Source organism: Luteimonas sp. gir, assembly GCF_037198055.1.
GTDB lineage: Bacteria > Pseudomonadota > Gammaproteobacteria > Xanthomonadales > Xanthomonadaceae > Luteimonas > Luteimonas citri_A.
Genome location: NZ_JBBAXQ010000017.1, coordinates 1 through 56,709, shown reverse-complemented (window position 1 = coordinate 56,709; position 56,709 = coordinate 1). Strand labels below are relative to the sequence as shown.

Annotated in this window: 51 protein-coding genes, 2 tRNA genes and 1 pseudogene (1 of these 54 only partly in view); 40 read left to right on the top strand and 14 right to left on the bottom strand. The window is 69.1% G+C overall.

Translation table 11 applies throughout. The features are described from left to right. Window positions 1-572: the 3' portion of a FadR/GntR family transcriptional regulator gene (locus WAF18_RS16760; RefSeq protein ID WP_337246108.1), read on the top strand. It extends 172 nt beyond the left edge of the window; the window shows 572 of its 744 coding nt (coding positions 173-744); its start codon lies beyond the left edge, outside the window; it ends in the stop codon at window positions 570-572. A 196-nt stretch (window positions 573-768) separates the two neighbouring features. After that, window positions 769-2,400, top strand: a complete 1,632-nt coding sequence (locus tag WAF18_RS16755) for a TldD/PmbA family protein (protein ID WP_337246107.1) — start codon at window positions 769-771, stop codon at window positions 2,398-2,400. A gap of 55 nt (window positions 2,401-2,455) precedes the next feature. Here WAF18_RS16755 and WAF18_RS16750 read toward each other — a convergent pair whose 3' ends face one another. Continuing rightward, entirely contained in the window at window positions 2,456-3,013 is a 558-nt protein-coding gene (locus WAF18_RS16750; RefSeq protein ID WP_337246106.1) for a hypothetical protein, read from the bottom strand. Window positions 3,014-3,291: 278 nt separating this feature from the next. Here WAF18_RS16750 and WAF18_RS16745 point away from each other — a divergent pair, with 278 nt between their 5' ends. From WAF18_RS16745 to WAF18_RS16705, 9 genes are all read left to right on the top strand, one after another. After that, window positions 3,292-4,926, top strand: a complete 1,635-nt coding sequence (locus tag WAF18_RS16745) for a TldD/PmbA family protein (protein ID WP_337246105.1) — start codon at window positions 3,292-3,294, stop codon at window positions 4,924-4,926. Between the two features lie 12 nt (window positions 4,927-4,938). Then, entirely contained in the window at window positions 4,939-6,273 is a 1,335-nt protein-coding gene (locus WAF18_RS16740) for a TldD/PmbA family protein (protein ID WP_337246104.1), read from the top strand. A gap of 111 nt (window positions 6,274-6,384) precedes the next feature. Beyond that, on the top strand, window positions 6,385-7,083 hold the full coding sequence (locus WAF18_RS16735; RefSeq protein WP_337246103.1) for a DUF4159 domain-containing protein: 699 nt from the start codon (window positions 6,385-6,387) through the stop codon (window positions 7,081-7,083). A gap of 25 nt (window positions 7,084-7,108) precedes the next feature. Continuing rightward, complete coding sequence (locus WAF18_RS16730; protein ID WP_337246102.1) at window positions 7,109-8,110, top strand: MoxR family ATPase; 1,002 nt, start codon at window positions 7,109-7,111, stop codon at window positions 8,108-8,110. Window positions 8,111-8,144: 34 nt separating this feature from the next. Next, complete coding sequence (locus tag WAF18_RS16725; RefSeq protein WP_337246118.1) at window positions 8,145-9,047, top strand: DUF58 domain-containing protein; 903 nt, start codon at window positions 8,145-8,147, stop codon at window positions 9,045-9,047. Then, window positions 9,044-10,177, top strand: coding sequence for a BatA domain-containing protein (locus tag WAF18_RS16720; protein WP_337246101.1), 1,134 nt, complete (start codon window positions 9,044-9,046; stop codon window positions 10,175-10,177). Before WAF18_RS16725 ends, WAF18_RS16720 begins: the two co-directional genes overlap by 4 nt. After that, entirely contained in the window at window positions 10,174-12,381 is a 2,208-nt protein-coding gene (locus tag WAF18_RS16715; RefSeq protein ID WP_337246100.1) for a hypothetical protein, read from the top strand. The genes WAF18_RS16720 and WAF18_RS16715 overlap by 4 nt, the downstream gene beginning before the upstream one ends. Continuing rightward, window positions 12,378-14,186, top strand: coding sequence for a carboxypeptidase regulatory-like domain-containing protein (locus tag WAF18_RS16710; RefSeq protein WP_337246099.1), 1,809 nt, complete (start codon window positions 12,378-12,380; stop codon window positions 14,184-14,186). Before WAF18_RS16715 ends, WAF18_RS16710 begins: the two co-directional genes overlap by 4 nt. A 27-nt stretch (window positions 14,187-14,213) precedes the next feature. After that, the gene (locus WAF18_RS16705) at window positions 14,214-14,558 is read left to right on the top strand and encodes a GFA family protein (RefSeq protein ID WP_337246098.1); all 345 of its coding nucleotides are present in this window, start codon (window positions 14,214-14,216) and stop codon (window positions 14,556-14,558) included. 81 nt (window positions 14,559-14,639) lie between these two features. On the opposite strand, the gene WAF18_RS16700 is transcribed toward WAF18_RS16705, so the two are convergent. Further along, window positions 14,640-14,987, bottom strand: coding sequence for a helix-turn-helix domain-containing protein (locus WAF18_RS16700; protein ID WP_337246097.1), 348 nt, complete (start codon window positions 14,985-14,987; stop codon window positions 14,640-14,642). Between the two features lie 77 nt (window positions 14,988-15,064). Here WAF18_RS16700 and WAF18_RS16695 point away from each other — a divergent pair, with 77 nt between their 5' ends. The 3 genes and pseudogenes from WAF18_RS16695 to WAF18_RS16685 form a co-directional block, all read left to right on the top strand. Further along, window positions 15,065-15,871, top strand: a complete 807-nt coding sequence (locus WAF18_RS16695) for an SDR family NAD(P)-dependent oxidoreductase (protein WP_337246096.1) — start codon at window positions 15,065-15,067, stop codon at window positions 15,869-15,871. A gap of 43 nt (window positions 15,872-15,914) precedes the next feature. Next, window positions 15,915-16,298, top strand: a complete 384-nt coding sequence (locus tag WAF18_RS16690) for a VOC family protein (RefSeq protein ID WP_337246095.1) — start codon at window positions 15,915-15,917, stop codon at window positions 16,296-16,298. Between the two features lie 116 nt (window positions 16,299-16,414). Continuing rightward, window positions 16,415-16,685: pseudogene (locus tag WAF18_RS16685) on the top strand (alpha/beta hydrolase); the annotation flags it as partial. A gap of 58 nt (window positions 16,686-16,743) precedes the next feature. Here WAF18_RS16685 and WAF18_RS16680 read toward each other — a convergent pair. The 4 genes from WAF18_RS16680 to WAF18_RS16665 all read right to left on the bottom strand — a co-directional run bounded on the left by WAF18_RS16680 (window position 16,744) and on the right by WAF18_RS16665 (window position 20,371). After that, window positions 16,744-17,040 carry a hypothetical protein gene (locus WAF18_RS16680; RefSeq protein WP_183425859.1) on the bottom strand — a complete coding sequence of 99 codons (297 nt, stop codon included), beginning with the start codon at window positions 17,038-17,040 and terminating at the stop codon, window positions 16,744-16,746. A gap of 112 nt (window positions 17,041-17,152) precedes the next feature. Beyond that, the gene (locus tag WAF18_RS16675; RefSeq protein WP_337246094.1) at window positions 17,153-18,289 is read right to left on the bottom strand and encodes an MFS transporter; all 1,137 of its coding nucleotides are present in this window, start codon (window positions 18,287-18,289) and stop codon (window positions 17,153-17,155) included. A 45-nt stretch (window positions 18,290-18,334) separates the two neighbouring features. After that, entirely contained in the window at window positions 18,335-19,123 is a 789-nt protein-coding gene (locus tag WAF18_RS16670) for a DeoR/GlpR family DNA-binding transcription regulator (protein WP_337246093.1), read from the bottom strand. Window positions 19,124-19,396: 273 nt separating this feature from the next. Then, the gene (locus WAF18_RS16665) at window positions 19,397-20,371 is read right to left on the bottom strand and encodes a peptidylprolyl isomerase (protein ID WP_337246092.1); all 975 of its coding nucleotides are present in this window, start codon (window positions 20,369-20,371) and stop codon (window positions 19,397-19,399) included. Between the two features lie 119 nt (window positions 20,372-20,490). On the opposite strand from WAF18_RS16665, the gene WAF18_RS16660 reads away from it, so the two are divergent. The 3 genes from WAF18_RS16660 to WAF18_RS16650 all read left to right on the top strand — a co-directional run bounded on the left by WAF18_RS16660 (window position 20,491) and on the right by WAF18_RS16650 (window position 23,116). Then, window positions 20,491-20,865, top strand: a complete 375-nt coding sequence (locus tag WAF18_RS16660) for a PadR family transcriptional regulator (RefSeq protein WP_255492727.1) — start codon at window positions 20,491-20,493, stop codon at window positions 20,863-20,865. Then, a complete protein-coding gene (locus WAF18_RS16655; protein ID WP_183425855.1) occupies window positions 20,862-21,767 on the top strand; it encodes a sensor domain-containing protein in 906 nt (301 codons plus the stop codon). Before WAF18_RS16660 ends, WAF18_RS16655 begins: the two co-directional genes overlap by 4 nt. 140 nt (window positions 21,768-21,907) lie before the next feature. Beyond that, window positions 21,908-23,116: an IS4 family transposase gene (locus WAF18_RS16650; protein WP_337246091.1), complete on the top strand. Its 1,209-nt coding sequence runs from the start codon at window positions 21,908-21,910 to the stop codon at window positions 23,114-23,116. Between the two features lie 330 nt (window positions 23,117-23,446). Here WAF18_RS16650 and WAF18_RS16645 read toward each other — a convergent pair whose 3' ends face one another. Both WAF18_RS16645 and WAF18_RS16640 read right to left on the bottom strand, forming a co-directional pair. Continuing rightward, the gene (locus tag WAF18_RS16645; RefSeq protein ID WP_337246090.1) at window positions 23,447-24,103 is read right to left on the bottom strand and encodes a C40 family peptidase; all 657 of its coding nucleotides are present in this window, start codon (window positions 24,101-24,103) and stop codon (window positions 23,447-23,449) included. 108 nt (window positions 24,104-24,211) lie between these two features. Further along, window positions 24,212-24,787: a C40 family peptidase gene (locus WAF18_RS16640; RefSeq protein WP_337246089.1), complete on the bottom strand. Its 576-nt coding sequence runs from the start codon at window positions 24,785-24,787 to the stop codon at window positions 24,212-24,214. A gap of 91 nt (window positions 24,788-24,878) precedes the next feature. On the opposite strand from WAF18_RS16640, the gene WAF18_RS16635 reads away from it, so the two are divergent. From WAF18_RS16635 to gorA, 4 genes are all read left to right on the top strand, one after another. After that, on the top strand, window positions 24,879-25,358 hold the full coding sequence (locus tag WAF18_RS16635) for a peptidylprolyl isomerase (RefSeq protein ID WP_183425853.1): 480 nt from the start codon (window positions 24,879-24,881) through the stop codon (window positions 25,356-25,358). Window positions 25,359-25,428: 70 nt separating this feature from the next. After that, a complete protein-coding gene (locus WAF18_RS16630) occupies window positions 25,429-26,667 on the top strand; it encodes a DUF418 domain-containing protein (protein ID WP_337246088.1) in 1,239 nt (412 codons plus the stop codon). Further along, a complete protein-coding gene (locus tag WAF18_RS16625; RefSeq protein ID WP_337246087.1) occupies window positions 26,664-27,911 on the top strand; it encodes an FAD-dependent oxidoreductase in 1,248 nt (415 codons plus the stop codon). The genes WAF18_RS16630 and WAF18_RS16625 overlap by 4 nt, the downstream gene beginning before the upstream one ends. After that, window positions 27,908-29,287 (top strand): glutathione-disulfide reductase, encoded by a 1,380-nt coding sequence (gene gorA / locus WAF18_RS16620; protein WP_337246086.1) that lies wholly within the window; start codon window positions 27,908-27,910, stop codon window positions 29,285-29,287. The genes WAF18_RS16625 and gorA overlap by 4 nt, the downstream gene beginning before the upstream one ends. A gap of 21 nt (window positions 29,288-29,308) precedes the next feature. Here gorA and WAF18_RS16615 read toward each other — a convergent pair whose 3' ends face one another. The 5 genes from WAF18_RS16615 to WAF18_RS16595 form a co-directional block, all read right to left on the bottom strand. Next, window positions 29,309-29,797: a TA system VapC family ribonuclease toxin gene (locus tag WAF18_RS16615; protein WP_337246085.1), complete on the bottom strand. Its 489-nt coding sequence runs from the start codon at window positions 29,795-29,797 to the stop codon at window positions 29,309-29,311. After that, window positions 29,794-30,024 carry a CopG family transcriptional regulator gene (locus tag WAF18_RS16610; protein WP_183425849.1) on the bottom strand — a complete coding sequence of 77 codons (231 nt, stop codon included), beginning with the start codon at window positions 30,022-30,024 and terminating at the stop codon, window positions 29,794-29,796. The genes WAF18_RS16615 and WAF18_RS16610 overlap by 4 nt, the downstream gene beginning before the upstream one ends. A 118-nt stretch (window positions 30,025-30,142) precedes the next feature. After that, window positions 30,143-30,841 (bottom strand): basic secretory protein-like protein, encoded by a 699-nt coding sequence (locus WAF18_RS16605; RefSeq protein WP_337246084.1) that lies wholly within the window; start codon window positions 30,839-30,841, stop codon window positions 30,143-30,145. Further along, window positions 30,838-34,200: a GH92 family glycosyl hydrolase gene (locus WAF18_RS16600; RefSeq protein ID WP_337246083.1), complete on the bottom strand. Its 3,363-nt coding sequence runs from the start codon at window positions 34,198-34,200 to the stop codon at window positions 30,838-30,840. Before WAF18_RS16600 ends, WAF18_RS16605 begins: the two co-directional genes overlap by 4 nt. After that, a complete protein-coding gene (locus WAF18_RS16595; protein WP_337246082.1) occupies window positions 34,197-35,291 on the bottom strand; it encodes a LacI family DNA-binding transcriptional regulator in 1,095 nt (364 codons plus the stop codon). The genes WAF18_RS16600 and WAF18_RS16595 overlap by 4 nt, the downstream gene beginning before the upstream one ends. A 358-nt stretch (window positions 35,292-35,649) precedes the next feature. Between WAF18_RS16595 and WAF18_RS16590 the strand changes: the two genes are divergently transcribed. Genes WAF18_RS16590 through mdtD form a run of 3 tightly spaced genes read left to right on the top strand, consistent with a single transcriptional unit; the run spans window position 35,650 to window position 40,713 of the window. Beyond that, complete coding sequence (locus WAF18_RS16590) at window positions 35,650-38,418, top strand: TonB-dependent receptor (protein ID WP_337246081.1); 2,769 nt, start codon at window positions 35,650-35,652, stop codon at window positions 38,416-38,418. A 38-nt stretch (window positions 38,419-38,456) separates the two neighbouring features. After that, window positions 38,457-39,260, top strand: a complete 804-nt coding sequence (hutG, locus tag WAF18_RS16585; protein ID WP_337246080.1) for an N-formylglutamate deformylase — start codon at window positions 38,457-38,459, stop codon at window positions 39,258-39,260. Between the two features lie 43 nt (window positions 39,261-39,303). After that, window positions 39,304-40,713: a multidrug transporter subunit MdtD gene (mdtD, locus tag WAF18_RS16580; RefSeq protein WP_337246079.1), complete on the top strand. Its 1,410-nt coding sequence runs from the start codon at window positions 39,304-39,306 to the stop codon at window positions 40,711-40,713. A 209-nt stretch (window positions 40,714-40,922) separates the two neighbouring features. Here mdtD and parE read toward each other — a convergent pair whose 3' ends face one another. Continuing rightward, a complete protein-coding gene (gene parE, locus WAF18_RS16575; protein WP_337246078.1) occupies window positions 40,923-42,812 on the bottom strand; it encodes a DNA topoisomerase IV subunit B in 1,890 nt (629 codons plus the stop codon). A 280-nt stretch (window positions 42,813-43,092) separates the two neighbouring features. On the opposite strand from parE, the gene WAF18_RS16570 reads away from it, so the two are divergent. The 16 genes from WAF18_RS16570 (at window position 43,093) to WAF18_RS16495 (ending at window position 56,664) form a co-directional block, all read left to right on the top strand. Further along, entirely contained in the window at window positions 43,093-43,398 is a 306-nt protein-coding gene (locus WAF18_RS16570; RefSeq protein ID WP_183425840.1) for a hypothetical protein, read from the top strand. A 148-nt stretch (window positions 43,399-43,546) separates the two neighbouring features. Next, on the top strand, window positions 43,547-45,211 hold the full coding sequence (locus WAF18_RS16565; RefSeq protein WP_337246117.1) for a CTP synthase: 1,665 nt from the start codon (window positions 43,547-43,549) through the stop codon (window positions 45,209-45,211). Window positions 45,212-45,222: 11 nt separating this feature from the next. Beyond that, window positions 45,223-45,645, top strand: a complete 423-nt coding sequence (locus WAF18_RS16560; protein WP_337246076.1) for a hypothetical protein — start codon at window positions 45,223-45,225, stop codon at window positions 45,643-45,645. After that, window positions 45,645-46,478 (top strand): 3-deoxy-8-phosphooctulonate synthase, encoded by an 834-nt coding sequence (gene kdsA / locus WAF18_RS16555; RefSeq protein WP_241943826.1) that lies wholly within the window; start codon window positions 45,645-45,647, stop codon window positions 46,476-46,478. Before WAF18_RS16560 ends, kdsA begins: the two co-directional genes overlap by 1 nt. Window positions 46,479-46,608: 130 nt before the next feature. Further along, window positions 46,609-47,895: a phosphopyruvate hydratase gene (eno, locus tag WAF18_RS16550; protein ID WP_337246075.1), complete on the top strand. Its 1,287-nt coding sequence runs from the start codon at window positions 46,609-46,611 to the stop codon at window positions 47,893-47,895. Between the two features lie 15 nt (window positions 47,896-47,910). Next, entirely contained in the window at window positions 47,911-48,258 is a 348-nt protein-coding gene (gene ftsB / locus WAF18_RS16545) for a cell division protein FtsB (protein WP_183425836.1), read from the top strand. Next, window positions 48,258-48,971, top strand: coding sequence for a 2-C-methyl-D-erythritol 4-phosphate cytidylyltransferase (ispD, locus tag WAF18_RS16540; protein ID WP_337246116.1), 714 nt, complete (start codon window positions 48,258-48,260; stop codon window positions 48,969-48,971). Before ftsB ends, ispD begins: the two co-directional genes overlap by 1 nt. A 91-nt stretch (window positions 48,972-49,062) precedes the next feature. Continuing rightward, window positions 49,063-49,554 (top strand): 2-C-methyl-D-erythritol 2,4-cyclodiphosphate synthase, encoded by a 492-nt coding sequence (gene ispF / locus WAF18_RS16535; RefSeq protein WP_183425835.1) that lies wholly within the window; start codon window positions 49,063-49,065, stop codon window positions 49,552-49,554. After that, window positions 49,551-50,639: a tRNA pseudouridine(13) synthase TruD gene (gene truD / locus WAF18_RS16530; RefSeq protein WP_337246074.1), complete on the top strand. Its 1,089-nt coding sequence runs from the start codon at window positions 49,551-49,553 to the stop codon at window positions 50,637-50,639. The genes ispF and truD overlap by 4 nt, the downstream gene beginning before the upstream one ends. A gap of 51 nt (window positions 50,640-50,690) precedes the next feature. Continuing rightward, window positions 50,691-51,338, top strand: a complete 648-nt coding sequence (gene lexA, locus WAF18_RS16525) for a transcriptional repressor LexA (RefSeq protein WP_183425833.1) — start codon at window positions 50,691-50,693, stop codon at window positions 51,336-51,338. Window positions 51,339-51,533: 195 nt separating this feature from the next. Continuing rightward, complete coding sequence (gene recA / locus WAF18_RS16520; RefSeq protein WP_183425990.1) at window positions 51,534-52,568, top strand: recombinase RecA; 1,035 nt, start codon at window positions 51,534-51,536, stop codon at window positions 52,566-52,568. 142 nt (window positions 52,569-52,710) lie between these two features. Next, entirely contained in the window at window positions 52,711-53,166 is a 456-nt protein-coding gene (locus WAF18_RS16515) for a regulatory protein RecX (RefSeq protein WP_337246115.1), read from the top strand. A gap of 157 nt (window positions 53,167-53,323) precedes the next feature. Then, window positions 53,324-55,966, top strand: a complete 2,643-nt coding sequence (gene alaS / locus WAF18_RS16510; protein WP_183425832.1) for an alanine--tRNA ligase — start codon at window positions 53,324-53,326, stop codon at window positions 55,964-55,966. Window positions 55,967-56,123: 157 nt separating this feature from the next. After that, window positions 56,124-56,339, top strand: a complete 216-nt coding sequence (csrA, locus tag WAF18_RS16505) for a carbon storage regulator CsrA (RefSeq protein WP_183425831.1) — start codon at window positions 56,124-56,126, stop codon at window positions 56,337-56,339. A 52-nt stretch (window positions 56,340-56,391) separates the two neighbouring features. Continuing rightward, window positions 56,392-56,484, top strand: a tRNA-Ser gene (locus WAF18_RS16500). Window positions 56,485-56,587: 103 nt separating this feature from the next. After that, window positions 56,588-56,664, top strand: a tRNA-Arg gene (locus WAF18_RS16495). Window positions 56,665-56,709 lie beyond the last annotated feature (45 nt).

The following is a 56,709-nucleotide window of genomic DNA, read 5'->3' as shown; positions in this document are numbered from 1 at the left end:
TGATCACTATCAAGACAGGCTCGGGCGTGTATGTGAAAGCGCGATCGACGTCGGCGGCTGGCGCGTTGCCGGACGTCTCGGCATTCGACCTGACCGCCGCGCGCGCGGTCATCGAGTCCGAGGCGGCGGCGATGGCCGCCAGTCGCATCACAAGCGAAGAAATAGCCACCCTGGAGGGCCTGATCGCGGCAATGGTCGATCCGACGGCCAGCGATGACGCCACCGGCGAGGCCGATCGCCAGTTCCACCTGGCGATCGCGCGGATCGCGGGCAATCCGGTGGTGGAGCACTGCATAAAGTTGATCTGGCGCATGCGCAATGAACTGCCCCGGGTGAAGCGCGTCTACGCCAACGTGTGCCATGACGACAATGACGTCCGCAACGACGAACACACCGCGATCCTGGACGCGCTGCGGCAACGCGACCCCGCGGCCGCGCGCACGGCCATGCGCAATCACTTCCAGCGGCTGTTCGAATCGATGCTCGAGGCGACAGAGAGCGAAGCACTGGCTGAAATCCGTCGACGCACCCAGCAGGATCGCGAACGTTTCAAGGCCGCCACCGGACTCTGACCGGGTCGCAGCACGCAGCTGATGCGCCCTTGAATTGTGTTCTGGTCGGGTACGCCGGCGGCCGGCGGGGGATTGATCGCGCGCTGCCTTGGCCTGGTCGATGCCTCTAACCGGCGCGGCGCTTGCGATTTGACGTGCATGTGGAACGCACCGAAGAATCGGAGGCTGTGCGGCCACAGCCGCGGGGGAGAGTGCAATGCGGCGTCGCGACTTCATGGCCCTGGGTGGGATCGGGCTGGGCAGCCTGCTCTTGCCGGGTGGGATCGGCCGGGCGATCGCGGCCGAGGAACTGACGCACGCGCTCGACCCGGGCTTCAAGAAGCGGCTCGCCGATGTCGCCTTGCAGGCCGCGCGCGATGGCGGCGCCGGTTACTGTGATGTGCGCATCGGCCGGTATCTGCGCCAGTACGTGATGACCCGCGAGACGCAGGTGGAGAACGTCGTCAACGAGGAATCCACCGGCGTGGGCATCCGTGTGCTCGCCGACGGCGCCTGGGGCTTCGCGGCGACCAATGCGCTCGATCCCGACAGCGTCGCCGCGGCCGCGCGCCAGGCGGTGGGAATCGCGAAGGCCAATGCACGCATCCAGGCGATGCCGGTGCAGCTGGCGCCGGTCGCGGGCGTGGGTGAAGTTGCCTGGCGTACACCGATCGCCCGCAACGGCATGGTGGTGCCGGTCGAGGACAAGGTCGCATTGCTGCTCGACGTCAATGCCGCCGCGATTGCCGCCGGTGCCGATTTCGTCGGCTCGCGGCTGTTCCTGGTCAACGAACAGAAGTACTTCGCCAGCACCGACGGCTCCTACATCGACCAGGACGTGCACCGGATCTGGGCGCCGTTCACGGTCACCGCGATCGACAAGGCCAGTGGCAAGTTCCGCACCCGCGATGGTCTGTCGGCGCCGATGGGGCTGGGCTACGAGTACCTCACGCCGGACCCCGCGCAGCGTTTCGATCTGCCCGGTGGCGTGGTCGCCTATGGCCGCGCCTACGACATGCGCGAGGACGCGGTGGCCGCCGCCCGGCAGGCCCGCGAGAAGTTGCGCGCGCCCTCGGTCCAACCCGGCCGCTACGACCTCGTGCTCGATCCGTCGAATCTGTTTCTGACCATCCACGAGAATGTCGGTCACCCGCTCGAGCTCGACCGTGTGCTCGGCTACGAGGCCAACTACGCTGGCACCAGCTTCGCCACCCTCGACAAGCGTGATGCCGGCTACCGCTGGGGCAGCGAGATCGTGAACTTCGTCGCCGACAAGACCCAGCCCGGCAGCCTGGGCGCGGTCGGGTATGACGACGAAGGCGTGCGGTGCAAGCAATGGGACCTGGTCAAGGACGGCATCCTGGTCGACTACCAGGCCACGCGCGATCAGGCGCATCTGCTGGGCAAGACCGAGTCCGATGGCTGCAGCTATGCTGACGCCTGGTCCAGCGTGCAGTTCCAGCGCATGCCCAACGTCTCGCTGTCGCCGGGCCGGTCGCCGCTGACAGTGCGCGAGATGATCGCCGGCGTCGAGCGTGGCCTCTACATCCACGGCCGTGGCTCTTACTCGATCGACCAGCAGCGCTACAACGCCCAGTTCGGCGGCCAGCTGTACTACGAGATCCGCGATGGCGAGATCGCCGGCATGGTCGAGGACGCCGCCTACCAGATCCGCACGCCGGAGTTCTGGAACGCCTGCAGCGCGATCTGCGATGAACGCGACTATCGCCTGGGCGGGTCGTTCTTCGACGGCAAGGGCCAGCCCGGCCAGGTCTCGGCGGTGTCGCACGGCGCGGCGACCACGCGCTTCGACGGCATCAACGTGATCAACACCGCACGCTCGCTGTAGCGGCGAGCGGGGGCGTCGGGGCGAAGCGGGGTCTGCATCGCCCGACGCCGGGCCGCTACAGCGACTGGCAGATCGCGAGCGCGACCTCGCCGAACGACGGCGGCGGCTGCCCGGCCATCGCGTGCGCAAGCGTCTCGACATGACGGACGCGGTCGGCACCGGCGGGGTGGTCGCCGCTGGCGTGTTCGTCGAAGATCCCGTTCTGTTGCCAGGCCCGCACGCTGGCCACGACCTCGGGCCAGCCGTGCCCGACCCGCGTCAGCAGGTAGGCGGACGCGAGATCGGCGATGACTTCGGTGGCCGGTCCGCTGACCCCGTGCAGGCCGATGTCGGCGAGGATCCGTTCGCTCATGCCGTGTCCGGCTTCGTGGGCGAGCGCGAACTTGATCGCGACGTCGTCGTCCAGGCCGAGCAGGCCCTGGCTGACCTCGATGCCGTAGCCGCCGGGTGCCGGCGCCAGGTTGCCATTGGGCTGGGCGCCCGGCACTTCGATCACGATCGGCACCATCGCCTCGCCGAACACGGTCGGTCGGTGGCCGCCGTAGAACAGCTCGGCGCTTGCGTCGAGCAGGGCGGCGACGGCCGCGCTCGCTTGGGTCGGGGTCAGTGGCATTGCGGTCTCTCCTGGCGGGTCAGGCAACGGGTTGCGCGGGGCTGACGGCATGGTCACCGCGCCGTCGGGCCAGCGGCATCGGTCGTGTGCCGAGTTCGGCGGGCGCTTGGGCCGAGTCGACGGCGCGTTGGATCGGACGTCGTCGCAGGTCTGTGCCATTCGTCACTGGACGGGGCGGGGCGCGGCATGTCATCAATCCAGACGGCGCGTAGGGGACGCGTCGCATTCATCGCCACGTCCGCGCGCGCCGCGGACCCTCGCTTTTCGGGAGAGCTGCTGTGCATAGACGCGATTTCCTCGCCCTCGCTGGTGTCGGCGCGGGCGGCCTGTTGCTGCCCGCCGTCTTCGGCAAGGTGATTGCCGCCGAGCAACTGCTGTCCACACTCGATGTGGGCTTCAAGAAACGACTGGCCGATGCCGGCCTGAATGCGGCGACCGCCGCGGGCGCGAGCTACTGCGACGTGCGTGTGGGCCGGTATCTGCGGCAGTTCGTGATGACCCGCGAGGACAAGGTCCAGAACGTGGTCAGCACCGAGTCGACCGGCGTGGGCGTGCGCGTCGTCGCTGGTGGGGCCTGGGGCTTTGCGGCGACCAACACGTTGACCGAGCAGGGCGTGGCCGAGGCCGCGCGCCAGGCGGTCGCGATCGCGCAGGCCAACGCCAAGGTGCAGACCGCGCCTGTGCAACTGGCGCCGGTCAAGGGCGTGGGCGAGGTCGCCTGGCGCACGCCGATCGCGCGCAACGGCATGGAGGTGCCGGTCAAGGACAAGGTGGACTTGTTGCTGGGCGTCAACGCCGCGGCGCTGTCGGCCGGGGCCAGCTTCGTGAATTCCACGCTGTTCCTGGTCAACGAGCAGAAGTACTTCGCCAGCACCGACGGCTCCTATATCGACCAGGACGTGCATCGGATCTGGGCGCCCATGACGGTGACCGCGATCGACAAGGCCAGCGGCAAGTTCCGCACACGCGAGGGCCTGTCGGCGCCGATGGGCATGGGCTTTGAGTACCTAGACGGGGCCGCCGCGGGCAAGGTCGTCTCGCCCAACGGCGTGGTCAACTACAGCACCTCCTACGACATGCGCGAGGATGCGATCGCCGCGGCGCGCCAGGCACAGGAGAAGCTGCGCGCGCCGTCGGTCAAGCCCGGTCGCTACGACCTCGTGCTCGACCCCTCGCACACCTGGCTGACCATCCACGAATCGATCGGCCATCCGCTCGAGCTCGACCGCGTGCTCGGCTACGAGGCCAACTACGCCGGTACCAGCTTCGCCACGCTCGACAAGCGCGAGCAGCGCTTCCAGTACGGCAGCGACCAAGTGACCGTGTTCGCCGACAAGACCCAGCCCGGGAGCCTGGGCGCGGTGGCCTACGACGACGAAGGCGTGGCGACCAAGCGCTGGAACCTGATCGATGCCGGCAAGCTGGTCGATTACCAGGCCACGCGCGACCAGGCGCACATCCTGGGCAAGACCGAGTCCGACGGCTGCAGCTACGCCGACGCCTGGTCGAGCGTGCAGTTCCAGCGTATGCCCAACGTCTCGCTGGCCGCCGGCCGCACGCCGCTGAGCGTGGAGCAGATGATCGGCGATGTGGAGAACGGCATCTATATCGTCGGCGACGGCTCGTTCTCGATCGATCAGCAGCGCTACAACGCCCAGTTCGGTGGCCAACTGTTCTACGAGATCCGCAACGGCAAGATCGCCGGCATGATCGAGGACGTCGCCTATCAGATCCGCACGCCGGAGTTCTGGAACGCCTGCGTGGCGGTCTGCGACGAGCGTGATTACCGCCTCGGCGGCTCGTTCTTCGACGGCAAGGGCCAGCCTAGCCAGGTCTCGGCGGTCTCGCACGGCTCGGCGACCGCACGCTTCAACGGCATCAACGTCATCAACACCGCGCGTTCGCTCGGCTAAGGAGTTCCGACCATGACCATCTTCACCGAAGCCCAGGCCCGCGAACTGCTCGAGAAGACCGTCGCGCTGTCGACCGCCGACGAGTGCACCGCCACGCTGTCGGGCTCGATCGACGGCAACATCCGCTTCGCGCTCAACAACGTGTCCACCAGCGGCATCGTCAGCAATGCCGAACTCAGCGTGCAGGTCGCCTTCGGCAAACGCGTGGGCACGGCCAGCATCAACGCCTTCGACGACGCCTCGCTGCGCAACGTGGTCAAGCGCGCCGAAGACCTCGCCCGGCTGGCGCCCGAGAACCCCGAGTTCCTGCCGGCGATCGGCAAGCAGGACTACCGCGCCAGTCCGACATTCAGCGAATCGACCGCGGCGATCACGCCCGAGTTCCGCGCGCAGGTCGCGGCCGATTCGATCGCGCCTTGCCGGGCCGAGCAACTGGTCGCCGCCGGCTTCCTCGACGATGGCCGCAGCTTCGTCGCGTTCGCCAACAGCAACGGCAACTTCGGCTACCAGCAGGCGACCAACTTCAACTACACCTGCACCGTGCGCACCGAGGACGGCCGCGGGTCGGGCTGGGTGGGGCGCAACCTCAAGGACGCCAGCGCGTTCGACGCCGGCCGCGACGTGCGCGTGGCGATGCGCAAGGCCAGCGATTCGGCCCAGGCCCAGGCGCTGGAGCCGGGCAAGTACACGGTGATCCTGGAGCCGGCCGCGGCGGCCGGGCTGATCTCGTTCATGATGCGCTACTTCGATGCGCGCACCGCCGACGAGGGCCGCAGCTTCCTGTCCAAGCGTGGCGGCGGCAACAAGCTCGGCGAACAGGTCTACGACCCCCGCGTGAGCATCGTCGCCGACCCCTGGCATCCGGAGGCGCCGGTGCTGCCGTGGGATGGTGACGGTCTGCCGCGTGAGAAGATGGCAATCATCGAGAACGGCAAGGTCGCCAACCTCGACTACTCGCGCTTCTGGGCACAGCAGCAGGGCAAGCGCGCGGTCGGCCGGCCGGGCAACCTGCTGATGGCGGGTGGCGACAAGTCGACCGCCGACCTGATCGCCGGCACCGATCGCGGCATCCTGGTCACCCGTACCTGGTACATCCGCATGGTCGACCCCCAGACCGTGCTGCTGACCGGGCTGACCCGCGACGGCACGTTCTATATCGAGAACGGCGAGATCAAGTACCCGCTGAAGAACTTCCGCTTCAACGAATCGCCGGTGATCATGCTCAACAACATCGACGAACTCGGCCGGCCGGTGCGCGTGGGCGGCGACGAGTCGTCGATGGTGATGATGCTGCCACCGATGCGCTTGCGCGATTTCACCTTCACCTCGCTGTCGGATGCGGTCTGAGGCGTCCGCATCGCGGGTGACGCCGATGTCCGGGCGGCGGCCGCTGCCCGGGCGGGGCGGCTCGCAGGCCCGGCCCTGCGCCGCCGAGACCGTGGCGCGAGAGCCGGTGCGATGAATCGGCGCCACGCGCTGCAGTGGCTGCTGGGTGCTGCGGCCGGCCTTGCCTTGCCGTCAGTGCTGGCGCAATCGGCGCGCTACGATTTCTGGTTCACCCGGCTGCGCTACGAGTCGGGCGACTGGGACGTCGATGCGCGGATGCCATCCAATGTGATCACCTCGCTGATCGACTACACCGACCTGCGCGTCGATCCGACCGAGCATGTGGTCGCGTTGTCGGATCCGAAGATGCTCGCCGCGCCGTTCTGCTATCTCGCCGGACATCGCCTGGTCGAGTTCAGTCCGGCCGAGCGGCGCAACTTCGAGCGCTATGTGCGCAGCGGCGGTTTCGTGTTCGTCGACGACTGCAACCACGACATCGACGGCCTGTTCGCCAAGTCGTTCGAGGCGCAGATGGCCGCGATCTTCGGCGGATCGGCGATGCGCAAACTGCCGAACTCGCATGCGCTCTATCACAGCTTCTTCCGCTTCCCCGATGGCCCGCCGGCGACTGGCTTCGAGCTCAACGGCTGGGGCGACGATCTGGTGCACGATTACCTCAAGGGCATCGAGATCGATGGCCGGCTGGCGGTGCTCTACAGCAACAAGGACTACGGCTGCGAATGGGACTACGACTGGCGCAACAAGCGCTTCCTGGCGCAGGACAACACCAAGTTCGCGGTCAACATCGTGATGTACGCACTGACCGCATGACCCCCGCTTTTGCAGGATCCGTCCCATGACCGCCATCGCTCCCACCGAGTCCGATCTGCAGGCGCGTCTGGCGCAGCTCGATGCACTGCGCGCTGCAATCGCGCGCGCCGTCGTCGGCCAGGCCGAGGTCGTCGAGCAGTTGCTGGTCGCGCTGCTCGCCGGCGGGCACGTGCTGCTCGAAGGCGTGCCGGGACTGGGCAAGACGCTGCTGGTGCGCACGCTTGGCCAGGCGCTCGACCTCGACTTCCGGCGCGTGCAGTTCACGCCCGACCTGATGCCCAGCGACCTGCTGGGCACCGAATTGCTCGAGGAGGACCATGGCACCGGGCGGCGGCATTTCCGTTTCCAGGAAGGCCCGGTGTTCACCCAGTTGCTGCTGGCCGATGAGCTCAACCGCACGCCGCCCAAGACCCAGGCCGCGCTGCTCGAAGCGATGGCCGAGCGTACCGTCAGCCATGCCGGCGTGACCCGCGCGCTGCCGCAGCCGTTCTTCGTGCTGGCCACACAGAATCCGATCGAGCAGGCCGGCACCTATCCGCTGCCCGAGGCGCAACTCGACCGCTTCCTGCTGCATGTCGCGCTCGGCTATCCCGATGCCGACGAGGAGCAGGCGATCCTCGCGCGCACGACCGGGGCGGCCGAGAACGAGGTGCCGCGGGTCATGGACGCCGCTGCGGTGCTGACGCTGCAGGCATTGGTGCGCCAGGTGCACCTGGGCGAGGACCTGCTGGCCTGGATTGCGGCGTTGGTGCGCGCGACCCGACCGGGCGACGGGGCGCCGCAGATCGTGCGCGACTACGTGCGCTGGGGCGCCGGACCTCGCGCCGGGCAGTCACTGGTGCTGGCCGCCAAAGCACGTGCGCTGCTGCATGGCCGGCTCGCGGCGACGCGCGAGGATGTTGCGGCGTTGATTGCGCCGGTGCTGCGTCACCGGCTGGTGCTGTCGTTCGCGGCGGAGGCCGGACAGATCGACGTCGATGCGGTGGTCGCCGGCCTGCTGCGCGCGCTGCCGGCACCGGATCGCTGAGCGCCGCGTGGTGGCCGCGAGCCCGGCAACGCCGATGTCGCCGGACGGCCCGCCGACAGGCGACGGGCTGACGCCCGCGCTGCGGGCCTGTCTGGCGACATTGCGGCTGCGCCCGCGCCAGGCTCGGGGGCGCGACGGCCTGGGCCAGCACGCCAGCCGCAATCGCGGCGCCGGCCTGGAGTTCGCGCAGTACCGCGCCTACGAGCCCGGTGACGAACCACGGCAGATCGACTGGAAGCTCTACGCTCGCAGCGATCGCTTCTTCGTGCGCGAGGCCGAGCGCGAGAGCCCGGTCCGGGCCTGGGTGCTGCTCGACACCACCGCATCGATGGCCCAGGCCGACGAGGCTGCGCCGCAGCGCACGCGTCTGGAGATCGCGCGCTTGCTGGCGACCTGCGTGGTGGAGATCGCACAGCGCCAGGGCGATGCCTGCGGGTTGGCGACCTGTGGCGGTGCCGGCATCGCGCTGGTCGCCCCCGGCATCGGGCCGCGGCAACGCGACCGCTTGCGCCACGCGCTGGTGCACGTCACGCCGGCCGGCGGCTGGCCCGATGCCGCGACGCTCGCGCCAGTCTGGGGCCGCATCGCGCGGGGCGATCTGGTTGTCGCGATCGGAGACTGGTTCGATGCAAGCGCGGTCGACGCGCTGCTGCAGTTGGCGCGGGCTGGGCGCGAGGTCATTGCGCTGCAGGTGCTGACCACCGACGAACGCGATTTCCCGTTCCGCGATGGGCGCCGTTTCGTCGATCCCGAGACTGGCGAGGCGCTGCTCGGAGACGGGCCGGCACTGCGCGCCGACTACCTTGCGCGCTTCGGCGCGGCGCAACGCGCGTTGGCGGCGCGGCTGGCCGCGGGCGGCATCGCGTTCGCGAGTCACGTCGTCGACACGCCGCCCGAAGGCGTGCTGCGCGCGTTGTTTGGCGAGCGCACACGATGAGCTTCGGCCTGCTCGCACCGGCTGCGCTCGCGGCGCTGGCCGCACTGTTGCTGCCGCTGCTGTTGCACCTGGCGCGCCGCGATGCCACGCGGCCCACGCCGTTCGCGGCATTGCGCTGGTTGCGCGAGCGCCCGAAGCCACACCGACGGCTGCGCTTCGATGACTGGCCACTGCTGCTGGCCCGCCTGCTGCTGCTCGCATTGCTCGCACTGTGGCTGGCGTGGCCGGTGTTGCATGGCGGCGCGGCCCCGGCGCGCTGGACGGTTGTCGTGCCGGGCGTGGCGGCCGACGCGATGCCGCCGGCCGATCCCGAGGCGCCGGTCCGCTGGCTGGCGCCCGGCTTTCCGCAGGCGCGCGACACCGTCGCGCCGACCGGCCCAGTGCCGGTCGCCAGCCTGCTGCGCGAACTGGACGCGATGCTGCCGAGCGGCACTGCACTGACGGTGGTCGTGCCCGAGACCGTCGATGGGGTCGATGGCGGGCGCGTGGTCTTGTCGCGCGCCATGGACTGGCGGGTCGTGCCGGCGTCGTCCGCGCCGGGTGCGACACCCCGCGCGCCATGGCCGCAGATCGATGTATTCGGCATCGCCGACGGCGATCCCGCACTACGCGTGCTGGCGGCGATCGCCCACGCCTGGCGTCCCGACGATGGCGTCGCGCTGCGACGCGTAACGTCCGGCGAGACGCCGCGCGCGGAGGCCACGCTCGCATGGTGGAGCGCCAGCGCACCGCCACCCGCATTGCTCGAGGCTGCGGCGGGCCGCGCGCTGTTGCTGGGCCCGGCGGCGTTGCTGCCCGAGGGCACGGACTGGCACGCCAGTGTCGATGACGCGGGTTTCGAGCGTGCGGCCTGCGGTGCGGCGACCTGTGTGCGCTGGCGCGGCACGTTCGACCCGGCGCACGACTCGGAACTGCTCGATCCCGGCTTCCCCGCACGACTGCGCGATCGTCTGCAGCCGGGGCCGGCGCCGGCGCGCATCGCCGCGGCAGACCTGGCACCCGCCAGCGGGCTGACGGCGTATCCGCCAGTGCCGCGCGACTTGCGGCCGTGGTGGGCGCTGCTGGTCGCGCTGGCATTCGCCCTCGAACGCTGGCTGGCCACCGCCGCGCGTCGGACGACGACCGCATGAGCGTCGTGTCCGCACTGCTGCGCGTGCGCGCCGCGGCGCGTCGGCGTGCGGTCATCGGTGTGGTGCTGGTGGCCGCGCCCTTGGTGGTTGGTCTGGCCGCGCTCGCCTGGCGGATGGCCTACGGGCCGGCGGCGGCCTGGGCCGTGTTGCTGGTCGCCGCGCTCGCCGCGGTCATCGGCACACGCCGGGTCCGCCGTATCGACCGCAGTTGGCTCGTGCGCCGGCTCGATGCCGACCGCCGCGACATGGAGGACAGCGCCGCACTGCTGTTCGCCGCCCCCGCCGCGCTTGCGCCGTTGGCGCAACTGCAACGTGCGCGGCTGGAGGCCCGACTCGCCGCGCAGCCTTGGCACCCGCAGTCGGCGCCCTGGCCGTGGCGCGCGCTGTGCTTGGCGTGGTCGGTGGGTGCACTGCTGACTGTCGCCGTGCTGGCATGGCCGACGGGCGCGGCTCCCGGGACGATCGACAGCGTGCCCGCGCGGGCCGGAGCACCGGACACGCCGGCGCTTCTGTCGCAGGCGCTGCGCATCGACGCGCCGGCCTACACGGGCCTGACACCACGGACGCAGGCCGAACTCGACGCGCAGGCCACGACCGGCGCGACCTTGCGTTGGACGCTGCGCTTTGCGCCGCAGCCGCAGCGCGTGGCCCTGCAGTTCCACGACGGCCGCGAACTGGCGTTCGTACGCCAAGACGAGGACTGGACGGCGACGCTGCGGCTCGATCGCTCGTCGCTGTACCGCATCGCGGTCGATGGCGACACCGACGGCATTCTCGCGCGTGCGCAACCCTGGCGGCTCGAGGCCGTGCCCGACCGCCCGCCCGAGGTACGCGTGCGCGCGCCCGAGTCGACGCTGTCCACGTACACCCGCGGACAACGCGCCTGGGCGCTGGCGTTCGAGGCAGCCGATGACTTCGGCGTCGCGGCGGACGCGCGCCTGCGCATCACCGTGACCCGCGGCAGCGGCGAGGCGGTGACGTTCGAGGACCGCACCCGCACCCTGCGGGGTACCGGCGACGCGCGGGCGCGCAGATTCGCGGCGACGCTCGACCCGATCGCGCTGGGCCTGGAGGAGGGCGGCGATCTGGTCGCCCAGCTCGAGATCCGCGACAACCGCGTGCCCGCGCCGCAACAGGCCCGCAGTGCCAGTCTGATCCTGCGCTGGCCGCCGCCGACGCCACCCGATGCCGATGGGCTTGAAGGCCTGGCGCGCGATGTGCTGCCGGCGTACTTCCGCAGCCAGCGCCAGATCATTCTCGATGCCGAAGCGCTGATCGCCGAGCAGCCACGGCTGACGCGCGAGACGTTCGAGACGCGCTCCGACACCCTCGGTGTCGATCAGCGCTTGCTGCGGCTGCGCTATGGGCAGTTCCTGGGCGAGGAATCGGAAGGCCATGCGCGGCCACCACCGACCGCCGATGCCGACGACACGCCGCCCGCGCCGCCGCGCAAGCCATTGCCGATCGACGATTTCGGTCAGGACGATCCGGCGACGGACGACGCACCGGCGCAGGCGCACGACGACACGCACGACGACCATGACCACGATCACGATCACACGCCTGCTGAGGTCACGACGTTCGGCCGTGCCGACGACGTGCTCGCCACCTTCGGCCACACCCACGACCTGCCGGAGGCGGCGACGCTGCTCGACCCGAAGACGCGCGAATTGCTGCGCAGTGCGCTGCGCGAGATGTGGCAGTCCGAGCTGCACCTGCGCCAGGCCGCGCCACGCGAGGCGCTGGCGCCGGCGAACCGCGCACTGGTGTTGATCAAGGAGGTCCAGCAGGCGAATCGCATCTATCTGGCGCGTGTGGGCACGGCGCTGCCACCGGTCGATTTCGCCCGGCGCCTCGGCGGCGACCGCGACGGCATCGCGCCGCGTGCGGTGCCCGGCCCGGCGGCAGCCGAGCTCGATGCCCCGATGGTGGCCTGGCAGGCCCTGGCCTGGGACGAGGCCTTCGACCCGGCCGCGCTCGTCGCCTGGGCGCAGACGCAGCCGCGCGCGCTCGACGATCCGCTTGCGTTGCTGGCCGCGATCGACGCGCTGCAGCGCGATCCAGCCTGCACCGCATGTCGGCAGGCCCTGCGCGGGCAGTTGTGGCACGTGCTGCGACGTCCGCTGCCGACGCCGCCGCGTCGCGCCGCGATCGACGCGATGGGCGTGCGCTATCTCGACGCGCTGCAGGAGGAGGCGCGATGACCCCCGAGCGCTGGCTGCTCCCACTGTTGTGTGCCGCTGCCGCACTGTCGATCCTGCGGCTGGCGATCGCGCACCTGCGCGCGCCACCCGAGGCCCGGCCCGCGGCATGGCGGACGTGCGCGCTCGCGGTGTTGACCGTGGTCTCCGCAGGTCTGCTGGCGCGCACCTTGCAGCCGCCGCCGGTGCCGGTCGCAGGCGACACGCTGGTCGTGCTGACCGCCGGATGGCAGGGCCTGCCGATGCCGGCGTCTCAGCGCGTGGTCGCATTGCCCGAGGCCGGCGACGGACCACCCGGGGCGCTGCGGACGCCCGATCTGGCAACCGCACTGCGGCGCCACGATGCGCAGGCGCTGACGATCGTCGGCGCCGGTCTGACGGCGCGCGACCGCGATGCGATCGGCGATCGCGCTTTGGCGTTCGTGCCGGCGGCGCTGCCGGACGGCATCGTCGCGCTCGAGGCGCCACGCGACGTCGCGCCGGGCGCGCGCTTCGAAGTGCGTGGCGGTGTCGCCGGTCTCGAAGGGGCGCAGGTCGTGTTGGTCGATCCGGCGGGCCGCATCGTCGATACGGCAACGCTGGACGAGGCGGGCGGTTTCCGCCTGGCCGGCACTGCACGCGGCACCGGCCAGGCGCAGTTCGGCGTGGGCGTGCGCGATGCCGAGGGCGCCGAGCTGTCCCGGGTCGAGGTGCCGGTGGTCGTTGAAGCGGCGGCACCGGTGCGTGTGCTGTTGCTCGCCGGTGCGCCGAACCCGGACCTGCGCGCACTGCGACGCTGGGCCGAGGACACCGGCATGCGCCTGCACTGGCGAACTACCCTGGGCGGCGGCACCAGCGTCGGCGACGCGCCGGCACTCGATGCGGCTGGCGTGGCCGAGCAGGATCTGGTGCTGCTCGAGACGCGCGCATTCGACGGCTTGAGCGCAGGCACGCGGGCCGCGCTGCGCAGCGCGGTGGCGAATGGGCTCGGCGTGCTGGTGCATGCACCGCAGCCACCGTCGAGGGCGTTGCGCGACTGGCTGCGCGGCACCGGTCTGGCGATCGAAGCGGGGCCGGTGCGCACGTGGCGCCCCGACCCGGGCCCGAGCGAGGCGGCGCGACTGCGCGCGTGGGCCGGGCCCGGCAGCGCCGATGCGCCGTTCGATCCGCTGCTGGCGGGCGAGGCGCCGCCGACGCTGACCTATCGCCCGCTGTCCGGAGGACTGCCGGGAAGCGAGGACAGCGCACAGGACATGATGCGCTGGCAGGCCTGGGGCCGCGGCCGTATCGGCTTGGTCACGCTGGCCGACAGTTGGCGCCTGCCGCTGGCCGGCCGCGCCGACCTGCACGCGGCGCTGTGGAGCAGTTGGGCGGGCACGCTGGCCCGTGCCGGCGACCGGGACACGGCGACGGTCGAGAGGTCGGCCTGGGGCGGCGAGCGCGTCGCGCTGTGCGGGCTCGGGCCCGACGCGCAGGCGATCGCCCCGGACGGGCGTGCGACTCCGTTATTGCGCGATCCGGCGACGCGCGATTGCGCCGGCCTGTGGCCACGCGTCGCCGGCTGGTACCGGATCGTCGATGCCGATCGGCACTGGCCTGTGCAGGTGCGCGCCATCGAAGACGCGCCGGGTCTGGCGGCGGCGCAGCAACGCGCCAGGACACAGGCGTTGGTCCGTGAGATGTCTGGCGGCCGCGCATCGCAGGCCACTGCCCCCGGTTCGAGTTGGCCCTGGGCGCTGGCCTGGCTGCTGGCAACGACCGCGCTGTGGGCGCTGGGCCGTGCGCGCCTGGGGCGTGCCCAAGTGCCAGCGTCATCCCAACCTCGCTAATCTGCTGCTTCCCACGGAGAGACGACGATGACCCATCGCGGACGTTGCCATTGCGGCAGCCTGGCCTTCGAACTGGACGGCGAGATTGCCGAGGTCTACGACTGCAATTGCTCGATGTGCCGCCGGCGCGGTGGCCTGCTGGCGTTCGCGCCGGCCGAGGCGTTGCGCGAGACCGGCACCGGCACTGCGGGCACCTATCGCTTCAACACCCACCGGATCGACCATCATTTCTGCACGGTCTGCGGCATCGCGCCCTACAGCCGCGGCATCGCCCCCGACGGGGCGCCGATGGCCTGCGTCAACGTGCGCTGCATCGACGGATTGGACCTGGCAGCACTGAAGATCGTGCAGATCGACGGCGCTCAATTCTGATTGCGTGCCGCGTCGCCGTATGGCCATCGCTGCTCACGTTACGTAGCGCCCCGATCCGAGCCCGAGCGAGCCGCCACATAATCAGGCGGCTTGATCGTGATCCTCCGAGAACTGGCGTGTAGCGAGTAACACCGGCATGAGTGCTTCGCCCCGGTCGGTCAGGCGGTACTCCACCCGTGGGGGCTTCTCATTGAAATCCGTCCGCCGGATCAGCCTGTCGGCCTCGAGTTCTCGAAGGTGCTGCGTCAGCATCTTCTGCGAGACGCCGGGGATGTCGCGCAAGAGCAAGGAGCTACGCTGCATCCCATCGGCATAAAGTCGGAACAGGATAGGCAGTTTCCATCGCCCGCTGATCATCTTTAAGCACCGGGTAACCTGAGCTACCGCGCCATCCGGTCCGAGGCAGGCGCTCCGGTCGAGCTCTGCCATAGGCACCTTTTCGTACGTTCTTGCCGGTTCCATTATGTCGCTCCTACATTACGGCTCCACGATAAAGGAGCCCGACGGTGAATCTACATCTCGACGGCAAGATTGCCCTGGTGACTGGAAGCAGCAAGGGCATCGGTGCTGGTATCGCACGCGGGCTGGCACGTGAAGGCGCTGTGGTGGTGGTTCACGGGCGCGACCGGGAACAGGCCGCCGCCGTGGCGCGGAAAATCGGGCAGGAAGGCGGAACGGCGCATGTCGTGACCGGGGATCTTACGGACGTGGCGGCGGTCGATTCGCTTCTGACTGAGGTGCGTGCCGTCGGAAACATCGACATTCTTGTCAACAACGCGGGCGGCTCGGGCGGCAATTCGGACTGGAGCACGACGGAGGCTAATGTATGGGCGTCGACCTATGATGCCAACGTGTTGGCGGCCATGCGCATGGCAAAGGCGGTGCTGCCGCAAATGCGCCATGCCGGATGGGGAAGGATAATCAACATTTCCAGTCTCGCCGCACTGATGCCCCCCGCAGGCAACCCCGACTATTCGGCAGCCAAGGCCGCGATGTTAGCGATGACTTCGTCCATGGCCAAAGCCGTTGCAGCCGAGGGGGTGACGGTGAACACAGTTTCGCCCGGCACAATCCGGAGCGAGACGTTCGAACGCAAATTCCGCGAGGTCGCCCAGCAAAGAGGTATTGCGCCCGAAGCGCCGTGGGAAGAGGTGGAGGCAGAGGTCCTTCCACTCTTCGCGAGCGTCCCCGTCGGGCGGGCTGGCACGCTGGAGGAGATTGCAGATGCCGTGGCCTTTCTCGCCAGTCCGCGGGCCTCTTACATCACCGGCTCGAACCTGCGCCTGGACGGTGGAATGCTTCCGACATTCTGATGCACGTCCAAGCAGCCAAGACATCAATTGGAAGAACACACCAATGAGCATTTTCGATCATGTCAGCCTCAAGACGACCCGTCTCGAAGAAACACAGCGGTTCTACGAGGCTGCCCTTGCCCCATTGGGAATATTCAAGAGGTTGTCTATCGAGCGCGCCGAAGGTGGTGTAGCAGGCTTTGGGCGTGAGCGCGTCGAGTTCTTCATGGTTGGGGTTCAGGGATCAGACCCAAGTCCGATCCACCTTGCCTTTCGTGCCAGGGACTGCAAAGAGGTGGAGGGCTTTTACGCCGCGGCCCTGGCCGCTGGCGGAACGGACAATGGCGCACCGAGCATACGCCCGAAGTATCATGAAGCCTACTATGCCGCCTTCGTGGTCGACCCTGCCGGAAACAACGTTGAGGCAGTTTTCCAGGGGCCCGCATGAGCTTGAGTGTGCTCGGCGGCCGGAAGCAGCACCTGGAGAATGGCAGGTAGCTTCACCCCGGAGCAGACTCTGGCGGCCTCGCGCTGTGCTCCGCGCATCTGCCCGAGACCGTCACCTTCGAGCGTCTGCTCGCCGGTGCGGCGCTGGCCTCGGACGGGATGCAGGCGGCCGTGTCCAGCATGACCATGGATGCAGCGGGCGGCCTTGGTCGCCTGCACAAGCCATGGCTGTTGCTCTACGGCGCGTGCGATGCGCTGGTCCGGCCCGATCCTTCTATCGCGCGGGCGCGAACGCTCAAGCCCGATGCGCAGACCATGATCTATGCGGACATCGGCCACGCACCGTTCGCCGACGCGTTTCAACCAGGACCTGGTGCGGTTCGTCGAGGCGACGGCGCCGTTAACGCCGCCGCCCGGTCGGCCGGCCGATGACCGGCCTGCGGCGCTCAGCCTTCCTCTTCTTCCTCGAATTCCACCAGCGCGTCGAGGTCGAAGGCCAGCGCCTCGACCGCCTCGCGGACCTTGCGTGCCGTCGCGGCGTTGCCGGCCTCGACCTCGATTTCGTGCATCTGCGGGCCGCTGACATCGCTCAGCCCGGCGGAGCTGGAGTCGGCGTCGTCCATGTGCGGCATCAGGTCGTCGATTTCCTCGACATGTTCGATGCCATCGATGCTCTGCAGGAGATTGATCACCGTACGGGCGGTGTCGTCGCTGCCGGTCAGGCGGATGCGGAGCATGGGCATGGCGGTTCCTCTTCGTCTTCGATTGAGCGGGGAAGCGTGAGGCTGAGAGAAGCGAGGGCAAGCCTGTGTGACGAGCACGCCATGATCGCGTTGCGCGAACGGGCAGCGCAGTTCACACGCGCAGCCAGCGCATCGACAGCGCGACCCCTGCCATTGCTGCGGCGACGCCGAGGAACGCGACCACCAGTCCGGTCGCCTGCGCAGCGAAGCCGATCAATGCGGGACCTGCGAGCACCCCGGCATAGCCGATTGTGCTGATCGCCGGGATCGCCTGTGCCTCTGGCATCGTCGTCTGGCGGCCGGCCATCGAGAACATCACCGGCACCACATTGGCGCAGCCCACACCCACCAGCGCGTAGCCGGCCAGCGCGATCGCGCCACTGGGCGCCAGCGTGGCGATGCCCAGGCCCGCGCACGCGCACAGTGCGCCGAGCACGACCGCGCGGCGATCGCCCAGGCGACGGACGAGACCATCGCCGCACAGCCGCGCGACCGTCATTGCCAGCGAGAACACGACAAAGCCCATTCCGGCGCGGGCAGCGTCCACGCCGCGGACCTCGTGCAGGAACACCGCACTCCAGTCGAGCATCGAGCCTTCGACCAGGAACGCGACGAAGCACAGCACACCGATGCACGCGACCACGCCGCGCGGCCACGCGAACGCGGCGGTGTCGCGCGCCACGCGTTCGCTGCGCCAATGGCGTGCCGACGGCGCATACAGCGCCAGCACGACCAAGGCGACCAGGCCCGTCGCCAGCCACGGTGCCAGGCCCGCGCTGAGCAAGGCGGTCGTCCCTGCGGCGCCGACAAAACCGCCGATGCTGTAGAACGCGTGGAAGCCCGACATCATCGGCCGTGCGCTGTCGCGCTCGACCGCGACGGCCTGCAGATTCATCGCGCAGTCCATCGCGCCGATACCGGCACCGAATGCTGCCAGCGCAGCCGCCAGCATCCAGGGCGTTGCGGCCATCGCGAGCATCGGCAATGTGATGCAGATCAACAGCAACGCGGCCACCATGACGCGCTTGCAGCCCTGCCGCGCGGCGAGCGCACCGGCGGCCGGCATCGCCAGCAGCGAGCCAGTGCCCAGGCACAGCAGCACTAACCCGAGCGAGGCCTCATCAAGGCCGGTTCGGGCCTTGGCGAAGGGCACGATCGGCGCCCAGGCGGCGATCGCGAAACCGGGAATGAAGAACGCGGCGCGCGTCGCATGCTGCTGCGCGCGGGGGGAAGAGATCGGGACGGACATGGCGGACGACGTGGGGGACGAGGGGAGGGGAGAGGCAGGGGGCGCTCAGGGGGGCGCGGCGACATGCACCGCGATGCCGCGCGCGCCAAAGCGTGCCTGTTGCGCGGGCGCTGCATCGTGTTCGACGACCAGCGTGGCGATCGCTTCGAGCGCCGCGACCCGGTGCGCGGCCTGCGTGCCGAGCTTGGCGTTGGTCGCCACCACGATGGCCTCGCCGCTGGCCTCGATCATCAGGCGCTTGAAGCGGGCCTGCTCGCCGTCGACGCTCCAGATGCCGTGGTCGGCATCGATCGCGCAGGCACCGGGGAAGCACAGGTCGGCGCGCAGATCGCGCAGTTGCGCCATCGCCTGCGCGCCGAGCGCCGCGCCGCTGCTGGGGTCGATCCGACCGCCGATCAGCAGGACCTCGAAGCCGTCGCGGGCCATCAGTGTCTGGGCGATGTCGGGGGCATTGGTCGCGACCGTCAGCGCCTGCCGCTCGGGCAATGCGGCGGCGATCGCGCTGTTCGTGGAGCCGGCGTCGAGCAGCAGCATCTGGCCCGGGCGGATCCGCGCCGCCGCCACGGCGGCGATCGCGAGCGCGCGCTTGCCCGCCGCGTGCTCGTGATGGCGTCGGGCCAATGGCGGAAAGTCGGGCGTTGGTGGCAGTGCGCCCCCGTAGACGCGTCGGCACAGGCCGCGCGCAGCTAGCTCGCGCAGGTCGCGGCGGATCGAATCTTCCGACACGCTGAACTCGGCCGCCAGTTCGGTCGCCACGACCCGGCCCTCGATCGCGAGCCGGCGCAGGATCGCCTGCTGGCGCTCCTGCGGCAGTACGTCGCCGGATGCGGTCATCGAATGCGACCGCAGGTGGCGAGCGCGCGTGTGCCCACGACGGCAACGCTCGCGCCGTGTCTCCAGGTCGCAGCGCGTCGCATCGACGTGGCTCGGCAAGACCTTCGTCCGTCCAACCCCCTGCGCTGCGACATCGGGCACCCCCGCTCTGCGTGAAGGTGCGAAGTTTGGATCAGTGGGTGAAAACGTGCAACATCGTGCATTCGTATGCACGGGCGTGGCGTGCGGGCAGCCAGTGGGCGACCCGCACAGCGGGGCTCGTCGTCGTGGCCCTCAGCGCTGCGCCGTGGGCGTGCGGACCGGCACCGTGATGTTGCACAGGTCGATATGCCCGGCCGGATGCAGGTACCAGGCATCGCGGCGGTTGCGGCGCGATTCGACCACCGCATCGAACAGCGGTGTATCGGTACGCAACACCTCGAGCGGTGTGCGCTGCGACGGCGGCAGTTCCGAGGCCAGGCGCACCGCGCGGATCGGCGTGCGCTGCGCCGGGTCGGTGTAGAAGCCCAGCGGGCCAGTGCCGCGCGGCAGCACGCTCAGCAGTTCCATGCCCTGCAGCACGCGGCCGACGACGGTGATGTTGCGGTCGAGCTGGCGCGGCGACTGGCCGGTCACGACGTAGAGCTCGGTGCCGTTGCTCGAGTCGGGCGCGGTGTCGCGGCCGGCGCCGAGCGTGCCGTAGCAGTGCGCGAGCCACGCGCGCCCACCGCGGCCGGCCTGTGCGTCGGCATCGCGCGCGGCGGGGAAGCCGGCGGAGAATCCGGTCTGCGCGGCCCAGCCGTCGCGGTCGGGCAAGGCATGGAATGCCAGCCCCGCGGCCGGGCGGTCGAACTCGGCCGGCAGGTGCGCGCGTGCGCTGCCGATCGGCTTGCCCGGGGCGCCGTCCTCGACGATGTCGCCAAACTGCACGACGAAGTTGTCCTGCGCGCGGTAGAGCGTCAGGCCGTCCCAGAAGCCCTCGCGTGCAAGCGTGCGCAGGTTGGCCACGTGCGCGGGTGCGAAGTCGGGCGCCAGTTCGATGATCACCCGCCCGGTCTCCAGGTCGAGATACAGCGTGTCCTGCGGGTCGGGCGTGCGCCAGTCCGCGGGCGTGGAGGCGTCGAGCAGGTCCTGGGTCGAGCGCGGGTCGGCCTCGCGCGTGCCTGCGACGTCCGCTGCGGGTGTGCTGGCGCAGCCGGCGATCAGCAGCGCGAGCGCAGCAGCGCAGGGGGCGACGGAAAAGCGCAGTCGGGAGGCGGGCAGGCGCATGCGTGAGGTCCGGTGGAAGGGAGCGTCGATTGTGGCCGACCTGGCGCGTCGCATGACTAGCGGCACATTCGCTATAGCGAAGTTCGCAATAGAGTCCTGCTCGACACTCGGAGGCAGCATTGACCGGAAGCGACGAAGCGGACGACGCGGGTCTGCGCAAGTTCCAGAAGGAACTGAGCGCAGGCACGGTCTCGCTCGCGCTGCTGGCGGTGCTGGCTGGCAGTGCCGAGCCGATGTACGGCTACCAGATCGCCAAGCGGCTCGAACGGCTCGACGGCGTGCTCGCCGGCAAGCAGAGCGCGCTGTATCCGGTGCTGCGCAATCTCGGCGCCGCGGGGTTGCTCGACAGCCACGTTGCGCCTTCGGATGCCGGGCCGCCGCGTCGCTACTACCGCATCACCGAGGCAGGGCGGACGACCCTGCGCCATTGGGCCGCCGCCTGGCGCGCCACCCGCGATTCCGTCGACGCCGTCCTGGAGGGGATGATCGAATGAACACCCAAGGTCTGCCGCAAAACATTCCCGAATACCTGGACCATCTGCGCCGCTCGCTGGCCGGCGCCGACCCGGCGCTGGTGCAGGACGCGCTGTACGACGCCGAGGAATACCTGCGCTCGGAACTGGCCGAGCATCCTGGCCGCAGCGAGGCCGAGGTGATCGCCGCGGTCGCCTCGAGCTACGGTGCGCCCGACGAGGTGGCCGACATCTATCGCGACACCGAGGTCAAGGTGCAGACCGCGCTGCGGCCGCCGGCGCCCGCGCCGCGCAGCTCGCTGGCAGGCCGCTTCTTCGGGGTCGCTGCCGATCCGCGGACCTGGTCGTCGCTGTTCTACATGCTGCTGTCGCTGGCGACGGGCATCTTCTACTTTCTGTGGGTGGTGCTGGGCCTGTCGATCTCCGGCAGCCTGGTCATCGTGCTGGTCGGCATCCCGCTGCTGATCCTGTTCCTGGGCTCGGTGCGGGTGCTGTCGCTGGTGGAGGGCCGGCTGGTCGAGGTCATGCTCGGCGAACGCATGCCGCGTCGACCGCTGTACGCGGCCCGCGGCCGCAGCTGGACCGGGCGTATCGCCGACATGTTCACCGACGCGCGGACCTGGAGCACGCTGCTGTACATGCTGCTGATGCTGCCGCTGGGCATCGTCTACTTCACGCTGGTGGTGACCCTGCTCAGCGCGTCCTTGCCGCTGATCGCCGCCCCGCTGTCGCTGGTGCCGGGCTTGAACCTGCACCTGTGGATCTCCGGTATCGACGTGCCGCGGCAAGCCCCGTTCCTGCTGCCGCTGTTGTCGGCGATCGGCGTGCTGCTGCTGTTCGGCACCCTGCACTTGTGCCGCGGCATCGGCCGCCTGCACGGCGCGATCGCCAAGCACCTGCTGGTGCGTACCGCCCAATACTGAGCCCCAAAACCGGGGTCAGAGTCTGAGGTATCCCCACATTTTCCTGAGCTAGATCAGGAGGTTGCGTTCGGGAGAGATGGAAACAAGTGCGCGCATGGCGCAGTCTTCAAGGTGACTAAGCCAGAGAAGGACTGCGAGCCATGCGCGCCAGCGAAGTATTGCAGAGGTGTCTGGGGGATGCACTGGGTCCGATGCATGCCTTGCGTGCGCGGGCGTTGTTGAAGGCGGTGGAAGCGCTGAGCTCGGGCTGGCGACTGACGCTGATGGACTTGGCGCGATGCTGGCCGGGAGCCAAGCGGGTGAGTGCCCCGCTCAAAGCGGCAGATCGCTTGTTGGGCAATCGGCATCTGCAAGCCGAATGTCTGTCGCTGCATACCGCGATGGCGCGTTGGTTGTTGCGAGGAGAGCGGCCGTTGATCGTGATCGACTGGAGCGATCTGAAGGCCGATAAATCCTGGTGTTTGCTCCGGGCCGCCGTTCCCGTCGGAGGCAGGACACTGACCTTGCTTGACCGGGTATACCCGGGCGATGAGCAAGGTTCTCCCCGTGCCGAACAGCAGTTCCTGCAACAGTTGCAGGCGCTAATTCCTGAAGGGATACGCCCGATTCTGATCACCGATGCAGGCTTCCGCACGCCGTGGTTCCGGGCGGTGCAGGCGCAGGGCTGGAGTTGGGTTGGCCGCCTGCGTGGCACGACGTTGGTCAAGCCGGCCGAGGAAAATCGACCGGCACAATGGGTTCCGTGCCGGTCCCTTTGGCAGCTTGCGCAAAGCAAGCCGCGCGAACTGGACCTGATGCACATCAATCGGAGCAATCCACTGGTTTGCCGTCTGGTGATCCACGGCAAGACCCCTCGCGGGCGCAAGCACTACAGCCGACGCCACCGAACCCAAGTCGCACGCAACTCGCATAGCCGCAAAGCGGCGGCAGGCGTGCGAGAGCCATGGCTGATCATCGCCTCACCGGATCTGACCGAAGCCAATGCCAACCAACTGGCTGAACTGTATGCGCGTCGCATGCAGATCGAAGGCAGCTTCCGAGATCACAAGTCACACCGCTACGGTGCTGCCTTCGAGGACAGTCTGACGCGCCAAGGTCCGCGACTGAGCATCCTGCTGATGCTCAACACCTTGGCCTGCTTTGCGTGCTGGCTGGCGGGCCTGGCCGCCGAGCGCGCCAGTCATGCCAGCTGGCTGGTACCTCGCAAGAGTAGCCGCAGGCTCTACTCGACCCTACGTCTTGGGCGGGAGGCCTTGCTCAGACGCTGGCCGATGGAACCCATCAGCCAATGGCTGGCCCGCCTACACGTACTGCCTGGGCACGTGCTGCAACAGATGCTGTTGAGCTAGAAACGTGGGGATACCTCAGGGTCAGAGTCGTTTTTTGCAGAGCCGGGCCGCCCCTCGGATCGATGGATCGAAAATCGACCTCCGACCCCGGTTTATGACTGCCGGAGCCGCGGCCACTCGGGCGGGATGGGGGATGCGCATCTGCGGGCAGACCTGCGACGAGAAACGACTCAGCCCAGGGATGCACCCACAAAAACCGGGGTCAGAGTGACTTTTCCGATTCGCCTCAGCCGGGTGGCCGGGCGGAAAAGCGACTCTGACCCCGGTTTTCTTGTGTTGGAAACGCAAAAGGCCGCCTTTCGGCGGCCTTCGGCATCGCGGAACTGCGGGTCAGACGCCGGCGACGCGGCGGGCGACCTGGAAGCGGGTGGCCCAGTAGCCGGAGTCGAGGTCGGAGACCATGACGTCCTTGCCGCTGCGCGGGGCGTGGACGAAGCGGCCTTCGCCCAGGTAGATGCCGACGTGGTCGATGCGGTTGCCGCGGCGGCCGAAGAAGACCAGATCGCCGGCGGTCAGCGAGGTGCGGTCGATGCGTTCGCCGTTCTGGGCCATTTCGCGCGAGACGCGCGGCAGTTCGATGCCCAGCGCGGTGCGGAAGACGTAGCCGACCAGGCCGCTGCAGTCGAAACCGCTGTCGGGGCTGGAGCCACCCCAGCGGTAGGGCGTGCCGAGCAGGGTGAGTGCGCGCTTGAGCAGGGATTCGACCCGGCCGTCGGCGACCTGCACCGGCTTGTCGACGTCCATCGCGATGAGCTGGTTGATGTCGCTGGCCAGGAGCATCTGCGGCTGCTGCAACTGGGCGGCGGGTGTGACGATTGCCTTCGCGACCGATGTGGTCTGATCGAACTGATCCGCTGAGTCGGCGGCCAGGCCGGGGCCTGCGAATGCCGGGGCGGTCGCCAGCGCAAGCAGCAGCGCGGCGGAGGTGTTGCGGAGGAGGCTGCGGGAGGCGCCAGCGCCATTCAAAGACGCGTCTGTCGTCGTCACGTGTGCTTCACATCTTCCGGACCAGCGGGGGAAGCTACCGGGTTTGTGCGAAGGAGTTGTTAAGCAAAAGTTACTGAATGCGCACAAGTGCTTGTTTGTGCTCGCTATTCAGTGAAGAACGCGTCGTGACCCCGTGTAGTTCCGGCGCCAGTAGCTGCCGTCCAGATGGTCCAGGCGCACGGTGCCGCCGGTGCTCGGCGCGTGCACGAAGCGGCCCTCGCCGACATAGATCCCGACGTGGGAAACGCTCCCGCCGCTGCCGAAAAACACCAGGTCGCCGGGTGCCAGGCGCTCGGCATCGATCTTCGGCCCCTGGTAGGCGTAGAGCTCGCGCGATGAACGCGGCAGCCGCACATCGAGCATGTCGCGGAACACGTAGTTCACCAGGCCGCTGCAGTCGAAGCCGCCCTCGGGCGTGTTGCCGCCATATCGATAAGGCGTGCCGACCAGGCTGATCGCGCGCATCAGCACCGCATTGGCCGCCGCCGGGTCGGTCGGCGACACCGCATTCCAGGTGCGCTGCGGGACCGGCGCCGAGGCAGCCGGCGCGGCCGGGCGAACATCGCGCCCGCCGCAGCCGGCCAGTGCGAGCAGGGCGAGCGTCGTCGTCAGCACGCCAACCGCGCGGCGCCGGGCGGTTGGCGCGAACGCGTCGGAGTCGGGATAATGCGGACTTGCCTGCATATACGTCATTCCACCTGCCAGTCCTGGCATCGTGCCGCATGTGCGCCACCGTCCTCAAGCGGCCTTGCGGCCGCGTCACCAGGGATCCCCCATGAAGATCGAGAAAGACCGCGTCGTCCGTTTCCACTACAGCGTCGCGGAGGCTGGCCAGGCGCCGGTGGAGACGTCGCGCGATCGCGATCCGCTGGCGATCCTGTTCGGCCACGGCAACATCATCCCGGGCCTGGAAAAGGCGATGGAAGGCCGCGAGGCCGGCGAGAGCTTCAAGGCCGAGGTCACCGCCGCCGAGGCCTATGGCGAGCGCCGCGAGGGCATGACCCAGCGCGTGCCCAAGAAGCACTTTGGCGACCAGAAGCTCAGTGTCGGCCAGCAGGTGGTGCTCAACACCAGCTTTGGCCCGCGCGCGGTGACGATCGAGAAGGTCGGCATGAGCGTGGTCGATGTCGACCTGAACCATCCGATGGCCGGCAAGGATCTGACGTTCGACATCGAGATCGTCGAAGTGCGCGAGGCCTCGACCGAGGAAATCGAGCACGGCCACGTCCACGGCGACGGCGGTCACCACCACTGATCCGCCAACGGTGCGCGACGCGGGGAGGCGTCGCGCCGCCGGGCCGGATCGGTCGATCGGGGGACATGCAATGAGCGCATCACGGCATGCCGTACTGGGGCCGGTGCCCGCTTCCGAGCGGCTGGAGATCCTCGATGCCCTGCGTGGCGTCGCGCTGCTGGGCGTGTTCGCGATGAACATCGAAGGGTTCTCGCGGCCGGCGCAGGAGATGGGCGCGGGTATCCCGCCCGAGGCCACCGGCCTGGATTGGGCGGTCGCCTGGGGCGTCCACGTCTTCATCGCCGGCAAGTTCTGGACGATGTTCTCACTGCTGTTCGGCATGGGCTTTGCGCTGATGAGCGAGCGCATTGCCGCCTCGGGGGGTCCGGTCGCGCCGGTGTTCCTGCGCCGCCAGGCGGTGCTGCTGGCCTTCGGCCTGCTGCACATCGTGCTGATGTGGTGGGGCGACATCCTGCACAGCTATGCCATCGCCGGACTGTTGCTGCTGGCAATGCGTGAGATCGCGCCTCGCTGGCAGCTCGCTGTCGGGCTGACGCTCTATACCGGGGTTGGGGCGTTCTATCTGGCGAACGCCGCGCTGCTGGCGCTGGTGCCCGATGCGATGCTGGCCGATTTTGCAGGCGCATTGGCGTCGGGGCGCGAAGCCGCCGAGCGCATCTATCCCAGCGGCAGCTTCGGCGAGATCACCCAGCGTCGTGTGTCCGACTACCTGCAACTGGGCCTGCAAAGCCAGTTGTTCCAGGTGCCGATGATTGCCGGCGTGTTCCTGATCGGCAGTTGGTTGCTGCGCGGCGGCTGGCTGCGCGCACCCGCCCAGCACCGCGGTTTCTGGTGGCGGCTGCTGGCCTGGGCGCTGCCGCCTGCGGTGCTGTTCACGGCCCTGGGCGTGTGGTTGGGCACGTCGTTCGACAGCCCGCTCGCGCCACGTGCCGCGTTGTCGGTGGGCTTGATGCTGCTCGGATCGCTGCCGATGTCGCTGGCCTATGTCGCGTTGCTGGTGCTGGCCTGGACATCGGCGTCCGGACAGCGGGTGCTGCGCGCCTTCGCGCCGGCCGGCCGCATGGCCTTGACGCATTACCTTGCGCAATCGTTGGTGTGTTCGTTGCTGTTCTATGGCTACGGCGCTGGTCTGTGGGGCGAGCTCGGGCGCGCGGCGCAGACCGGCTTGGTGCTGGCGGTGTTCGCGGTGCAGCTGGCGATCAGTCCTGTCTGGCTGGCGCGGCATCGCCACGGGCCGGTGGAATGGCTGTGGCGCTGGGCGACCTACGGCCACCGACCCACCTGGCGGCGCGCGTACCAGGTGGCATGAGCCCGCGCGACGACGTGCTGATTGTCGGCGGCGGCGCGGTCGGCCTCGCCTGCGGGCTGGCGCTGGTCGAAGCCGGGCGCCGGGTGCGGGTGCTCGAGGCAGGCACCGCGGGCTGCGGCAGCTCGCACGGCAATTGCGGGACCATCACCCCCAGCCATGCCGCACCACTGGCGGCGCCGGGTGCGATCGCGCGTGCATTGCGCTGGCTGTTCGCCAACGACGCACCGCTGCGCATCGCGCCGCGTTTCGATCCGGCGCTGTGGGCCTGGCTCGCGAAGTTCGCGCTGCGCTGCAACCACCGCGACTGGCAACACGCCACGCGCGCGCGGGCGGCGATCCTGCAGGCGTCGCGCGCGGCATTCCCGGGCTGGCTCGCCGACCACGGTATCGAATGCGAGTTCGCGGCGACTGGCATCGACTACGTCTACCGGGACCGTGCGCAGTTCGAGGCCTTTGAGGACGAGGCGCGCATGCTGCGCGAGCTGGGTCTGACGCTGGACCAGATCGACGGTCCACTCGCGCTGCGCGAGGAGCCGGCGCTGCGCGAGGGGGTGGCCGGCGTCGTGCGTTTTCCAGGCGACGCGCGCCTGCGGCCCGATGTCTACGTCGCGGGAATGGCCGCGGCGTTCCGCGCGGCAGGCGGCACGCTGGAAGAACAGTGCGAGGTGCTGTCGGCCGAGGAGACTGCGCAAGGCGTACGTGTGACGACCTCGCGTGGCGACTTCGCCGGCCGCGATCTGCTGCTGGCCGCTGGTGCCTGGTCGCCCCGCGTCGCGCGCGGGCTGCGACTGCGGGTGCCGGTGCAACCGGGCAAGGGCTATTCGATGACGTACGCACGTCCGGTGTCTGCGCCGCAGCGTTCGATGGTGCTGCACGAGCGCAGCGTGTTCGTGACGGTCTGGGACGCCGGCCTGCGGCTGGGCGGCACGATGGAGTTCGCCGGCTACGACCGCAGCCTCAACCGGGTGCGGATCGATGCGATCGAACAGGCGGCCGGCGAGTATCTGCATCTGCCGCCGGCGCCCCGGCGCCAGGACACCTGGACCGGCTTGCGCCCGGTCTGTGTCGACGACCTGCCGCTGATCGGTGCAGCGCCCGGGCATCGTCACATCTGGATGGCGACCGGGCATGGCATGCTCGGTATCAGCATGAGTGTCGCCACTGCCCACCTGATCCGCGATTTGATCTGCGGAACGCCGCCCGGATTCGATCCGGCCCCCTTCGCGCCGGCGAGGTTCGCATGAGTGCGAGCGGTGATGCCCTGGCGTTCGACCTGATCGTCGTCGGCGGCGGCTCGGGCGGACTTGCTGCGGCCTTCCGCGCCGCCGAGTACGGCCGGCGTGTTGCACTGCTCGAGCCGGGCGACCTCGGCGGCACCTGCGTCAACGTCGGCTGTGTGCCCAAGAAGGCGATGTGGCTGGCCGCCGACCTGGGCTTGCGCATCGGACACGCCGCGCGACTTGGATACGACTTGCCGCGCGACGGCCGTGCGGCCTTCGACTGGCCCTGCTTTCTGACCGATCGTCAGCGCTACATCCACGGCATCCATGCCAGCTATCGCCGCCGGCTCGATCGTGACGGTGTGCTGTTGCTTCCCACGCGTGGCCGGCTGGCGGGGGAGGGCGCGGTGGAGACAGCGGACGGCGCTTTGCTGCGCGCGCCGCACATCGTGCTCGCGACCGGATCGCGTCCGATCGTGCCGCAGATTCCCGGCGCGTCGCTGGGCGTGGTCTCGGACGATTTCTTCCACTGGACGCAGGCGCCGCCGCGCGTGGCGATCGTGGGGGGCGGCTACGTCGCGGTCGAGTTGGCCGGTGTGCTGCAGGCCCTGGGCAGTCAGGTGGAGCTGGTCGTACGCGACGGCCGGTTATTGCGCCAGGCCGAGCCCGAACTGGTCGCGCAGTTGCAGGACAACTACACCCAGCAGGGGATCGTGCTGCATCTGGGCATGGCCTCGCAGGCGCTGCATCGGCAGGCCGACGGGCGGATCGCGATCCAGACCGATGGTGGTCAGCGGCTCGCGGACTACGACCAGGTGCTGTTCGCGACCGGGCGGCGCCCCAACACCGACGACCTGGGTCTGGAGCGCGTCGGCATCGCGCCCGACCCGCAGGGTCATCTGCCGGTCGATGCGTTCCAGGACACGCCTGCGCCCGGCGTGCATGCGGTAGGCGATATCTGCGGCTGCGGTCCGGCGCTCACGCCGGTCGCGATCGCGGCCGCGCGCCGGTTGTGCGACCGCCTGTTCGGCGGTCGGCCCGATGCGCGCCTCGATGCGGAGAACGTGCCCAGCGCGATTTTCTCGCATCCGCCGCTGGCGATGGTCGGTCTGACCGAGGCCCAGGCGCGCGAGCGCCATGGCGACGACGTGCACGTGTACACCAGCCGCTTCCGCCCGATGATCGAGGCGCTGGCCGATACCTCGCAGTGCAGCCTGTTCAAGCTGATCTGTGTGGGCGAGGCGCGGCGCGTGGTCGGCCTGCACCTGCTCGGCGACGCTGCCGACGAGATCCTGCAGGGCTTTGCCGTCGCACTGAAGATGGGGGCCACGCTGGACGACTTCCACGACACCGTCGCCATCCACCCCACCAGCGCCGAGGAAGTGGTGCTGATGCGCTGACCGGTGCGCAGCGCGGCCCGCTCAGGGCAGCAGGTGCAGCGCCTGTGCGCCACCGCGGACCGCGTCGACCACCAGGCGGCGATCGAAGCTGGCCAGACGCCCGCCCATCTGGACGGCGAGCGCCAGCAGATAGGTATCGGTGACCTGGCCGGAGGTCAGCAGCCGATCGTGCGCGACGTGCTGCGCGTCGAGCAGGCTCAGCGCGTCGGGCCAGAACCGATGCCCCGGATGCGCGCACAGGCCGGCCAGCACCTGCGCTGCCTCGGTGACCGACTCGGCCGGGTTGGAATAGCGCGGGTTGGACAGGATCCGCAGCGCACCATTCTGGGTGATCGGGCAGGAAGCCCAGCCTTGCGCGCCTTCACGTGCGAACCAGTCGTGGGCGCGGTCATGGTGCGCGTGGAGGGGATCGAGCAACGCCAGCAGCACGTTGACGTCGAGCAGGTGAATTGGCGCGCCCGGCGGCCAGCCGGGCGCGCGTTCCGCCACTCGGTGACGGGCCCCGGTCACGGGGCCTCGTCGCGCAGTCGGTTCACCAGCTCGAGCGTCGCTCGCTCGGCGCCGGGCCGGACCGGCAGCAGCGCAATCCCATTGCGGTAACGCGGTGGCGGCGTGGTCGGCGTCAGGCCCTTGCGGACCAAGTCGGACACCACCTCACCGAGGCTGCGGCCTTGCGCCTGGGCCAACGCGCGGGCCGCGGCGAGGACATCGTCGTCGAGCGAAAGAGTCGTGCGCATGGGGGCACTCCAGAGGAACTGCATCAAGCATCGCGCATCACGCATCATTCTGCAAATCAGGGTGAGGCACCGTCGCGCGCCGATCTCGGATCGTCGGATGCCTGTACGGCGCGGGTGACTACTGCCCCTTCTGCCCGCCGGCACGCGCCTGCGCATAGCGGGCCCAAGTCGCTTCGACCGTCTCGCCGGTCAACGCAGCCCAGGTCTCCGGCGTGTAGGCCCCCGCCCGAAGCGCGGCATCGAGCTTGCGCACCAGGCCGGGGTGCGCCGTATCGGCCCACTTGAGGAACGCGCCGCTGACCCGGTAGCCAGTGTCGTACCGGTGGTCGTCGGCGACGGCTTCGGGCAGGGCCCAGCCACTGGCGGCGTTGTCGAGCCCGTAGCGGTCGCGGGCGTAGTCGGCGATCCCTTCGGTCAGCCACACCGGCGCGCCGTCGCCATAGCCGGGATAGGCCTGGACGATGTGCATGGCCTCGTGGGTCACCAGGTCGACATCGCCAGGGCGCTCGACGAGCCAGGCCGGGTTGATCGTCATCGTCGCCTGACCCTTGTTGTCGACGAAGGCGACGCCGTCGTAGTCGGGGTCGATGACGATGTCGACGGCGTCAGCCGCAGCGGGGTTGAAGTCCGCGCGCTGACGCGCGTAGGTCGAGAAGAAAGTCTCGACGATGCGCTCGCGCATACCGGCATCGAGCGCATCGGTCGCGTCGCGGTAGACGAGCGTCACACCGTCGCGCTCGATCGTGGTCTCCGTCGCCGCAGCGGTGGCGAGCGGCAGCAGGCACAGCAGCGGCAGCAGACGGGCAGGGCGGGTCATCGGCGGGTCTCCAGCGTGACGGGAGTGAAGGGGGCGAGCAGTTCGAGTTCCGCCAACTGCAGGCGGCCGGGTGCCGAGAAGCGCACGCGATAGGTGTCGAAGTCGCCCGGTGCGTCGATGCGGAACGGACGCGTCTGGCGCGCCCACGCGAAGGTCTGGCCCCGGCGGGTGTCGATCGTGCGCCACGGGCCGTCGCCGCGACGTCCTTCGAGCGTCCAGTCGGCGCCTTGGATCGTGCGTTCGCCCGAGGTCAGCGTGTAGAAGTGCGCGCGGCCGGGCTGCGGCAACGCGATCTCGACCGCGGTGTCGTCGCCACGTAGCCAAAGGCCGCTGGTGGCATCGTCGTCGATCAGAACCGCTGCCTCGTCGCCGGCCACCGTGGCGCGCGCGCCCGCGACTGCCAGGTCGGCCAGCGTCGTCGGTGCTTGGCCATCCGGCGTCAGCGAGGGCGGCGCGTCTTCCGGCCGGCTGCCCCAGGTCGAGGGCTCGGGCCCCATGCGGAATTCCAGCGTGGCGCCGGCCGCGATGACCTCATGCGGGATCCACGTGCGGCGCCAGGGCCGGCCGTTGACGGTCAGCGATTGCACGTAGACATGGTCCGGCGCGTTGTCGATCGCGCGGACCTCCAGCGTCCGGCCTTCGCCCAGTTGCACGCGGGCGCGGTCGAACAGCGGCGAACCGATCACATACTCGGGCGCGCCCATGCGCAGCGGGTACAGGCCGAGCGAGGCGAACAGATACCAGGCCGACATCTCGCCGTTGTCCTCGTCTCCCGGATAACCCTGGCCGATCTCGCTGCCCAGATACAGCCGCGAAAGCACTTCGCGCACGATGCGCTGGGTCTTCCACGGCTGCCCGGCATAGAGGTACATCCACGGAATGTGGTGCGCGGGCTGGTTGCTGTGCGCATACAGGCCCAGGCGCACATCGCGCGCCTCGGTCATTTCGTGGATCACGCCGCCGTAGGAACCAACCAGCGTCGGGTCCGCCGTCTCGGGCGTGGCGAAGAACGCGTCGAGCTTCGCTGCCAGGGCCTCGCGGCCGCCGTAGAGCGCGGCCAGGCCGTTGCCGTCATGCGGCGCTGTGAACGCGAACGTCCAGCCGTTGGACTCGGTGTAGTCGTGGCCCCAGACGCGCGGGTCGTACTGCGCCGATGGCACGCGCCACGCGCCGCCGGCATCGCGGCCCTGGAAGAACCCGGCCTGCCGGTCGAACAGGTGTGCATAGGCCGCAGCGCGGTAGCGGAAGTACGCAGCCTCCTCGTCGTAGCGGCGGCGGGCCTGCGGCGTATCGGCGCGTTCGGCCAGCGCCTGCGCCATGCCGGCGATGCCGAAGTCGTTGAGCGCACCCTCCATCGTCCACGACATGCCCTCGGGCACGCGGGTGTCGGCGTAGCCGCGGAAGGTCGCCTCGGCCATGCCCTTGCGGCCGACGTGACGGCTGGGCGGGACCACGGTCGCGTTCTTGAGCGCGGCCTCATAGGCCAGCACCGGATCGAACCCGGTCACGCCCTTGCGCCAGGCATCGGCGAAGGCGACATCGGTGCTGGTGCCGACCATCAGGTCGGCGTAGCCGGGCGAGGACCAGCGCGCCAGCCAGCCGCCGGCGCGGTACTGCTCGAGAAAGCCATCGACGAGCGCGCCGGCGTTGTCGGCCGCGAACAGCGCGTAGGCCGGCCATGCGGTGCGGAAGGTGTCCCACAGCCCGTTGTTGATCACGATGCGGCCGTCGCGCACCGGGGCGAAGGTGCGCTGCGCGTTGCCCTCGGCATTGTCGTCGGCGCTGCTCATCTGGCTGGCGTAGCGCCAGTCGGGCTGCGTCGCGCTGCCGGCATTCTCTGCGCCGCTGTTGGGATACAGGAACAGCCGATACAGATTGGAGTAGAGCGTCGTGCGCTGGTCGTCGCTGGCGCCTTCGACCTCGAAACGGCCGAGCAATGCGTCCCATCGTGCACGGGCGCGCTCCGATACGCTGGCGACGGTGTCGCCCTCGTCCATCTCCAGGGCCAGGTTGTGCCAGGCCTGTTCGACCGAAATCAGCGAGGTCGCGACGTGCATGCGCACGGTGCGCGCGCCGTCGACGTCAAACTTGACGTAGCCGGTCGGCCGGCCGGTATCGAGGGTGCCGCTGTCGCGCCAGGGCGTATCGAAGCGGGCGACCACGAACATGCGTGTCGCGCCGGTGGACAGGCCGCTGCGCACATTGGTATAGCCGGTCAGGGTCCCGGTCGCGGCATCGAGTTGCAGCCCGCCACGCGCATCGACGTTGTCGAAGAGCAGATTCGCATCGCCGTCGCCGGGAAAGGCGAACTCGAACACCGCCGCGTGGTCGGTCGGCGCCAGGGCCACCTCGATGCCGTTGTCGAAGCGCAGCTGATACAGGTGCGGCCGCGCGATCTCGGTCTTGCGGTCGAACGCCAGCGCACGCGCCTGGCGGTCCGCTTCGGGCACGCCGCGATCGCGCGAGGGCATGAACTGGAAGGTCTGGCGGTCGCCCATCCAGGGGCTGGTCTGATGGCTGAGCGCCAGCGCCTGCAGGCGCGGGCGGTTGGCCGCGTCGTTCTGCTCGTTCCAGCGATAAAGCCAGTTCAATACGCCCGCATCGGTCACCGGCGTCCAGAAATTGAAGCCGTGCGGGACCGCGGTTGCCGGGAAGTTGTTGCCGCGCGAGAACCGGCCGTTGGACTGGGTGCCGCGCGTGGTCAACACCCAGTCGCTGGGGTGCGCCCGCGTCTGCCGCGGTACCTGTGCCAGCGCGATGTCGTCGATCCAGCCACGCGCGACACCGCCGCCCGGCGGTTGCACGTCGAGCTCGATCGCGACCACGCGCCGGCCGCGCAATCCGGTCACATCGCCCAGGCGCACCGCCTTGCGCGCCCACTGCTGCGGATACAGCGACTTCGATGCGCCCTGTGCATCTGCGCCGACCCGGGCACCGTGCTGGTCGCGCGCATCGCGGGCCGACAACCGGCTGCCATCGTCGAACAGCAGATCCAGCGAGACCCAAGTCGATGCGTCCGTATCGCCGTCGACGATTTCCGGCAGCACCAGCCACGACAGCTCGGTGTCGGGCTCGACGACGATATCCACGTCGAACAGCCGCTGACGACCAGGTGCGGCGGCCTCGTAGCGCAATGCCCGCAGACCGCTGTAGCCGGCGCCGGCCCGCGCGGCGTAGGGCGTCTCGGGGCCATTGCCCACGCGCACGGCGAGTGCGCCAGTCGCCTCCATTGCCGGCTCGGGGTCTCCCGATTCGAACGAGCTGGCGAAGCCGGGAGCGTCTTGCGCCTGCGTGGGGAGCACGAAGGCGGCGGCAAGCGCACACGCCAGCAGCGTGCGCGTCGAGAGCTGTCGGGTCATGCCGGGGCGCTCCGTCCGCGTGCGCGAGGGCGCGCCGTGCCGGCGTGTTGTTCGCCTGGCGCATGCGCGTAGGTCAGCGAACTGGCGCGCTCGACCAGATGCACCGGCGCGATCGTCATGCGTCGCGGCGCATCGGGCGCGCGCCCGCGCTCGAGCACAATGTCCACCGCCTGGCGTCCGAGCGCGCGTGGGCCGGTGGCCAGTGTCGTCAGCGTCGGCACCTGGGCACAGGCCTCGGGCGTGTCGTCGAAGCCAGTGATCGCGAAGTCGCGGCCTGGTGCGATATTGCGCGCACGCAGGCCCATCATCAGGCCGAATGCCACACCGTCGTTGTAGGCCACCACGGCAGTCGGCGCCGGATCGCGCGCGAACAGCGCCGCGGTCGCCAGGCTTGCCGCGATCCGCGTTGGCGGGCACTCGACGATCCACTGCGGTTCGAGCGTGACGCCGGCCTCGGCCAGCGCGGCGCGGTAGCCGTCGGTGCGCTGGCGGAACGAACTCGATGTGCGGCTGCCGCCAAAGAACGCGATGCGCCGGTGGCCCTGTGCCAGCAGGTGCTCGGTTGCCAGGCGCGCACCGGTCGCGTTGTCGGCGCCCAGATAGTCCCAGTCGCCGTCGGCGACCTCGCGGTTGAACAACAGCAAAGGGGTGTGCAGGCCGACGACGGGGCGCAGATCGTCGGCGCGCGTGCCATCGGCGGGCGTCAGGATGACACCGGCAGGGCCATGCTCGATCAGCGATGCCAGCACCGCGCGCTGGCGCTCGACCGATTCGCCACTGCTGCCCAGCAACATCACGCAACCGGCACCCGCCAGCGCTTCGTCCACGCCGGCGGCGAACTCCGCGACGAAGGGGTTCGACAGGTCGTTGACCACCAAGGCGACGCTGGTGGAGATCTTCCGGCGCAGATTCGCGGCGCTGCGGTTGTAGACGTAGCCCTGGCGGCGGATCTCCGCTTCGACCCGTTGCCGGGTCCGGGCCGCCACCACCGGACTGCCGCTGAGCACCAGGGACACGGTCGCCGGCGACACGCCGCAGGCGCGCGCGATGTCGGCCAGGGTCACCCGTCGACGCGTTTCGGATCGGGTCATGACTGGATCGTTTTAAGAGGTGCATCGATCCTGCAGAAAATCCCTCCGCTTGGCAAACCGCATTGCAGCAAGCGCTTGAAACCGGCTTCGCCCAAGCGCCTGGTGTCGCTGTTGCTCGCCGCTCGCGTGCCTCGAATCGCGAACATGCTTGCCGCAGTGCAGCGTGACACTGCTATTTGAAACGATTAAATCTATTGGCCGGACGCTGCCGAGGGGGCGGCAGCGTCCGGCCAAGCGTTCGCTGCCGGTGTTTCCCGGCGGCGAAGACATGGCGACATGCGAACGATCCGGCACCGCGGTGCCACGACACGCCGGCGCGCACGCCGGCCGTGCCTCACGTCCTGATGGGAGAGATCAGATGCGCAGCCGTCCCTTGTCGATGTTGATCGCCGTGGCTCTGGTGTCGGGCACCGTGTCCGCACAGACACCCGCCCCGTCGCCCGCAGAGCCGCTGGAGGCCGCCCGGCCGACGGGACAACCCACCGACATCGATGCAATCCGGGTCACCGGGTCGCTGATCCCACGTGCGCAGATCGAAGGGCCGTCGCCGGTGACCACGATCACCGCCGAGCAGATGGAGCAGCAGGGCTTCACCAACCTCTTCGACGCGTTGCGCGCGTTGCCGCAGTCCAGTGGGCCCGTCCAGGACGCGCAAAGCACCGGCACCTACACGCCCGGCGCCAAGACCGTGAGCCTGTTCGGCCTGTCGCCGAGCTACACGCTCACGCTGATCAACGGCCGGCCCGTCAACAGCTACCCACTGGGCTACAACGGCAATACCAGCATTGTCGATATCGCCAACATCCCGATGGGCATGGTCGAGCGGGTCGATGTGCTGACTGGCGGGCAATCGTCGGTCTACGGCTCGGCGGCGATTGCCGGCGTGGTCAACATCGTGCTCAAGGACCGCATCGAGGGCGTGCATGCGCGCTATCGCGTCGGCGGCTACAGCGACGGCGGTGGCGAGAATCACCGGTTGCAGTTCAGCGCCGGCCATGCGTTCGCGGGCTGGGACATCAGCTACGGCTTGCAGTACGAAACGCAGAAGCCGATCTATGCCTTCGAGCGCGATGCCACCGACAGCGCGGCCGACAATCCGACCGGCCCGGTCGATCCGGCGCGCACGTTCCTGCGCCAGGATCTGACCGCCGGTGCGACGGGCTACATCGACCCCGGCGCAGCGACCTGCGCGCCGCTGTCGTATCTCTACGGCGGCAGCACCGAGTACGCATTGCGCGACATCGACGGGGGCGGCCGCTACTGCGGAAGTCTGCGCAATGTCGGCACGGCTTCGCTGCTCAGCGAGTCGGAGAGTGCCAGCGGCAGCCTGTTCCTGCGCCGTGCGCTTGGCGAGCACGCCGAGTTCTATACCGATGTGCTGCTCAGCTACAGCCGGCCGGCGTACACCGGCGGCAGCCCGTCGTGGAACCAGAGCTTCTACAACCAGACCACCGGCCGCTATGAACAGTGGCAGCGCATCTTCGCGCCCGAGGAAGTGGGGCTGCACGCCAAGGATCAGCGCGTCTACACCCGCAGCTACAACGTCGCGGCCGGTGTGCGCGGCACACTGGGCGACAGCGGCTTCGACTACGACGTGTATCTCAACCGTTCGGGCACCGGGGCCATCCGCAAGGCCACGGACTTCCTCGCGCGCAACGGCGTCGATGACCATTACCTGGGGCCGAAGCTGGGTGTGGACGCGGCCGGATATCCGATTTACGCCCCCGACGAGGCGACCCTGTACCGGCCGATCACGCCCGAGCAGTACGACGCCTGGAGCGCGATCAATCGCGCCAAGTCCACCGCCTGGAACCAAGGCGGCACGGCGCTGCTCACCCATGCCGAGCTGTTCACGTTGCCCGCCGGCCCGGTGGGCTTCGCGGCGATCGTGCAGGGCCAGCGCGAGCGCTTCTCCAACCGCTCGCAGTCGGCCGATGCGCGCGACCTGTTCCGCAACGCCGGCGGTGGCACGATCGCCCGTGGCGAGCGCGACCTCTACGCGGCCGGCGTCGAGTTCCAGGTGCCGGTGACCGGAAACTTCGACATCAACCTGTCGGGGCGCTACGACAAGTACGCGCTCGATGGCGGCGGCGGCAACGGCAAGCCCACCTGGAAGGCCGGCCTGGAGTTCCGCCCGCTGGACAACCTGCTGCTGCGCGGCAGCTACGCCACCGCGTTCCGCTCGCCGGACATGTTCTACCTCTACGCATCGGAGACCAGCGGGTTCACCACCACCACCGACTATTACCGCTGCCGGCAGGCGGGCTATGGCGTCGACGACTACGAGGCCTGCCCGCAGGCCGACCAGTCCACCCGGCATCTGGGGCAGGGCAACCGTGACCTGCGCGACATCACCGCGCGGACGTTCACCTACGGCGTGGTGTGGTCGACGCCAGGCAACGCGCTGACGATGTCGCTCGACTACAACGCGATCGAGATCGAGGACGAGGTCGAACTTTTGGGCATCGCCGATATCCTGGAGCTGGAGGCCAACTGCCGGCTGGGCGTGTCGGAGAACGGGCAGACCCGCTATGACATCGATTCGCCGACCTGTCGCGACGTGATCGCCCAGGTCCAGCGGCGACCGGACAGCGATCCGGTCGATCCCAACGGGGTCGCGGAAGTTCGTACTTATCCGATCAATCTCGCGCGCCAGCGCCAGACCGGCGTGCAGGCGGCGGCACGCTATCGCTGGACGGCCGGCAACGTCGGCGACTTCGATATCGACCTGGGCTACTACCGCACGCTCAGCCACGACCGCCAGCCGCAGGCCGACGATCCGGTCGAGGATCTGCTGTGCTGCGCCAACTCCAACGAACTGCAGCACCGCACCACCGCCAGCATCGCCTGGAACCGCGGCCCGCTCGCCGCGACGTTGTGGGGCGTGCGCAATGCCCGCAGTTGGAACGCGGCCGGCCGCGCCCGCGACATCGGCCCGTGGACGACCTTCAACGGCAGTGTCTCCTACCGCTTCGGCGAGCGTTACGGCGTGCTGTTCTCGGTCAACAACATCGCCAACCGCAAGCCGCCGGTGGACCGTACCAATGGCAACTGGCCGTTCTACGACCGTGGGCTCTACAACGCCCTGGGGCGTTCGCTGCAGATGGAATGGTCGATGGATCTCTAGTGCGCGATGGCGGCGGCGCGGGGGCCCTACAATGGGCCATGGCCGATATCCTCGAACTCCATCGCGGCACCGCGCCGCTGCTGGTCAGCCTGCCGCATGACGGCACCCGGCTGCCCGACGACATCGCACAGCGCCTCACCCCCGAGGCCCGGGCCGTCCCGGATACCGACTGGCACGTGTCCCGGCTGTACGCCTTCGCGCGCGCGCTCGGTGCCTCGATCCTCGTGCCGCGCTACTCGCGCTACGTGATCGACCTCAACCGACCGGAGGACGACACGTCGCTGTATCCGGGGCAGAACACCACTGGGCTGTGTCCGCAGGTGCGCTTCGACGGCGGGCCGGTCTATCTCGACGGAGCCGCGCCGGACGCGGACGAGATCGCGGCGCGGGTCGACCGTTACTGGCGGCCCTATCATGCCGCCTTGCGCGATGAACTCGCCCGCCTGCGCTCCCGGCATCGGCGCGTAGTGCTGTGGGAGGGCCATTCGATCCGCGGCACCCTGCCGTTCCTGTTCGAGGGGCGCCTGCCCGATCTCAACCTCGGTACCGCTGCCGGCACCAGCTGCAGCCTGGCGCTTGAAGCGCGGATCTCCGGCTTGCTCGAGGGCCAGTCGGACTACGAATGGGTCGCCAACGGCCGCTTCCGCGGCGGTTACATCACCCGGCACTACGCCGCGCCCGACGACGGCATCGAGGCGGTCCAGCTGGAGATCAGCCAGCGCTGCTACATGGACGAGGCCAGCTTCGCCTGGGACGCGGCCCGGGCCGCGGCGCTGCAGCCGCTTCTGCAGCGCCTGCTTCAGACCGCGATCGCCCACGCGCAGGGCAGTCGGACCGGCTGACACTTGGCGGAACCGTGACGGCCAAGGCCGCATGCTGGACGCCATGAAGCGACCCGATGTCCTGCGCCCCCACCGGCCGATGCTGTGGCTGGTCGCGGCGGCGGTGTTCATGCAGATGCTGGACACCACGATCGTCAACACCGCGCTGCCGGCCATGGCCGCCAGTCTCGACCAGTCGCCGCTGCGGATGCAGGCGGTAGTGGTGGCCTATGCGCTGACGGTCGCGGTGCTGATCCCGGCCTCGGGCTGGCTGGCCGATCGCTTCGGCACCCGGCGCGTGTTCCTGGCCGCGATCATCGTCTTCACCTTGGGCTCGTTGGCCTGTGCGCTGTCGCAGACGCTGCAGGCGCTGGTCGCCTCGCGCGTGCTGCAGGGCGTGGGCGGCGCCATGTTGCTGCCGATCGGCCGGCTCGCGGTGCTGCGCGCAGTGCCGCGGACCGAGTTCCTCGCCGCGATGACCTTCGTCACCGTGCCGGGCCTGATCGGGCCGTTGATCGGGCCGTCGCTCGGTGGCTGGTTGGTCGAGGTCGCGAGCTGGCACTGGATCTTCCTGATCAACCTGCCGTTGGGCGTGGCCGGCGCGCTGGCCACGCTCCGGCTGATGCCCGACCTGCGCGCGTCGGTGTCGCGCTTCGATCTGCTTGGCTACGGCCTGCTGGCCTTCGGCATGGCGGCGGTATCGCTGTCGGTCGACGCGTTGTCGGGACACGCCGCCCGTGGCCCGGCGCTGGTCGTGCTCCTCGTCGCCGGCTTCGGCGCATTGGTCGCCTATTGGCTGCACGCTGCCCGCGCCGCGGCGCCGTTGTTCCCGCTGTCGCTGTTCCGGGTGCGGACTTTCAGTGTCGGCGTGCTCGGCAATCTGTTCGCGCGGCTGGGCAGCGGCGGCATGCCGTATCTGATCCCGTTGCTGCTGCAGGTCGGTCTGGGCGTGCCGCCGGCGCGCGCGGGCATGATGATGATTCCGGTCGCGGTCGCGGGCATGTTCTCCAAGCGCATCGTGGTGCCGCTGGTGCAGCGCTTCGGCTACCGCAAGGTGCTGGTGATCAACACCCTGTTGACCGGGCTGGCGATGGCGAGCTTCGCGCTGGTGCATCCGGGCCAGCCGCTGTGGCTGCAGATCGTCCAGCTTGCGTGCTTCGGCGCGGTCAACTCGCTGCAGTTCACTGCGATGAACACCTTGACGCTGCGCGACCTCGACGGCGAGCACGCCAGTGCCGGCAACAGCCTGCTGTCGATGGTGATGATGCTGGCGATGAGCCTCGGAGTCGCGACCGCCGGCGGCCTGCTGGCCGCCTTCGGCGAGTCGGGCGGCGGCGAGCCGGTCATCGCCGCATTTCGCTGGACGTTCGTCTGCGTCGGTGCGCTCACGATGGTCTCGGCCGGGATCTTCGCCCAACTCGGCCGCACCCGGCGCATTCCGGAGCAGGCGGTCGGCCAGGCCGATCAGGGCTGAGGCCGCGCCAAAACCAGGGTCAGAGTTGAATTTCCAAAATCGGGGTCAGAGTCGATTTTTCGTCCAGCCCATCAGTGCGGCAGGGCGGCATGCATCGCGGTCAGACTTCCAAGTCGCCAGACCCCCCTTGGTCTCCAACCGCGCCACGCATCACGTTCCGGTGTGGGATGGCTTGGGCCGTCGCCACGGCAGGACGGGATGAATTGCCGTCAAACCTCCAGTGTTGCCAGATCGCCCTTCGTCTCCAGCCACGCCTTCCGATCTCCGGCCCGCTTCTTCGCCAACAACATGTCGATCAGCGAGCGCGTCTCCAGGTCGTCGTCCACGGTCAGTTGCACCAGGCGCCGGGTGTCGGGATGGATCGCCGATTCGCGCAGCTGCGAGGGATTCATCTCGCCCAGGCCCTTGAAGCGGGTGACATTGACCTGCCCCTTGAGCTTTTCGCGCTCGATCTTCTCCAGCAGCAGTCGCTTCTCCTCCTCGTCGAGCGCGTAGAACACCTGCTTGCCGACGTCGACGCGGAACAGCGGCGGCATCGCGACGAACACATGGCCGGCCGCGACCAGTGCCGGGAAATGGCGCAGAAACAGCGCACTGAGCAGTGTGGCGATGTGTAGGCCGTCGGAGTCGGCGTCGGCCAGGATCACGACCTTGCCGTAGCGCAGCCCGGCGATGTCGTCCTTGCCCGGGTCGCAGCCGATCGCGACCGCGAGGTTGTGCACTTCCTCCGAGCCGAGCACGGTGGTGCTGGCCACTTCCCAGGTGTTGAGGATCTTGCCGCGCAGCGGCAGGATCGCCTGGAAATCCTTGTCGCGCGCCTGCTTGGCGCTGCCGCCGGCCGAGTCGCCTTCGACAAGGAACAGCTCGGTACGCGAGAGATCCTGGCTGATGCAGTCGGCCAGCTTGCCGGGCAGGGCAGGGCCCTGGGTGACCTTCTTGCGGACGATCTGCTTCTCGGTCTTCAGCCGCGCGCTCGCGCGCTCGATCGCCAACTGCGCGATCCGCTCGCCCAGTTCGACGTGCTGGTTGAGCCATAGCGAGAACGCGTCGTGCGCGGCGCCCTCGACGAAGCCGGCCGCCTGCCGCGACGACAGGCGCTCCTTGGTCTGGCCGCTGAACTGCGGGTCGGTCATCTTCAGCGACAGCACGAACGCGACGCGGTCCCAGACGTCCTCGGGCGCGAGCTTGACCCCGCGCGGCAGCAGGCTGCGGAAATCGCAGAATTCGCGCAGCGCATCGGTGAAGCCGGTGCGCAGGCCGTTGACGTGGGTGCCGTGCTGCGCGGTCGGGATCAGGTTGACGTAGCTCTCCTGGACCAGCTCGCCCTCGGGCAGCCACGCGACCGCCCAGTCGACAGTCTCGGTCTCGCGGCCCAGTCCGCCGACGAACAGGTCGGGCGGCAGCAGTTCGCGCCCCTCGAGCGCGCCGCGCAGGTAATCGCGCAGGCCGTCCTCGTAGTACCACTCATCGCGCTCGCCGCTGGCCTCGTCGTGCAAGGTGACGCGCAGGCCGGGGCACAGCACCGCCTTGGCGCGCAGCAGATGGCGCAGGGCCCGCACGCTGAACTTCGGCGAGTCGAAATACTTCGGGTCGGGCCAGAAACGCACCCGCGTGCCGGTGTTCTTGCGGCCGACGCTGCCGACCACTTCCAGCGGCGTGGCGCGATCGCCGTCGCGGAAGGTAATGCGGTGCTCGCTGCCCTCGCGCTTGATATGCACCTCGACCAGGGTCGAGAGCGCATTGACCACACTGACGCCGACGCCGTGCAGGCCGCCGCTGAAGGTGTAGTTGCGGTTGTTGAACTTGCCGCCCGCGTGCAGCCGCGTGAGGATCAGTTCCACGCCCGGGATCTTCTCCTCGGGATGGATGTCCACCGGCATGCCGCGGCCATCGTCGGCGACCTCGCAGCTGCCATCGGCGTAGAGCCGCACTTCGATGCCGCGTGCATGCCCGGCCAGCGCCTCGTCGACCGCGTTGTCGATGACCTCCTGCGCCAGATGGTTCGGGCGCGCGGTGTCGGTGTACATGCCCGGGCGGCGCTTGACCGGGTCCAGGCCCGAGAGCACTTCGATGTCGGCGGCGTTGTAGCGGTTGTTCATGCGGTGATGCTGCGGGGAGGTCGGCGCATGGTAAAGGAATTGCCAGGGCACCGATTCGGACAGCCAACCGGGCACAAGCGCGCCACGACGCGATGTAATCGTTTTCGCATTCGTTAAGCCCGTGTGCAGCTGATGTAAGAGGCCAGTTGTTCAGTTTGAGGCCGGTCGCGCGTGGCTAGGTTGGACCCGTCGCCGCTTCCAACCGGCACGCCGCGCCCCTAGGGCGCACCCATCATCGAGGTATCGCAACCGGGATTTGTCCCGCATTGGAGAACCACCCATGAAGACCCGCACCCTGCTGTTCGCTGTCGCCGCTGCCACCGCCTTCGCCGCCCCTGCCTTCGCGCAGGATGCCCAGGACGTCCAACAGCAGGTCCGCCAGGCAGAGGTCGCGGCGCAGCAGGCCGAACAGGACGCGCAGACCGCCGAGGCCGCCGCCCAGGCCGCCGAGAATGCCGCCGCCGAGACCTATGCATCCGATGCGATGAACGAGGCGCAGGATGTCGAGGACGAAGCCGGGGACGCAGCGAAGCTCGACACCGAGGCGTCCGAGCAAGCGACCGACCAGGCCGACGTGCCGGTTTGACCGGCCGGTCTCCTGTTTCCAGCCCGCGAATGCCCCGGCCTGCCGGGGCATTCGCTTGTTGGGCATCGGCGCCAGCGCGGCGGCGCCGCAGCCTGTAGAATGGGGCTTTCCAGCGACCGCTGTTCTCATGACGCTCCCCACCAGCTCCATCACTCCGCTCGTATTCGTGACCGGCGGCGTGGTCTCTTCCCTCGGGAAGGGCATCGCCGCAGCGTCCCTGGCCGCCATCCTCGAAGCCCGCGGCCTGCGGGTGACGATGATGAAGCTCGATCCCTACATCAACGTCGATCCGGGCACGATGAGCCCGTTCCAGCACGGCGAGGTCTACGTGACCGACGACGGTGCCGAGACCGACCTGGACCTGGGCCACTACGAGCGGTTCATCAACGTCCGCCTCTCGGGCAAGAACTCGATCACCACCGGCAAGATCTACGAGAGCGTGATCCGCAAGGAGCGCCGCGGCGACTACCTGGGCGCGACGGTGCAGGTGATCCCGCACATCACCGATGCGATCAAGCGCGCGATCGACCAGGCCACCCAGGGCTTCGACGTGGCGCTGGTGGAGATCGGCGGCACGGTCGGCGACATCGAATCGCTGCCGTTCCTGGAGGCGATCCGCCAGATCCGCACCGACCGCGGCAGCGAGAAAGCGGTGTTCATGCACCTGACGCTGGTGCCGTTCATCGCCGCGGCCGGCGAGCTGAAGACCAAGCCCACCCAGCACTCGGTCAAGGAACTGCGCTCGATCGGCATCCAGCCCGACGTGCTGCTGTGCCGCAGCGAGCAGCCACTGCCCGACGGCGAGCGGCGCAAGATCGCCTCGTTCACCAACGTCTCCGAGAAGGCGGTGATCTCGGCGGTCGACCTGGACAACATCCACAAGATCCCGATGTGGCTGCATGCCCAGGGTCTGGACCAGCTGATCGTCCAGCGCCTGGGCCTGGACGCCAAGGCGGCGCCGACCGCCGATCTGTCGGAGTGGCTGGACGTCGTCGACGCGGTCGAGCGCCCGCTCGACGAGGTCACGATCGCGGTCGTCGGCAAGTATGTCGACCACAAGGACGCCTACAAGTCGGTCGGTGAAGCGCTCAAGCACGGCGGCATCCGCCAGCGCACGCGCGTGAGCCTGAAGTGGATCGAGTCGCAGGACATCGAGCGCGACGGCGCGGCTGCGTGGCTGGCCGATGTCGACGGCGTGCTCGTGCCCGGCGGCTTCGGCGATCGCGGCTTCGAGGGCAAGGTGCTGGCGTCCGAGTACGCACGCACCACCGGCCTGCCGTACTTTGGCATCTGCTACGGCATGCAGGCGGCGGTGGTCGACGTGGCCCGCAATCTCGCCGGGCTCGAAGGCGCCAACAGCACCGAGAACGACCGCCAGTCGCCGCACCCGGTGATCGGCCTGATCACCGAGTGGCGCACCCAGTCCGGCGAGCTCGAGCGGCGCAGCGAGGCCAGCGACCTGGGCGGCACGATGCGCCTGGGCCTGCAGGAACAGCGGCTCAAGCCCGGCACCTGCGCCCGCGCGCTGTACGGCAAGGACATCGTCGGCGAGCGTCACCGCCATCGCTACGAGTTCAACAACCGTTACCGCACCCAGCTCGAGGACGCGGGCCTGGTGATCTCGGCCAAGTCGATGGACGACCTGCTGGTCGAGATGATCGAGCTGCCCGACCACCCGTGGTTCATCGCCTGCCAGGCGCACCCCGAATTCCTGTCCACGCCGCGCACCGGCCACCCGCTGTTCATCGGCTTCATCCGCGCCGCGCGCGAGAAGAAGGCCGGCGGCAAGCTGCTCAAGGAAGCGCAGGCGTGAGGCGATCGGCCTTGTTCGCAGTGGTGCTCCCCGCTGCACTGCTGGTCGGTTGCGCGGATGACGAAGCTTCAGATCCTCCCAAGTCGGATCAAGCGGCTGATGTCGCTGCTGCATCGGTCAACGAATCGGCGGCCTCCGTCAGACGCGGCGTGATCAAGGTCGAGGAAGAAGGCGCCGTGCGCTGGATCATCGACGAGGCTTCGCAAACGCCTGTCGAGGTCGCTGGAGCGGGTTTCGATCGGATGCAAGGCCTGGCGCCGGGTCGCGGTGGATTCAGCTTTGAGGTGCCGGGTTGCCCGCGCCTTGAGTTCCAGAATCCGGGAACCGCGTGCTACGTGTTGATGGATCCCCCGCTATTGAACGACGAGCATTGCCCCCTTCGTGAGATCGCCACGATCTCGGCGGGCGATTGCTGGCAGTTGGAGGAAAACTGATGAAACTGTGTGGCTTCGACGTCGGTCTCGACCGGCCGTTCTTCCTGATTGCCGGGCCCTGCGTGATCGAGAGCGAGCAGTTGCAGCTCGATGTCGCCGGCCAGCTCAAGGAGATCACCGGTGCGCTGGGCATCCCCTTCATCTTCAAGTCCAGCTTCGATAAGGCCAACCGCACCTCCGGCACCAGCTTCCGTGGCCCGGGGATGGAAGAGGGGCTGCGGGTGCTGGCCGAGGTCAAGCGGCAGATCGGCGTGCCGGTGCTCACCGATGTCCACGAATACACGCCGATGGACGAGGTCGCCAGCGTCGTCGACGTGCTGCAGACGCCGGCCTTCCTGGTACGCCAGACCGACTTCATCAAGAAGGTCTGCAGTGCTGGCAAGCCGGTCAACATCAAGAAGGGCCAGTTCCTCTCGCCATGGGACATGAAGCCGGTCGTCGAGAAGGCGAAGTCCACCGGCAACGACGCGATCATGGTCTGTGAGCGCGGTGCGAGCTTCGGCTACAACAACCTGGTCTCGGACATGCGCTCGCTTGCCGTGATGCGCGACACCGGCTGCCCGGTCGTGTTCGACGCGACCCATTCGGTGCAGTTGCCCGGCGGGCAGGGCACATCCAGCGGCGGTCAGCGCGAGTTCGTGCCGGTGCTCGCGCGGGCGGCGGTCGCGGTCGGCGTCGCGGGCGTGTTCATGGAGACCCACCCGCGTCCGGCCGAGGCACTCAGCGACGGCCCCAATGCCTGGCCGCTGGACCGGATGCGCGCGCTGCTGGAGACCATGCTCGAGCTCGACGCGATCACCAAGCGCCACGGCCTGCTCGAAACCGAACTCTGAGCCGCCCGGCACGGACCGAAGGCGCGGACCGGCGGATCCAAGGGTCCCGCCGCGTCCCGCACCATCGGCGGACCTCTGCGGCCACAATGCGTTTCCCTGAATTCTCCGTCCAACACGACACAGCGAGCCCATGACCACAATCGCCAAGATCCACGCCCGTGAAATCCTCGATTCGCGCGGCAACCCGACCCTGGAAGCGGAAGTCACCCTGGCCGATGGCAGCTTCGGCCGCGCGATGGTGCCCTCGGGCGCATCGACCGGTGCCCGCGAGGCCGTGGAGCTGCGCGACGGCGACCGCACCCGCTACCTGGGCAAGGGCGTGACCAAGGCGGTGGCCAACGTCAACGGCGCGATCGCCGAGGCGCTGGCCGGCTTCGACGCGACCGACCAGGCCGGGCTGGACAAGCGGCTGATCGACCTCGACGGCACCGAGAACAAGGGCCGGCTGGGCGCGAACGCGCTGTTGGGCGTGTCGCTGGCGAACGCCCACGCGCTGGCCGCTTCGAAGAAGGTGCCACTGTGGAAGCACCTGGCCGGCGACCGCGCACCGGTGCTGCCGGTGCCGATGATGAACATCATCAATGGCGGCGCGCATGCCGACAACAATGTCGACTTCCAGGAATTCATGGTCCTGCCGGTCGGCTTTTCGAGCTTCTCCGAGTCGCTGCGCGCCGGCACCGAGATCTTCCACGCGCTCAAGTCGGTGCTCAAGGGCCACGGTCTGAGCACGGCGGTGGGCGACGAGGGCGGCTTCGCCCCGGACTTCCGCAGCAACGTCGAGGCGCTCGACACCATCCTCGAGGCGATCGGCAAGGCCGGCTACGCCGCAGGCGAAGACGTGCTGCTGGGCCTGGACGTGGCCTCGAGCGAGTTCCACGACAACGGCAAGTACCACCTGGTGGGCGAGGGCAAGCGTCTGAGCGGCGAGCAGTTCGTCGACTTCCTCGCCGACTGGGCCGCGCAGTACCCGATCGTCACGATCGAGGACGGCATGGCCGAGGACGATTGGGCGGGCTGGAAGCTGCTGACCGAGCGCATCGGCCAGAAGGTGCAACTGGTCGGCGACGACCTGTTCGTGACCAACCCGCGCATCTTCAAGGAAGGCATCGACTCGCAGACCGCGAACGCCATCCTGATCAAGGTCAACCAGATCGGCACGCTGAGCGAAACCCTCGAGGCGATCGCGATGGCCGACGCGGCGGGCTATGCGGCGATCGTGTCGCATCGCTCCGGCGAGACCGAGGACACGACGATCGCCGATATCGCGGTCGCCACCACCGCCACGCAGATCAAGACCGGCTCGCTGTGCCGCAGCGACCGTGTCGCCAAGTACAACCAGTTGCTGCGGATCGAGGAGGCGCTGGGCGGACAGGCGCGTTACGCCGGCCGCGACGCGTTCGTCTCGCTCAAGCGCTGATCCCGGGACACCGCCATGCGCGCGATCCTCGTCGTCCTGCTGATGCTGAGCGTCCTGCTGGGCTGGCTGCAGTACCGGCTGTGGTACGGCGTCGGCGGGACGACGCAGGTCGAGGAGTTGCGTGCGCGGGTCGAGGCGCAGGCCCGGCAGAACGAAGGCCTGCAGCAGCGCAACGACGCGCTGGCCGCCGAGGTCGCCGACCTGAAATCCGGCGAAGCCGCGATCGAGGAACGCGCGCGCGGCGAGCTGGGCATGATCAAGCCCGGTGAGACCTTCTACCGGGTGGTCGACGATGCGCGGGTGGCGCCGTTGCCGGCCGAGCACACGGCCGCCCCGGACGCGCAGGAAGGAGAGGCCCGGTGATCGCCGAGCCCGCGCGCGGCGGGCTGTGGGCCATCGTGCCCGCCGCAGGCCGTGGCACGCGCTTCGGCGGCGACGTGCCCAAGCAATACCTGGAGGTCGGGGGGCGCAGCGTGCTGGCGCATACGCTGACGTGCTTGGCCGGCCACCCGGGCGTGGCCGGCATCGTGCTCGTGCTGGCCGCCAGCGACGCCGTGGATCTCGACCTGCTGAGGTCGGCGCTTGGCGACACGCCGTTGCTGCGGGCCGACGGCGGCGACAGCCGTGCCGACTCGGTGCTCGCCGGACTGCACGCACTGCCCGACACTGTGCGCGCGGACGACTTCGTGCTCGTCCATGACGCGGCGCGGCCGAACCTCGCCGCCACCGACCTCGACGCCTTGCTCGAGCGCGGGCGCACCGATCCGGTCGGCGCCATTCTTGCCGCGCCGGTGCGCGACACCCTCAAGCGGGCCGGCGACGATGGCGGCATCGACGGCACCGAGCCGCGCGAGCGGCTGTGGCGCGCGTTGACCCCCCAGCTGTTCCGCCGCCTGCAACTGGGGCGTGCGCTCGAAGCCGCGCATGCGGCCGGTGTCACCGTGACCGACGAGGCGATGGCGATGGAGCGTCAGGGGGCCCGTCCGCTGCTGGTCGAGGGCCGCGACGACAACTTCAAGATCACCACCCCGGCCGACCTGGCCCGCTTCGCTTTCGAGCTCTCGCAGCGCAGCTGAGGCCGCGCCCGCGCGGCGCTGCACGCGCTCGGCGCTTGTCTTGCCGGCGAACCATGGCAAGCTGCGGCCCCCTTCTGCGCAGGTGCCCGCCATGTCCGACACGCCCCGTTTCCGCATCGGCCAGGGCTTCGACGTCCACGCGTTCGGCGACGGCGACCACGTGATGATCGGTGGCGTGCGCGTGCCGCACGTACGCGGCGTGCTCGCCCACAGCGACGGCGACGTCGCGCTGCACGCCCTGTGCGATGCGATGCTCGGCGCGCTTGCGCTGGGCGACATCGGCGTGCATTTCCCGCCCAGCGACGACCGCTGGAAAGGCGCCGACAGCCGCGCGCTGCTGCGGCATTGCAACGCGCTGCTGGGCGAACGCGGATGGCGGGTCGGCAATGCCGACGTCACCGTGATTTGCGAGCGGCCGAAGGTCGGCCCGCACGCGCAGGCGATGCGCGAGGCGATCGCCGCCGACCTCGGAATCGCGCTGGACTGCGTCAGCGTCAAGGCCACGACCAGCGAAACGCTCGGCTTCACCGGACGCGGCGAAGGCATCGCCGCGCAGGCCGCCTGCCTGCTCGTCGCTGCGTGAGCGCGCCCGCGCTGCCGCGCGCCCATGGCGAGACGGCATTGTCGGCGACGATCCGCCAGGACGCCGAGGATTTCCGGGTCGACGAGCTCGACGCCTTCGCGCCTTCGGGCAGCGGCGAACACCTGCTGCTGACGATCGAAAAGCGCGGCATGAACACCGCCTTCGTCGCCCGGCTGCTCGCGCAGTGGGCCGGCGTCGACGAGCGTGCGGTCGGCTTCGCCGGGCTCAAGGACCGCCACGCGTTGACCACCCAGCGCTTCACCGTGCAATTGCCCGGCCGCGAGGATCCGGACATCGCGGCACTGGAGGCGATGGGCGAGGGGGCCGACCAGGGGCTGCGGGTGCTCGCGACGTCGCGGCATGCGCGCAAGCTGCCGCGCGGTGCGCTGGCCGGCAATCGCTTCGCGCTGACCCTGCGCAATGTGGCCGGCGACCGCGCGGCGATCGAGACCCGGCTGCGCACGATCGCTGCCGACGGCGTGCCCAACTACTTCGGCGAGCAGCGCTTCGGCCATGGTGGCGGCAATGTCGACAAGGCGCTGGCCTTTTTCGCCGCGCCGCGTCGCCGACTGGGCCGGGAGCAGCGTGCGCTGTTGCTGTCCTCGGCGCGTTCGGCGCTGTTCAACCAGGTGCTGGCCGCGCGCGTGACGGCCGGTACCTGGGCGACCGGCTGCGAGGGCGAAGTGTGGATGCTCGACGGCAGCCGCAGCGTGTTCGGCCCTGAGCCGTGGAGCGAGACGCTGGCTGCGCGGGTCGCTGCGCACGATATCCATCCGACCGGGCCGCTGTGGGGCCGGGGCGAGATACGGGCGGTCGGGGCCGCCCGCGAGATCGAGCTCGCGGCGCTGGCCGATGCGCGCGCGCTGGCGCTGCGCGAGGGGCTCGAGCGCGCCGGTCTGGCCCAGGAGCGCCGCGCGACCCGCCTGCTGCCCGGCGCGCTGGCCTGGACCTGGCAGGGGGAGGCCGTGCTGCAGGTGGCATTCGCGCTGCCGCCAGGTTGCTACGCCACCGCGGTGCTCGCCGAACTGGGCTTGATCGCCAACGCAGCCGCGCCGCGGCCTCCTTCGCCGGAGGCGACCGGCTGAGACGCCTGTGGGGACTTGCTCGCGTGCTTGTTAGTAGTAATACTACTCACCATGGACCTGTCGCCGACCCAACACGCGATCCTCGACATGATCGCCGACCGCATCGAGCACGAGGGCATGCCGCCATCGCAGACCGAGATCGCCCGCGCCTTCGGATTCAGCGGCGTCCGCGCCGCGCAGTACCACCTCGATGCACTCGAGGCCGCCGGCGCCATCGAGCGACTGCCCGGCCGTGCACGCGGCATCCGGCTGCGGGTCGCACCGCAGCCCGCGGCGCTGGCGGAAGTCGTGTCCGGCGACGCGCTGCGATTGCCGGTGCTCGGGCAGGTCGCGGCCGGCACGCCGATCGGCGCCCACGCCCCCGACGACATGCCCACCCCGGACGACTACATCGTCCTGGACCGCGTGCTGTTCTCGCCGTCGCCCGACTACCTGCTCAAGGTCAAGGGCGATTCGATGCGCGACGAAGGCATCTTCGAGGGCGACCTGATCGGCGTACACCGCACGCGCGACGCGCAATCGGGCCAGATCGTCGTCGCCAGGCTCGATGACGCGATCACCGTCAAGCTGCTGAAGATCGGCAAGGACCGGATCCGCCTGCTGCCGCGCAATCCCGACTACGCGCCGATCGAGGTGCTACCCGACCAGGATTTCGCGATCGAGGGGCTGTACTGCGGTCTCGTCAGGCCGAACCGGTGACGGTGGCCCGATGAGCCGGACGCCGTCCGGTGGCCGACGGGGCGTTCCCCGAGGCGCAAGCGCGGACTCCCCCGCTGATCTGGGCGCCGATGGCGGCGCAGGATCGAGATCACCGCATCGCGTCGCAGCCTGTGCGATCCAGGCCTGCGACGATGCCTCCAACTTCCCGGAACACGAATGACAAGGACCACCACGATGGACGAGAACAAGAAGCGCGCGCTCGCGGCCGCCCTGGGCCAGATCGAGAAGCAGTTCGGCAAGGGCTCGGTGATGCGCATGGGCGACGGCACCGCCGAGGCGGCCGAGGTCATCGGCACCGGCTCGCTGCAGCTCGACCTCGCGCTCGGCATCGGCGGCCTGCCCAAGGGCCGAGTGGTCGAGATCTACGGGCCCGAGTCGTCGGGCAAGACGACGCTGACGCTGCAGACGATCGCCCAGTGCCAGAAGGCCGGCGGCACCGCGGCGTTCATCGACGCCGAGCACGCGCTCGACCCCAGCTACGCCACCAAGCTCGGCGTCAATCTCGACGACCTGCTGGTGTCGCAGCCCGACACCGGCGAGCAGGCGCTGGAGATCGCCGACATGCTGGTGCGCTCCAACGCCGTCGACATGGTGGTCGTCGACTCGGTCGCCGCACTCACGCCCAAGGCCGAGATCGAAGGCGAGATGGGCGATCAGCTGCCCGGCCTGCAGGCGCGCCTGATGAGCCAGGCGCTGCGCAAGCTCACCGGCAACATCAAGCGCAGCAACTGCATGGTGATCTTCATCAACCAGTTGCGCATGAAGATCGGCATCATGATGCCGGGCCAGAGCCCGGAAACCACCACCGGCGGCAACGCGCTGAAGTTCTACGCCTCGGTCCGCCTGGACATCCGCCGCATCGGCGCGATCAAGAAGGGCGACGAGATCATCGGCAACCAGACGCGCATCAAGGTCGTCAAGAACAAGATGGCGCCGCCGTTCAAGCAGATCGTCACCGAGATCCTCTACGGCGAGGGCATCAGCCGCGAGGGCGAACTGATCGACATGGGCGTGGAAGCCAAGCTGGTCGACAAGGCCGGTGCCTGGTACAGCTGCGGCGACGAGCGCATCGGCCAGGGCAAGGAGAACGCGCGCCAGTACCTCAAGGACAACCCGGAAGTCGCCGCCCGGCTCGAGGCCGCGCTGCGCGAGCGGCTGATGCCGGCGGTTGTGGCGGCAGGCGATGGCGAAGACGCCGCCGACGACTGAGGCCGGGGCTGCCGAGGCCCGGTTCGCGTCCGGTATCGGGGACCGTGACGGTCCCGTGCCGGACGTTGGGCGCGGCAGTACGTTGGCGGCCGACGAGGGCGATGCGGTCGAGGCCGCACCCCCGCGTCGGCGCGGCTGCCAGATGACGCCTGCGCAACGGGCGCTGTCGTTGCTGGTGCGGCGCGAGCATTCGCAGCTGGAGCTGCGGCGCAAACTGGTGGCCAAGGGCGTCGAGACCGAGGACGCGGACGCCGCGGTCGAGCGGATGACCCGCGAGGGCTGGCAGGACGATGCCCGGTTTGCGGCCAGTCTGGCCCGTTCGCGCGCGGGCAATGGCTACGGACCGCTGCGTATCGAGGCCGAACTGGCGATGCATCAGCTCGATTCGGCGCAGGTCGCGGCCGCATTCGACGCGCTGGACGAGGATGGCGAGGGCGACTGGGAGGCCCGGGCCTGCGACCTGCTGGCCCGACGCTACGACGGGGCCGCGCTCCAGGCCGATCCCGCGCTCCGGCGCAAGGCCGTGGATTTCCTGCTCCGGCGTGGGTTCGGCGGTGAGCTCGCCTATGCGGCGGTCCGGCGCCTGCGCGAGCGCTGAATCGCCGGCCGTGCCAATGGAGCCCGGGTGGACGGCTGGGCCAACGCGGGCGATCGGCCTGCTAATCTTGCCGTTCTTGGGCGCGAGTTCCGGACCGGCCCCGCCAAACGGCGGTGATTCCCGGCCTGGGGCATGCCCGTCCCGTCACGCCAGGCACATGACCACGCACAGTTCCACGACCGCGCAGATCCGCAGCGACTTCATCGAGTTCTTCCGCAGCAAGGGCCACACCATCGTGCCGTCGGCGCCCCTGGTGCCGGGCAACGATCCCACGCTGCTGTTCACCAACTCCGGCATGGTGCAGTTCAAGGACGTGTTCCTGGGTGCGGAGAAGCGCAGCTATGTGCGTGCGGCCGACGTGCAGCGCTGCCTGCGTGCGGGCGGCAAGCACAACGATCTCGATGCGGTGGGCTATACCGCGCGTCACCACACGTTCTTCGAGATGCTCGGCAACTGGTCGTTCGGCGATTACTTCAAGAAGGATGCGATCGCCTGGGCCTGGGAGTTGCTGACCCAGGTCTGGAAGCTCCCGGCCGAACGCCTGCTGGTCACCGTCTATCACACTGACGACGAGGCCTACGCGCTGTGGCGCGACATGGTCGGCGTGCCGGAGGACCGCATCGTCCGCATCGGCGACAACAAGGGCGCGCCGTTCGCGTCGGACAACTTCTGGCAGATGGCCGACACCGGCCCCTGCGGTCCGTGTACCGAGATCTTCTACGACCATGGCGACCATATCGCCGGTGGCCCGCCGGGCTCGCCGGACGAGGACGGCGATCGCTTCATCGAGATCTGGAACCTGGTCTTCATGCAGTTCGATCGCCAGGCCGACGGCACGTTGGCGCCGCTGCCTGCGCCGTGTGTCGACACCGGCATGGGCCTGGAGCGCCTGGCGGCGATCCTGCAGGGCGTGCACAGCAACTACGAGATCGATCTGTTTCAGGCACTGATCCGCAAGGCCGCCGAACTCACCGGCACCGCAGACCTGGAGAACAAGTCGCTGCGCGTGATCGCCGACCACATCCGCGCCTGCAGCTTCCTGATCGTCGACGGTGTGCTGCCGTCCAATGAGGGGCGTGGCTACGTGCTGCGCCGGATCATCCGCCGCGCGTTGCGCCACGGCTGGATGCTCGGCGTGCGTCAGCCGTTCTTCCACGCGATGGTGGACACGCTCGACGCGGCCATGGGCGAGGCATATCCGGAGTTGCGCGACAAGCGCACGCTGGTCGAACGCGCATTGCGCGCCGAAGAGGAGCGCTTTGCCGAAACGCTCGATGCCGGCATGCGCATCTTCGACGAGGTCGCCGCCCGCAGCCAGGGCGCGATTCCCGGCGAGGACGCGTTCCGGCTCTACGACACCTATGGCTTCCCGCTCGACCTGACCGCCGACATCGCGCGTGAGCGCGGGCTGGAGGTCGACATGGCCGGCTTCGACGCCGCGATGCAGCGCCAGCGCGAGACCGCGCGCGCAGCAGGACGCTTCGCGTCGGGCACGGCGCTGCCGGCCGAACTGGTTGCGCAGCTCTCGCCGACCGCGTTCGTCGGCTATGACGCGACGCAGGCGGACGGCTTGGAGGTCGTTGCGCTGCTCAAGGATGGCCGCCCGGTCGATGCGATCGAGGCCGGTGACGAGGCGGTGGTGATCCTGGACCGCACGCCGTTCTATGGCGAGTCGGGCGGGCAGGTCGGCGACACCGGCGTGCTCGAGGCCGAGGGGGCGCGCTTCGAGGTCGGCGACACGCAGAAGCTTGCCGGTCAGTTCCATGGCCACCTGGGCCGGCTTGCCGGCGGCGCGCTGCGGCGCGGCGACCGTGTGCATGGCGTGGTGGATGCCGAGCGCCGCGGCACGATCGTGCTCAATCACAGTGCGACGCACCTGCTGCATGGCGCATTGCGCGACCTGCTTGGTACCCACGTCGCGCAGAAGGGCTCGTTGGTCGCGCCCGAGCGGCTGCGCTTCGACTTCTCGCACTTCCAGCCGGTGGCGGCCGACGAACTTGCCGAGATCGAGCGTCGGGTCAACGTCGAGGTCCGGGCGAATCATCCGGTGTCGATCGAACAGATGGACATGCAGGCCGCACTCGACGCCGGCGCAATGGCCCTGTTCGGCGAGAAGTACGGCGAGCGCGTCCGCGTGGTCACGATGGGCGAGTCGGTCGAGCTGTGTGGCGGGACCCACGTCGACCGGACGGGCCGCATCGGACTGTTCAAACTGGTGTCCGAGGGCGGTGTGTCGGCTGGCGTGCGCCGGATCGAGGCGCTGACCGGCCAGGCGGCACTCGACCATGTGCGCGCCGAGGAGGACCGTCTGCGGCAGGCCGCGGGGCTGCTGGGCGGCACCGGTGCGGAGGTCGGCGAGCGGCTGCGGGCGCTGCTCGACCGGCAGAAGCAACTCGAGCGCGAGCTCGATGCGCTCAAGGCCAAGGCGGCCAGCGGTGCGACGGCCGACCTCGGTGCAGGTGCGGTTGATGTTGGTGGTATCAAAGTGGTGGCCGCACGCGTCGAGGGACTCGATGCGAAGGCGCTGCGCGATGCGGTCGATCGGCTCAAGCAGCAGTTGGGCGATGCAGTCATCGTGCTCGCCGGCGCCAGCGATGGGCGGGCGGCGCTGGTCGCGGGTGTGGCGGGCAGTGCGAGCGGTCGCGTCAAGGCCGGCGAACTGCTGTCGGAGATCGCAGGACGGATCGGCGGCAAGGGTGGTGGACGCCCGGATCTGGCGCAGGGCGGCGGCGAGGATGGCCCCGCATTGCGGTCGGCACTGGCCGATGTCGAGGCCTGGGTCGGGGCGCGAATCGGATAAGCGCACGCTAAACACGTTTCGGACCCGGTTGACCAGCCGCGTTCGAGACGACATCCTTCACGGTTCAATTGGTCTGTAATCGGTTCCCAAGGTCGAGAACGGTCCGAATTGCAGGCCACGCCGGTGGGGCGTTCCACGCCGGCCTCAGGAGATTTCTATGTTGATTCTGACCCGTCGCGTCGGTGAGACGTTGATGATTGGGGACTCGGTCTCGGTGACGGTACTGGGCGTGAAGGGCAACCAGGTGCGCATCGGCATCACTGCCCCCAAGGATGTTGCCGTCCACCGCGAGGAGATCTATCAGCGGATCCATCGTGGCGAAGGTGTCGACGCACAGGCCGATGTGGGCGAGGATTTGCCGCAAGCGCGGTGAGTCGGTATCCTTCGCACCGCGTCGAGCAATTGATCGCATGACGTGATGCTTCGGAGAGTTGCCCGAGAGGCCGAAGGGGCTCCCCTGCTAAGGGAGTATGGGGTCAAAAGCTCCATCGAGGGTTCGAATCCCTCACTCTCCGCCATTGCCTGGATTTCCGACGTCGGCAACACCGACGAAAGAAAAAAATCTTCGCAAAGGCATTGACGGAATTTCGCTTTACCTGCAAAATTCCGCTCCTGTTCAAGGCGCCCGTAGCTCAGTTGGATAGAGCACCAGGCTACGAACTTGGGGGTCGGAGGTTCGAATCCTTCCGGGCGCGCCAGAACAAACAGAGAAGCCGACGAGAGATCGTCGGCTTTTTTGTTGC

Bases quoted from the DNA above. Each gene is read 5' to 3' on its own strand.
- WAF18_RS16755 (WP_337246107.1), top strand. From the start codon at position 769: ATGCGGCGTCGCGACTTCATGGCCCTGGGTGGGATCGGGCTGGGCAGC.
- WAF18_RS16750 (WP_337246106.1), bottom strand. From the start codon at position 3,013: ATGCCACTGACCCCGACCCAAGCGAGCGCGGCCGTCGCCGCCCTGCTC.
- WAF18_RS16740 (WP_337246104.1), top strand. From the start codon at position 4,939: ATGACCATCTTCACCGAAGCCCAGGCCCGCGAACTGCTCGAGAAGACC.
- WAF18_RS16735 (WP_337246103.1), top strand. From the start codon at position 6,385: ATGAATCGGCGCCACGCGCTGCAGTGGCTGCTGGGTGCTGCGGCCGGC.
- WAF18_RS16730 (WP_337246102.1), top strand. From the start codon at position 7,109: ATGACCGCCATCGCTCCCACCGAGTCCGATCTGCAGGCGCGTCTGGCG.
- WAF18_RS16725 (WP_337246118.1), top strand. From the start codon at position 8,145: ATGTCGCCGGACGGCCCGCCGACAGGCGACGGGCTGACGCCCGCGCTG.
- WAF18_RS16720 (WP_337246101.1), top strand. From the start codon at position 9,044: ATGAGCTTCGGCCTGCTCGCACCGGCTGCGCTCGCGGCGCTGGCCGCA.
- WAF18_RS16715 (WP_337246100.1), top strand. From the start codon at position 10,174: ATGAGCGTCGTGTCCGCACTGCTGCGCGTGCGCGCCGCGGCGCGTCGG.
- WAF18_RS16710 (WP_337246099.1), top strand. From the start codon at position 12,378: ATGACCCCCGAGCGCTGGCTGCTCCCACTGTTGTGTGCCGCTGCCGCA.
- WAF18_RS16705 (WP_337246098.1), top strand. From the start codon at position 14,214: ATGACCCATCGCGGACGTTGCCATTGCGGCAGCCTGGCCTTCGAACTG.
- WAF18_RS16700 (WP_337246097.1), bottom strand. From the start codon at position 14,987: ATGGCAGAGCTCGACCGGAGCGCCTGCCTCGGACCGGATGGCGCGGTA.
- WAF18_RS16690 (WP_337246095.1), top strand. From the start codon at position 15,915: ATGAGCATTTTCGATCATGTCAGCCTCAAGACGACCCGTCTCGAAGAA.
- WAF18_RS16680 (WP_183425859.1), bottom strand. From the start codon at position 17,040: ATGCCCATGCTCCGCATCCGCCTGACCGGCAGCGACGACACCGCCCGT.
- WAF18_RS16675 (WP_337246094.1), bottom strand. From the start codon at position 18,289: ATGTCCGTCCCGATCTCTTCCCCCCGCGCGCAGCAGCATGCGACGCGC.
- WAF18_RS16670 (WP_337246093.1), bottom strand. From the start codon at position 19,123: ATGACCGCATCCGGCGACGTACTGCCGCAGGAGCGCCAGCAGGCGATC.
- WAF18_RS16665 (WP_337246092.1), bottom strand. From the start codon at position 20,371: ATGCGCCTGCCCGCCTCCCGACTGCGCTTTTCCGTCGCCCCCTGCGCT.
- WAF18_RS16655 (WP_183425855.1), top strand. From the start codon at position 20,862: ATGAACACCCAAGGTCTGCCGCAAAACATTCCCGAATACCTGGACCAT.
- WAF18_RS16650 (WP_337246091.1), top strand. From the start codon at position 21,908: ATGCGCGCCAGCGAAGTATTGCAGAGGTGTCTGGGGGATGCACTGGGT.
- WAF18_RS16640 (WP_337246089.1), bottom strand. From the start codon at position 24,787: ATGCAGGCAAGTCCGCATTATCCCGACTCCGACGCGTTCGCGCCAACC.
- WAF18_RS16635 (WP_183425853.1), top strand. From the start codon at position 24,879: ATGAAGATCGAGAAAGACCGCGTCGTCCGTTTCCACTACAGCGTCGCG.
- WAF18_RS16630 (WP_337246088.1), top strand. From the start codon at position 25,429: ATGAGCGCATCACGGCATGCCGTACTGGGGCCGGTGCCCGCTTCCGAG.
- WAF18_RS16625 (WP_337246087.1), top strand. From the start codon at position 26,664: ATGAGCCCGCGCGACGACGTGCTGATTGTCGGCGGCGGCGCGGTCGGC.
- gorA (WP_337246086.1), top strand. From the start codon at position 27,908: ATGAGTGCGAGCGGTGATGCCCTGGCGTTCGACCTGATCGTCGTCGGC.
- WAF18_RS16610 (WP_183425849.1), bottom strand. From the start codon at position 30,024: ATGCGCACGACTCTTTCGCTCGACGACGATGTCCTCGCCGCGGCCCGC.
- WAF18_RS16605 (WP_337246084.1), bottom strand. From the start codon at position 30,841: ATGACCCGCCCTGCCCGTCTGCTGCCGCTGCTGTGCCTGCTGCCGCTC.
- WAF18_RS16600 (WP_337246083.1), bottom strand. From the start codon at position 34,200: ATGACCCGACAGCTCTCGACGCGCACGCTGCTGGCGTGTGCGCTTGCC.
- WAF18_RS16595 (WP_337246082.1), bottom strand. From the start codon at position 35,291: ATGACCCGATCCGAAACGCGTCGACGGGTGACCCTGGCCGACATCGCG.
- WAF18_RS16590 (WP_337246081.1), top strand. From the start codon at position 35,650: ATGCGCAGCCGTCCCTTGTCGATGTTGATCGCCGTGGCTCTGGTGTCG.
- hutG (WP_337246080.1), top strand. From the start codon at position 38,457: ATGGCCGATATCCTCGAACTCCATCGCGGCACCGCGCCGCTGCTGGTC.
- mdtD (WP_337246079.1), top strand. From the start codon at position 39,304: ATGAAGCGACCCGATGTCCTGCGCCCCCACCGGCCGATGCTGTGGCTG.
- parE (WP_337246078.1), bottom strand. From the start codon at position 42,812: ATGAACAACCGCTACAACGCCGCCGACATCGAAGTGCTCTCGGGCCTG.
- WAF18_RS16570 (WP_183425840.1), top strand. From the start codon at position 43,093: ATGAAGACCCGCACCCTGCTGTTCGCTGTCGCCGCTGCCACCGCCTTC.
- kdsA (WP_241943826.1), top strand. From the start codon at position 45,645: ATGAAACTGTGTGGCTTCGACGTCGGTCTCGACCGGCCGTTCTTCCTG.
- eno (WP_337246075.1), top strand. From the start codon at position 46,609: ATGACCACAATCGCCAAGATCCACGCCCGTGAAATCCTCGATTCGCGC.
- ftsB (WP_183425836.1), top strand. From the start codon at position 47,911: ATGCGCGCGATCCTCGTCGTCCTGCTGATGCTGAGCGTCCTGCTGGGC.
- ispF (WP_183425835.1), top strand. From the start codon at position 49,063: ATGTCCGACACGCCCCGTTTCCGCATCGGCCAGGGCTTCGACGTCCAC.
- lexA (WP_183425833.1), top strand. From the start codon at position 50,691: ATGGACCTGTCGCCGACCCAACACGCGATCCTCGACATGATCGCCGAC.
- recA (WP_183425990.1), top strand. From the start codon at position 51,534: ATGGACGAGAACAAGAAGCGCGCGCTCGCGGCCGCCCTGGGCCAGATC.
- WAF18_RS16515 (WP_337246115.1), top strand. From the start codon at position 52,711: ATGACGCCTGCGCAACGGGCGCTGTCGTTGCTGGTGCGGCGCGAGCAT.
- alaS (WP_183425832.1), top strand. From the start codon at position 53,324: ATGACCACGCACAGTTCCACGACCGCGCAGATCCGCAGCGACTTCATC.
- csrA (WP_183425831.1), top strand. From the start codon at position 56,124: ATGTTGATTCTGACCCGTCGCGTCGGTGAGACGTTGATGATTGGGGAC.